This window comes from Deltaproteobacteria bacterium, assembly GCA_016180845.1.
In the GTDB taxonomy this organism is placed as follows: Bacteria; UBA10199; UBA10199; order JACPAL01; family JACPAL01; genus JACPAK01.
Map to the genome: position 1 here is coordinate 1 of JACPAK010000007.1, position 57,671 is coordinate 57,671.

The 57,671-nt window shown below is 50.5% G+C and carries 50 protein-coding genes and 2 tRNA genes (1 of these 52 running past the window's edge); 16 read left to right on the plus strand and 36 right to left on the minus strand.

The window, feature by feature from the left end; genetic code table 11:
• From HYT76_08810 to dnaE, 6 genes are all read right to left on the minus strand, one after another.
• A partial coding sequence (locus HYT76_08810; GenBank protein MBI2083647.1) for a hypothetical protein occupies window positions 1-930 on the minus strand: 930 nt, incomplete at its 3' end.
• 157 nt (window positions 931-1,087) lie between these two features.
• Window positions 1,088-1,795: a hypothetical protein gene (locus HYT76_08815; GenBank protein ID MBI2083648.1), complete on the minus strand. Its 708-nt coding sequence runs from the start codon at window positions 1,793-1,795 to the stop codon at window positions 1,088-1,090.
• On the minus strand, window positions 1,796-2,872 hold the full coding sequence (locus HYT76_08820) for a metallophosphoesterase (protein ID MBI2083649.1): 1,077 nt from the start codon (window positions 2,870-2,872) through the stop codon (window positions 1,796-1,798).
• Window positions 2,860-3,414, minus strand: a complete 555-nt coding sequence (locus HYT76_08825) for a CDP-alcohol phosphatidyltransferase family protein (protein MBI2083650.1) — start codon at window positions 3,412-3,414, stop codon at window positions 2,860-2,862. Before HYT76_08825 ends, HYT76_08820 begins: the two co-directional genes overlap by 13 nt.
• Complete coding sequence (gene hflX / locus HYT76_08830) at window positions 3,414-4,691, minus strand: GTPase HflX (GenBank protein MBI2083651.1); 1,278 nt, start codon at window positions 4,689-4,691, stop codon at window positions 3,414-3,416. Before hflX ends, HYT76_08825 begins: the two co-directional genes overlap by 1 nt.
• Window positions 4,663-8,115: a DNA polymerase III subunit alpha gene (gene dnaE, locus HYT76_08835; protein MBI2083652.1), complete on the minus strand. Its 3,453-nt coding sequence runs from the start codon at window positions 8,113-8,115 to the stop codon at window positions 4,663-4,665. Before dnaE ends, hflX begins: the two co-directional genes overlap by 29 nt.
• A 96-nt stretch (window positions 8,116-8,211) precedes the next feature.
• On the opposite strand from dnaE, the gene HYT76_08840 reads away from it, so the two are divergent.
• Window positions 8,212-9,321 (plus strand): glutamate--cysteine ligase, encoded by a 1,110-nt coding sequence (locus tag HYT76_08840; protein ID MBI2083653.1) that lies wholly within the window; start codon window positions 8,212-8,214, stop codon window positions 9,319-9,321.
• Here the strand turns inward: HYT76_08840 and HYT76_08845 are convergent.
• Window positions 9,306-11,876 (minus strand): hypothetical protein, encoded by a 2,571-nt coding sequence (locus tag HYT76_08845; GenBank protein MBI2083654.1) that lies wholly within the window; start codon window positions 11,874-11,876, stop codon window positions 9,306-9,308. The genes HYT76_08840 and HYT76_08845 overlap by 16 nt on opposite strands.
• A gap of 107 nt (window positions 11,877-11,983) precedes the next feature.
• Between HYT76_08845 and HYT76_08850 the strand changes: the two genes are divergently transcribed.
• Complete coding sequence (locus HYT76_08850) at window positions 11,984-13,663, plus strand: hypothetical protein (protein MBI2083655.1); 1,680 nt, start codon at window positions 11,984-11,986, stop codon at window positions 13,661-13,663.
• Here HYT76_08850 and HYT76_08855 read toward each other — a convergent pair.
• Window positions 13,628-14,803: a DUF819 family protein gene (locus HYT76_08855; protein MBI2083656.1), complete on the minus strand. Its 1,176-nt coding sequence runs from the start codon at window positions 14,801-14,803 to the stop codon at window positions 13,628-13,630. The genes HYT76_08850 and HYT76_08855 overlap by 36 nt on opposite strands.
• A 76-nt stretch (window positions 14,804-14,879) precedes the next feature.
• On the opposite strand from HYT76_08855, the gene HYT76_08860 reads away from it, so the two are divergent.
• Together HYT76_08860 and HYT76_08865 are read left to right on the plus strand one after the other, a co-directional pair.
• Window positions 14,880-17,852 carry a hypothetical protein gene (locus tag HYT76_08860; GenBank protein ID MBI2083657.1) on the plus strand — a complete coding sequence of 991 codons (2,973 nt, stop codon included), beginning with the start codon at window positions 14,880-14,882 and terminating at the stop codon, window positions 17,850-17,852.
• A gap of 25 nt (window positions 17,853-17,877) precedes the next feature.
• Entirely contained in the window at window positions 17,878-18,723 is an 846-nt protein-coding gene (locus tag HYT76_08865; protein ID MBI2083658.1) for a TIGR01777 family protein, read from the plus strand.
• On the opposite strand, the gene HYT76_08870 is transcribed toward HYT76_08865, so the two are convergent.
• From HYT76_08870 to HYT76_08920, 11 genes are all read right to left on the minus strand, one after another.
• Entirely contained in the window at window positions 18,710-19,894 is a 1,185-nt protein-coding gene (locus tag HYT76_08870; protein ID MBI2083659.1) for an argininosuccinate synthase, read from the minus strand. The two genes, HYT76_08865 and HYT76_08870, sit on opposite strands and share 14 nt — an antisense overlap.
• Entirely contained in the window at window positions 19,891-20,784 is an 894-nt protein-coding gene (gene argF, locus HYT76_08875; protein ID MBI2083660.1) for an ornithine carbamoyltransferase, read from the minus strand. The genes HYT76_08870 and argF overlap by 4 nt, the downstream gene beginning before the upstream one ends.
• Window positions 20,756-21,961 carry an aspartate aminotransferase family protein gene (locus HYT76_08880; GenBank protein ID MBI2083661.1) on the minus strand — a complete coding sequence of 402 codons (1,206 nt, stop codon included), beginning with the start codon at window positions 21,959-21,961 and terminating at the stop codon, window positions 20,756-20,758. The genes argF and HYT76_08880 overlap by 29 nt, the downstream gene beginning before the upstream one ends.
• Window positions 21,958-22,836: an acetylglutamate kinase gene (argB, locus tag HYT76_08885; protein MBI2083662.1), complete on the minus strand. Its 879-nt coding sequence runs from the start codon at window positions 22,834-22,836 to the stop codon at window positions 21,958-21,960. Before argB ends, HYT76_08880 begins: the two co-directional genes overlap by 4 nt.
• A 9-nt stretch (window positions 22,837-22,845) precedes the next feature.
• Window positions 22,846-24,186, minus strand: coding sequence for an ATP-dependent protease ATPase subunit HslU (gene hslU / locus HYT76_08890; GenBank protein ID MBI2083663.1), 1,341 nt, complete (start codon window positions 24,184-24,186; stop codon window positions 22,846-22,848).
• A gap of 2 nt (window positions 24,187-24,188) precedes the next feature.
• Complete coding sequence (gene hslV, locus HYT76_08895; GenBank protein ID MBI2083664.1) at window positions 24,189-24,764, minus strand: ATP-dependent protease subunit HslV; 576 nt, start codon at window positions 24,762-24,764, stop codon at window positions 24,189-24,191.
• Window positions 24,739-25,563, minus strand: a complete 825-nt coding sequence (locus tag HYT76_08900; GenBank protein ID MBI2083665.1) for a tyrosine recombinase XerC — start codon at window positions 25,561-25,563, stop codon at window positions 24,739-24,741. Before HYT76_08900 ends, hslV begins: the two co-directional genes overlap by 26 nt.
• Window positions 25,538-27,811 (minus strand): type I DNA topoisomerase, encoded by a 2,274-nt coding sequence (gene topA, locus HYT76_08905; protein ID MBI2083666.1) that lies wholly within the window; start codon window positions 27,809-27,811, stop codon window positions 25,538-25,540. Before topA ends, HYT76_08900 begins: the two co-directional genes overlap by 26 nt.
• On the minus strand, window positions 27,811-28,662 hold the full coding sequence (dprA, locus tag HYT76_08910; GenBank protein MBI2083667.1) for a DNA-protecting protein DprA: 852 nt from the start codon (window positions 28,660-28,662) through the stop codon (window positions 27,811-27,813). The genes topA and dprA overlap by 1 nt, the downstream gene beginning before the upstream one ends.
• Window positions 28,631-28,930, minus strand: coding sequence for an integration host factor subunit beta (locus HYT76_08915; protein MBI2083668.1), 300 nt, complete (start codon window positions 28,928-28,930; stop codon window positions 28,631-28,633). The genes dprA and HYT76_08915 overlap by 32 nt, the downstream gene beginning before the upstream one ends.
• Before the next feature lie 144 nt (window positions 28,931-29,074).
• Window positions 29,075-29,146, minus strand: a tRNA-Arg gene (locus HYT76_08920).
• 160 nt (window positions 29,147-29,306) lie between these two features.
• On the opposite strand from HYT76_08920, the gene HYT76_08925 reads away from it, so the two are divergent.
• Genes HYT76_08925 through HYT76_08935 form a run of 3 tightly spaced genes read left to right on the plus strand, consistent with a single transcriptional unit; the run spans window position 29,307 to window position 33,147 of the window.
• A complete protein-coding gene (locus tag HYT76_08925) occupies window positions 29,307-30,473 on the plus strand; it encodes a hypothetical protein (GenBank protein MBI2083669.1) in 1,167 nt (388 codons plus the stop codon).
• 45 nt (window positions 30,474-30,518) lie between these two features.
• Window positions 30,519-32,054, plus strand: a complete 1,536-nt coding sequence (locus HYT76_08930; protein MBI2083670.1) for a hypothetical protein — start codon at window positions 30,519-30,521, stop codon at window positions 32,052-32,054.
• The gene (locus HYT76_08935) at window positions 32,005-33,147 is read left to right on the plus strand and encodes a saccharopine dehydrogenase (GenBank protein ID MBI2083671.1); all 1,143 of its coding nucleotides are present in this window, start codon (window positions 32,005-32,007) and stop codon (window positions 33,145-33,147) included. The genes HYT76_08930 and HYT76_08935 overlap by 50 nt, the downstream gene beginning before the upstream one ends.
• Here the strand turns inward: HYT76_08935 and HYT76_08940 are convergent.
• From HYT76_08940 to surE, 6 genes are all read right to left on the minus strand, one after another.
• Window positions 33,071-33,403 (minus strand): divalent-cation tolerance protein CutA, encoded by a 333-nt coding sequence (locus HYT76_08940; protein MBI2083672.1) that lies wholly within the window; start codon window positions 33,401-33,403, stop codon window positions 33,071-33,073. The genes HYT76_08935 and HYT76_08940 overlap by 77 nt on opposite strands.
• Before the next feature lie 16 nt (window positions 33,404-33,419).
• A tRNA-Arg gene (locus HYT76_08945) sits at window positions 33,420-33,491 on the minus strand.
• 2 nt (window positions 33,492-33,493) lie between these two features.
• Window positions 33,494-34,015, minus strand: coding sequence for an adenine phosphoribosyltransferase (locus HYT76_08950; GenBank protein ID MBI2083673.1), 522 nt, complete (start codon window positions 34,013-34,015; stop codon window positions 33,494-33,496).
• Between the two features lie 9 nt (window positions 34,016-34,024).
• Window positions 34,025-34,609 (minus strand): LysM peptidoglycan-binding domain-containing M23 family metallopeptidase, encoded by a 585-nt coding sequence (locus tag HYT76_08955; GenBank protein MBI2083674.1) that lies wholly within the window; start codon window positions 34,607-34,609, stop codon window positions 34,025-34,027.
• Between the two features lie 98 nt (window positions 34,610-34,707).
• Complete coding sequence (locus tag HYT76_08960; protein MBI2083675.1) at window positions 34,708-35,352, minus strand: protein-L-isoaspartate(D-aspartate) O-methyltransferase; 645 nt, start codon at window positions 35,350-35,352, stop codon at window positions 34,708-34,710.
• Between the two features lie 6 nt (window positions 35,353-35,358).
• A complete protein-coding gene (gene surE / locus HYT76_08965) occupies window positions 35,359-36,114 on the minus strand; it encodes a 5'/3'-nucleotidase SurE (protein MBI2083676.1) in 756 nt (251 codons plus the stop codon).
• Between the two features lie 64 nt (window positions 36,115-36,178).
• Between surE and HYT76_08970 the strand changes: the two genes are divergently transcribed.
• The 3 genes from HYT76_08970 (at window position 36,179) to HYT76_08980 (ending at window position 38,533) form a co-directional block, all read left to right on the plus strand.
• Window positions 36,179-36,916, plus strand: a complete 738-nt coding sequence (locus HYT76_08970; protein MBI2083677.1) for an ATP-binding cassette domain-containing protein — start codon at window positions 36,179-36,181, stop codon at window positions 36,914-36,916.
• 2 nt (window positions 36,917-36,918) lie between these two features.
• Complete coding sequence (locus HYT76_08975; protein MBI2083678.1) at window positions 36,919-37,683, plus strand: ABC transporter permease; 765 nt, start codon at window positions 36,919-36,921, stop codon at window positions 37,681-37,683.
• A 94-nt stretch (window positions 37,684-37,777) separates the two neighbouring features.
• Window positions 37,778-38,533 carry a urate hydroxylase PuuD gene (locus tag HYT76_08980; protein ID MBI2083679.1) on the plus strand — a complete coding sequence of 252 codons (756 nt, stop codon included), beginning with the start codon at window positions 37,778-37,780 and terminating at the stop codon, window positions 38,531-38,533.
• On the opposite strand, the gene HYT76_08985 is transcribed toward HYT76_08980, so the two are convergent.
• The 4 genes from HYT76_08985 to HYT76_09000 all read right to left on the minus strand — a co-directional run bounded on the left by HYT76_08985 (window position 38,530) and on the right by HYT76_09000 (window position 44,287).
• Window positions 38,530-39,018 (minus strand): hypothetical protein, encoded by a 489-nt coding sequence (locus HYT76_08985; protein MBI2083680.1) that lies wholly within the window; start codon window positions 39,016-39,018, stop codon window positions 38,530-38,532. The genes HYT76_08980 and HYT76_08985 overlap by 4 nt on opposite strands.
• Window positions 39,019-39,043: 25 nt before the next feature.
• Window positions 39,044-41,740 (minus strand): hypothetical protein, encoded by a 2,697-nt coding sequence (locus HYT76_08990; GenBank protein MBI2083681.1) that lies wholly within the window; start codon window positions 41,738-41,740, stop codon window positions 39,044-39,046.
• Window positions 41,740-43,626 (minus strand): hypothetical protein, encoded by a 1,887-nt coding sequence (locus HYT76_08995; GenBank protein MBI2083682.1) that lies wholly within the window; start codon window positions 43,624-43,626, stop codon window positions 41,740-41,742. The genes HYT76_08990 and HYT76_08995 overlap by 1 nt, the downstream gene beginning before the upstream one ends.
• Window positions 43,627-43,750: 124 nt before the next feature.
• Window positions 43,751-44,287: a hypothetical protein gene (locus tag HYT76_09000; GenBank protein MBI2083683.1), complete on the minus strand. Its 537-nt coding sequence runs from the start codon at window positions 44,285-44,287 to the stop codon at window positions 43,751-43,753.
• A 143-nt stretch (window positions 44,288-44,430) separates the two neighbouring features.
• On the opposite strand from HYT76_09000, the gene HYT76_09005 reads away from it, so the two are divergent.
• On the plus strand, window positions 44,431-46,263 hold the full coding sequence (locus tag HYT76_09005) for a 1-acyl-sn-glycerol-3-phosphate acyltransferase (protein ID MBI2083684.1): 1,833 nt from the start codon (window positions 44,431-44,433) through the stop codon (window positions 46,261-46,263).
• Between the two features lie 7 nt (window positions 46,264-46,270).
• Here HYT76_09005 and HYT76_09010 read toward each other — a convergent pair whose 3' ends face one another.
• Entirely contained in the window at window positions 46,271-46,969 is a 699-nt protein-coding gene (locus HYT76_09010) for a chlorite dismutase family protein (GenBank protein MBI2083685.1), read from the minus strand.
• 67 nt (window positions 46,970-47,036) lie between these two features.
• Between HYT76_09010 and HYT76_09015 the strand changes: the two genes are divergently transcribed.
• The 5 genes from HYT76_09015 (at window position 47,037) to HYT76_09035 (ending at window position 52,203) form a co-directional block, all read left to right on the plus strand.
• Window positions 47,037-48,611, plus strand: coding sequence for a radical SAM protein (locus tag HYT76_09015; protein MBI2083686.1), 1,575 nt, complete (start codon window positions 47,037-47,039; stop codon window positions 48,609-48,611).
• 28 nt (window positions 48,612-48,639) lie between these two features.
• On the plus strand, window positions 48,640-49,272 hold the full coding sequence (gene pgeF, locus HYT76_09020) for a peptidoglycan editing factor PgeF (GenBank protein MBI2083687.1): 633 nt from the start codon (window positions 48,640-48,642) through the stop codon (window positions 49,270-49,272).
• A 22-nt stretch (window positions 49,273-49,294) separates the two neighbouring features.
• Window positions 49,295-50,326: an aldo/keto reductase gene (locus HYT76_09025; protein MBI2083688.1), complete on the plus strand. Its 1,032-nt coding sequence runs from the start codon at window positions 49,295-49,297 to the stop codon at window positions 50,324-50,326.
• Window positions 50,323-51,405 carry an aldo/keto reductase gene (locus HYT76_09030; GenBank protein MBI2083689.1) on the plus strand — a complete coding sequence of 361 codons (1,083 nt, stop codon included), beginning with the start codon at window positions 50,323-50,325 and terminating at the stop codon, window positions 51,403-51,405. Before HYT76_09025 ends, HYT76_09030 begins: the two co-directional genes overlap by 4 nt.
• Before the next feature lie 165 nt (window positions 51,406-51,570).
• Entirely contained in the window at window positions 51,571-52,203 is a 633-nt protein-coding gene (locus tag HYT76_09035) for a hypothetical protein (protein ID MBI2083690.1), read from the plus strand.
• A gap of 423 nt (window positions 52,204-52,626) precedes the next feature.
• On the opposite strand, the gene HYT76_09040 is transcribed toward HYT76_09035, so the two are convergent.
• The 6 genes from HYT76_09040 to HYT76_09065 form a co-directional block, all read right to left on the minus strand.
• Window positions 52,627-52,932, minus strand: coding sequence for a cytochrome C oxidase subunit IV family protein (locus tag HYT76_09040; GenBank protein ID MBI2083691.1), 306 nt, complete (start codon window positions 52,930-52,932; stop codon window positions 52,627-52,629).
• A gap of 6 nt (window positions 52,933-52,938) precedes the next feature.
• Window positions 52,939-53,538 (minus strand): cytochrome c oxidase subunit 3, encoded by a 600-nt coding sequence (locus tag HYT76_09045; GenBank protein MBI2083692.1) that lies wholly within the window; start codon window positions 53,536-53,538, stop codon window positions 52,939-52,941.
• A 9-nt stretch (window positions 53,539-53,547) separates the two neighbouring features.
• Entirely contained in the window at window positions 53,548-55,254 is a 1,707-nt protein-coding gene (locus HYT76_09050; protein ID MBI2083693.1) for a cbb3-type cytochrome c oxidase subunit I, read from the minus strand.
• The gene (locus tag HYT76_09055) at window positions 55,251-56,000 is read right to left on the minus strand and encodes a cytochrome c oxidase subunit II (protein MBI2083694.1); all 750 of its coding nucleotides are present in this window, start codon (window positions 55,998-56,000) and stop codon (window positions 55,251-55,253) included. Before HYT76_09055 ends, HYT76_09050 begins: the two co-directional genes overlap by 4 nt.
• A gap of 46 nt (window positions 56,001-56,046) precedes the next feature.
• Window positions 56,047-57,138 (minus strand): serine/threonine protein kinase, encoded by a 1,092-nt coding sequence (locus HYT76_09060; GenBank protein MBI2083695.1) that lies wholly within the window; start codon window positions 57,136-57,138, stop codon window positions 56,047-56,049.
• A gap of 70 nt (window positions 57,139-57,208) precedes the next feature.
• Window positions 57,209-57,671, minus strand: partial view of a Fic family protein gene (locus HYT76_09065; GenBank protein MBI2083696.1) — the 3' end only. 500 nt of this gene lie beyond the right edge of the window; only the last 463 of its 963 coding nucleotides appear in the window; the start codon falls outside the window, past its right edge; the stop codon is at window positions 57,209-57,211.

The following is a 57,671-nucleotide window of genomic DNA, read 5'->3' on the forward strand; positions in this document are numbered from 1 at the left end:
AAATGTCAGACGATCCCGGATCAGCTGATCCTTCGCAAGACCGATCATTACCTTCGCCGGGGCGGTCCGATCGAGCGGGTTATAGACCGAGAAGCTGAATGAGCGTTGTACCGTAAAATAGGAATCGGTGATCTCGAGTGTGAGGGTGATGGTCTGAACGTTCGCAGAGATCAGATGCTCTGCAGTATTGATGATAATCGAATATTCCTTGGCAGCGATCTCCGTGATGGTTACCCCAAAGTCAGGATCAACTATTTTGACCCCTGTGATCGGCTTCGGGGAGAACAGTTTTAATTTGAGCTCCGCCTCTCCACTGAACGCCTCCGTGATACTGATCCCCTCCGGAAGCGAGACATCGTTCTGGGTCAGGATATCCTTCCGGGAGGCGGAGGCTCGAGGACCCGAGGGGAGACTCGTGAGATCAGTCGGGTCACTCCCATAGACCAGTTCATCGAAGTTCGACCATTGATCTCCGTCCAGATTGAGTGAGGAGACCTGTCCGGGAGTCGGGTCATAGACCGCCTCTTCCTCATCGTAGGTGACCGACATGCTGGATCCGACGGCGACCAGTCCTGTCTTTGTAAACCGCGCCACCTCGACCGTCTCTTCTGAGATCGGGTCTCCCGCTTCAAAAACAACCGTCACATCAAATGTCGAACCGGTCTTGACCGTCACCTCCCCACGACAACGACGAACGGTCTGATCGATTGTCAGCGGGTATTTTTTATCCGGTTTCGTCGAGACGAGGGCATGACAGCTATACCCGATCCCCAGCTCATCCAGCATCGACAACGCCTGCGGCATCGCAAAACCATCGGATGGAGAAGAACCGGAACTGCCGGAGGAGCTGCCACAGCCGGTGAAGAGACCTCCAGGAAGGATAAAGACAAGGAGCAGTGGGGTAAGGAATCTGCAGAGGTTCTTGGGCATAAATGGCACGGTTTATTCTCGTGAACAAGACCGGTTTGGTTGCTCCTTTTCTTGGGGATATATACAAACGACGTGCCAACCCAAAAGGCCGTTAAAACAGGGTTTTGAGAGAAGAAAACGTTTGATTTCCGGACGGACCGTCCGAAAATCGGACGGTTTAATCCTGAAATGTGAGCGAGATAAGGGCTGGGGAGACAACCAAACTAATCACGGAAGGGACGATCCATCGCCTTCGTAACGCAAAGACCCCAAATCCTAACAAGGCGACTCCGATGATGCCGGGTAGATAGTGGAAATTCCGATCGGGTCTTTGTCTTTGCCTCGATCTATCTCGAGAATCTTCGTCTTCGGATTGAGAAGGCTTCGCGGAATGGATCGTTGCCGGAGAGAACAGTATCTTATAACCAGCATCTCCCATCACGATGATTCCACCGAAGAAAGAAAAAGGCTCAATGCCCTTCCACCATCGAAAAAAGCAGAATCCAACAAGAGTACTTGCCAGCCCGAGGAACAGCTCTGAGTGATGAAACAGACTTCTGAATGAAGAAACTCCCTGTCTTGATGCCCATTCTTTGTGAAGGGATGAGATTGGATTGGAGGGGTCTGTAGAGGCCTGTGCAAATTCACGACAGACTTCTTTTGGATTTTCCGGCCGACAAAAAAGTTTCTCGAGAGCCGGATAGAGGCGAAGCCTCTCTTCGACGGTGCAGGTGGGGAGGTGGATCTTAATGTCTTCCGATAAATGTCTTACGGATCCCGGAAAGTGCAGATAAGCAGTTTCCCTCTCCGGCTCTTGAGGAGCGACGAAACAAAACTGAATCTCTTCAAAGATCTCTTGGCAACGGGGTGTCACTGGGTTGACCATTTATCCAATCACCTCCTCGATAATCCGATGACTCCCCTTCCACTCCTTCAAAGACGGATGGGGAACGCCATGTTCATCGTAATCAAGCTGACCATAGGTCAGCCGGACCACCTTGCCGGGATCCGACATCTCGAGTGAGAGCTGTTCATTCCAGACGCCGGTATTTAGATAGACCTTTCCCGGGGCAAACTGCCGCATCACCGCGTGGTGGCTATGGCCGAAGATGACAACATGGGCCTCTCGCTCGGTTAAGAGGATCTTCTTCGCCTCAAGATCGAGACGTGGAGATAACCCTACCTCCTTGATGATCTGGATCGTGCGCACAAAAGAGGAGCGCCGATGCGGGTCTTTTGTGAAACGAAGCCGGCAGAAATAAAAGAGGATCCGGAAGATCGATTTCAAGGCGAAAACGGTATCGTGGATCAAGGCCCAGCGGAGATAGTATTTGAAGGGATAAACTTTGTGAAAATAGGGGCGCTCTCTCCTGACTTCATTGAGATAATGAATGACGAAGTAACTTCCCCATGGGAGATTCACAATCGGCTCCGGGAGATCCCTTTTTAAAAATAACCGTTCGGTATTATAGGCGTTGTCGGCAAAAAACTGGTTTCCATGCTCGACATGAACTCCGTCGAAGCGATACGGCGTCGTCCTGACGGAGACATTGGTTCCAAACGCCTTTCTGAGCCTCTCCGCAATGGAGGGAAAGAGAAGACCGGGATCATGGTTTCCCAACATGAAGAGAATCCGGTGATTCGGGGTTTCGGCAAAACGTTTCATTTCGGCGAAGACCTCCGGATGTCCCTTCAGGATTGCGTCAGTCCTCGACAACGCAACCTTTTCCGAAATCCACTCGGGATGCCTCTCGTAATAATCAAGCTGAAGATGATTAAAAAAATCACCGTTACAAATAAGTTCGACATCGGCATTTTCGTACTCCCCTGCCCGATGATATTGAAGAAACTCAATAAACTTTGTGTCATAAAAAAAATCCTCCAGAGGGTTTCTGGTTCCATTCGGCAGGAAAACCCCTTTTCCGATATGAAAATCGCTGACAATAATTTTCACCTTGCGCATTGAGACTCCCTGAGGATCCCTAACCCCATATAAAAATATTGAATGGTCGCCATCGCTGTCAATAACCCGGCCAGGAGGCGATCATAACCATAAACGAAATCCCCAACCCCAAAAGAGGCGTTCAAAAGTGCGAAGGAGAGGGTCAAGATCTGAAAAAAGGTCGCTGATTTTGAAAGAATCGAGGCGTGATAGGTGAGAGCAACTTTTTTTATTCGAAAATAAACAATACCGCCTGTGACCATAAGATCTTTCAAAAGGACGAAAACGGTGAGCCAGAGAGGCAGCCACCCCTTCGCTGTCAGGGAAACAAAGCCCAAGGACATGAGAATTTTGTCAGCTGCCCCATCCAGGATCGCCCCTGCTTGGGTTTTTTGATCAAAAAGGCGCGCCACTGCCCCGTCGATCAGATCTGTCGCTGCCGCAACCAGGAAAATCCAGAAGGCGGTCGGCCAAACGTCCTGCAGGACAAAAAAGAGAAAGACACCTCCGAGAATGACTCGAGATCCGGTCAGAAGATTGGGGAGGTTTATCAATTCCCTCATTAGCGAGGGAGGGTACGAAATTTTTTGAATTTATTGAAGTACTTTTCTGAGACCTCCGCCTGAAGGAGGACCCCCTCACGCCCATCGGTTCTTTCCAAAACCCGTGAATGACTGTAAAGCTGCGACAGAACAGCCCCATCGGCATGCGGAATCATGAAAGAGACACGTTGAAAAGATTCGGCAAGTTTTTCATCCACAGCCTCTAATAACGCCTCCAAACCATCTCCCTGAAGGGCGGAGATGAATTGATCCCCTAGCACTAGCTCAACCCCTTCGGGTCTCGGGATCGAATTCTGGTCGGTTTTGTTAAAAACACGCAAAAGAGGCCTGTCGTCCAGCCGAAGCTCCCGAAGGACATTTTCGACGACAGAAATCCGCTCAGCAGCCCCTGAGCGGCTCACATCGATCAGATGAAGAAGCAGATCAGAGGCCCCCGCCTCCTCAAATGTCGCATAGAAGGCCTCGATCAGTTGGTGTGGAAGTTTACGGACGAAACCGACGGTATCCGCCAAAAGGATCTCTCTCCCCGATGGGAGCTTCAGGCGACGGACCGTCGGATCCAGCGTCATAAAAAGCTGATCGGCCACAGGGACCCCTGCGCCGGTCAAACGGTTCATGAGGGTTGATTTTCCGGCGTTCGTATACCCAACGATAGAAACCGTCGCGATCGGCACCCCTTCCCTTTTTCGTCTATGGATCTCCCGATGGGCTCGGAGTCGAACAAGATCCTCTGTGAGGAGACTTATTTTGTTCCGAACGCGCCGCTGATCCATTTCCAACTGTGTTTCACCAGGTCCGCGTGTCCCGATACCGCCTCCCAATCGCGAAAGCTCATGCCCATGGCCAGCCAACCTTGGCAAAAGATATTTGAGCTGGGCCAGTTCGACCTGAATCTTACCTTCTCGGGACTGCGCACGCCTGGCAAAGATGTCCAGGATCAGACCGGTTCGGTCAATGACCTTGCATCCAAACATCTCTTCAAGATTTCGATTTTGCGTCGGCGTGAGATCTTCATCAAAAATGACGATGTTAATGCCAAGCTCTTTGACTTCCAAGGCAAGCTCATCAACCTTCCCACGACCGATCAGGGTGGCGGGATGAAACTCCTTTAATTCGCATAATCTCTGAAGAATGACCTCTGCCCCGGCGGAAAAGGCCAAAAGTTTTAGTTCTTCTAATGAATTTTCGTGATCGAATTTTTCGCGTCGGTTTCGGAAAAGACCGACAAGGAGGGCCTTTTCAACAAGGTTACTGCAAGGTCGTAACTGAAGCTCCAAAGAGTTTATCCACCTCCGTGACAAGTTCCGGCGAGGGTCTTACCGTCAACCCTTCCGGCAATGATAAAATTGTCTCACCTTTTTTTTCTTCCTTCAAGTGGATAAATGCTGGCGACTTCCCCCGATGCTGTCCCAAGACCTCCTTGAGCCTTTCGAGTTGTTCCCGCGTAATTTTTTCAGTGGAGAGTCGGACATGGACCTCTTTTTGCTCAGGTTCTGCCGTGGAAGGACGCAGACGTAACAGGGTGATTTCTTTGGCAATAATCTTGACCGTTTCCTCACCGACATCGGTATTCCCGCGGATAAGGATCGGCTCCTGATCTTTTAAATAAGATGCGGACCTTTTGTAGAGATCCGAGAAGACCACAATCTCTACGGTTCCTCTGAGATCCTCAAGAGTCACAAAGGCCATGAGCTCCCCACTGCGCGTCCGGATTTCCTTTAAACCGGAAACAATACCCCCTAAAAGAACCTCCTTCCCGTCCGGAAGCTCCGGCAGGGAGCGACTGTCCGCACTGACTCTTTTTTTAAGGACTTCCTCGTGTTCATTCAAGGGATGTCCGGTAATAAAAAACCCGAGCGTTTCTTTTTCATCCGAGAGCTTCTTTTTTGACTCCCATTCCGGAAGATCGGGAATCGGAAACGCCTCTTCAAGGGTATTGAAAAGGGCTGACTGCCCACTGGCCCTTTCCCGATGAACACGCCCGCCCCGTTCCAGCGCCTGATCCAGAACAGTCATCGCCTGAGAACGACGGATACCGATCGAATCAAAGGCGCCACATTTGATAAGCCCTTCGATAACGCGGCGATTCACCTTTCGCAGATCAACGCCCTCACAAAAATGGATGAAAGATCGGAAGCGCCCTTCCCTCTTCCTCGCCTCAAGGATCGATTCGATCGCCGCTTCACCCACATTTTTGACCGCAGCAAGACCGAAACGGATCTCTTTCTCTCCAACGACAGAAAAGTCAGTAAAACTCTCATTGATATCGGGGGGAAGAATTGAAATCCCCATATCGCGACATTCGGCAAGATAAATCGTGACCTTGTCGGTATTCCCCATTTCATGGGTCAAGAGAGAGGCCATGTATTCAACCGGAAAATGCGTCTTCAGATAGGCGGTCTGATAGGAAATAAAGGCATAGGCGGCACTATGACTTTTGTTGAACCCATACTCAGCAAACTTCGCCATGAGGTCGAAGATCTTTTCCGCTTTTTTTGTCTGAATCTTGTTTTTGAGAGATCCCTGAATGAATTTGTCTTTTTGCTGGGCCATCTCCTCCTGTTTCTTTTTTCCCATTGCGCGACGAAGGATATCGGCATCACCGAGGGAGAAATTTCCGAGTAACGACGCGCATTGCATGACCTGTTCCTGATAAACAATGACACCATAGGTCTCTTTAAGGATCGGCTCTAACTCCGGAAGAGGATAGGTCACGGCGACGCGTCCATGTTTTCGATTGATAAAGTCGTCGACCATCCCGCTACCCAGGGGACCGGGCCGATAGAGCGCAACGAGGGCGATCAGATCGGGGAAATGGGTCGGTTTTAATTTGACGATCAATTCCCGCATCCCGGTCGACTCAAGCTGGAAGATCCCCATGGTACTCCCTTGCGAGAGCAACCGATAGACGAGTGGATCATCCGGAGAGATTTCTGAAATGGCGATCTCTTGTTGACGGGTCCGGCGAATAATCTTCAAGGCATGGTCAATAACGGTCAATGTTTTCAGTCCGAGAAAGTCGAACTTGATCAGCCCCACCTCCTCGACCGATTTCATGTCATATTGAGTGATCGTCTCACCCTTTTGACCGACCGCGAGCGGCAAAAAATCGACAAGAGGACGATCTGAGATCACCACCCCCGCCGCATGGGTTGAGGCATGGCGATTGAGCCCCTCGAGTGATTCAGCGATCGACATCAGCTTCCCCACCTGGGGATCTTTTTCTGTCAACTCTTTGAGCTGCGGTTCCAGACGAAACGCCTCTTTCAAGGTGATATTCAGCGTGTTCGGGATCATCTTCGCTATCCGATCGACATCGGCATACGGCATGTTGAAAACCCGCCCGACATCCCGCACGACCGCCTTCGCCTTCATCTTTCCGAATGTGATGATCTGGGCCACATTTCCATACTTCTTCTGCACGTAGTGGATCACCTCGTCCCGTCGATCCATGCAAAAGTCGATATCCATGTCCGGCATGCTGATTCGTTCCGGATTGATAAACCGCTCGAAGAGCAAATTGTACGGCATCGGATCGAGATCTGTGATGTTGAGACAATAGACAACAAGACTCCCTGCTGCCGATCCTCGTCCCGGCCCCACAGGAATCTTTTGACCCTTCGCATATTCGATAAAGTCGGCGACGATCAGAAAATAGCCGGCGAATCCGGTCTTCTTGATCATCGTGAGTTCCTGCCTGAGGCGCTCTTCGTACCTCTTCTGCTGCGCTTCAACCTCCTCAGGCGCGAAGCGGCGTTGAATTTGAGACCATCTCTTTTCAAAACCTTCCCACGCCTTTTCTTCGAGGTAGTCATCGAGACCCTTCCCCTCTGGTGTTTGAAATTTCGGGAAGTGGTAGTTTTTGAAATCGAGTTCCAGGTGACACCGTTTGGCAATCTCAAGGGTTGATTCCAACGCCTGGGGAAGGTTTTTGAAAAGTTCCTGCATCTCCTCAGCAGAACGCAGATAAAAGGCATCTGTTCCAAACTTCATCCGGTCGTCATCGAGGAGTGTTTTGCCGGTCTGGATACAGAGGAGCGCTTCATGCGCCGTAGAATTTTCACGACGCAGGTAGTGGCAATCGTTCGTCGCGACGAGCGGAAGAGAGAGTTTTTGGGAGAGTTCCTTCAAAATAGCGTTGTGCTGGTTTTGAGGGGCGAGCCCATTTTCCTGAATTTCGAGATAAAACCGGTCTCCAAAAATGGATTGGAACTCCTCGGCAACCTGCGAGGCGCCCCCTACCCCACCTTCCAATGCCGCCTCGGCCATCTCACTCGCGAGACACCCGGAAAGGGCAATAAGCCCCTCTCCATGGGCCTTCAGAAGCTCCTTATCAATCCTCGGTTTGTAATAAAACCCCTCGAGGTGGGCGAGCGAGACCAGTTTTATCAGGTTCTGATACCCTTCCCGATCGATCGCGAGGAGCGTCAGATGGTGGTAAGGCTCATACCCCCGCCGGACCTTTTTCTCAAAACGACTGCCATGGGACTGGATATAGACCTCACACCCGATGATCGGCTTGATCCCTGCCTTCGTCGCCTTCTGATAAAATTCAATCGCGCCGTAAAGATTTCCGTGATCGGTCATCGCAACCGCCGGCATCCGAAACTCGCGGGCCCTCTCGCAGAGGTCATCGATCGTAATCGCCCCGTCGAGGAGGCTGTATTGGGTGTGAAGATGGAGGTGGACGAAATCAGACATCGCGCATGGAGGGTAAGGAATTCGTCATCGATAAGTCAATCAAACAAAATCAAAAATCGGGTTGCAGAAATCAGAAGGGGTGTTTAGTTTTATTCCGTGATCAAGGAAATTGTTGCCAAGATAAGGACAAAGGGCCCAGAACTTGAGGAGTGGATACAAGGACGCCAAGGGGTTGCCCCCCCTCCCGTGACCCTCTCGACCGATATCCGCAATGCAGGCTTCAAGATTTCCGTAGTCGATACAAACATTTACCCGGCCGGTTTTAACAATCTCTGTGAGACGTTTTCTGAGAATGCCTCGAAGGCGTTTGCCCGTTATTTTGAAAAATATCATCCCGAGATCAAACATATCCATATTTATCCCGAGGCCCACACGCGGAATGAATTTTATCAGGAAAATCTGAAGGCGCTGGTTCGGATCCTTTCCGCGGCCGGTTTTGAGACAACGGTCGGGCTTGAATTAAGGAGGGCGGATCTGATCCTGATGAATAATGACCTCTCTTCCGGCTACCCGGAGGAGTTGAAGGCGCTTTCGATCCCTGTCATCCCCTCTCCGCTCCTTGGTTGGCATTCACGAAGGAAAAGCATCCATTTTCAGATTTATGGGGATCTGATCCGTGAGGTTGCAGCTCTCTTGGAAATTGACCCCTGGCTTCTAACTCCGCTCTCGACCGTCGAGAGTGCGATTGACCTGGGAAGTACGACCTGTCTCGATCGACTCCAGCAGTCGGCAGATCAATTACTCCGGGAGATTAGAATAAAGTACCAGCAGTATGGGATTCGACAGGAGCCGTATCTCTTCGTGAAGAACAACTCCGGCACCTATGGCTTGGGGGTCCTGCCGATCGATTCCGGTGCCGAGCTGCTCCAACTCTCAAGCCGCCTCCGGAAAAAGATCGAGTATGCGAAAGGGGGTCGACCGGTGACGGAACTGCTGTTCCAGGAGGGGCTGCAAACGATCGATCTCTATGAGGGGAAGCCTCTGGAACCGGTCGTCTATTTGGTCGGTGGGACGCCTGTTGGGACCTTTTTCCGCTATCATGATGAAAGGAACGAACGTCAAAACCTGAACGCCCCCGGCATGCGGTTTTCCTGCGTTTGTTATCACCAGACCGATCATGCGGAGGACCTCTTCACCGTTTGCGATCTGGTCGCTCGAATCGCCTCCGTCGCTGCAACACTGGAGATGGGTTATGTTCCCAAATAAGTTCTAAGCGCCTCTTCCATCATCCGGTGATATCGCCTTCCTCGGGGGGTCGCGGTCAAAGCTCCTGGAAGTTGGGCGGCATGGAACAAACCAACCCAGACTTTTTTCTTCCAGAGGTGTCCTGAGGGTGAAAAAACGAGTTGCCCTTCAGGGTTAAATTCTTCCTGCGTGTCTTCCCTTCGTACCTCTTCAGTAGAGATCGGTTTTTCACGCTTTGACCGAAGCCGGCCAACCATCCTTCGTGCCTGTATCGGAGTGGCCCCATGCTCCCGTCTCCACGATCTGGTTCCGTTGGCCTCGGCAGCCCGACGTGTCAGATGCTCAAGGATATTTTCTGAATTAAGATCGCTTCCATGAACCGCAAAAAGCCTGTTCATTCTGACCCCTAATCTCGAAAGCCAAGGGACGAGCTTCTCTCCCGGCCCTCGATCCCAATCTGTTGAAAGGATCTCTCTGACGGCATCCCGTTCCCGTTGTTCCAGAGAGACCCCGGGACTTTCCGGCTGGACGGCACGAAGGACAAAATTTTTCCTCATCGGGTGGTTAGGCATTCCAGGCTCAAGGATAGGCCTGAACCTATGGTATGCCCGTATCACTCGAAGCATCGGATCTGGCGATAATTTTGGCGTATCGACATCGACATGCCATTGTGCCGCTACAGAACGATCGTTATGCGTCCCTTCGGCACCCAATTTCATCAAGGTATGGGCAACAGAACCTTCCAATTCATCATAGAGCCCCCCCGCCCGACTTTCATGAAAACGAAGCTCACAAAAATCAAGAGGCTCCAAGACAATATCCAAAGAAACTCGAACCCCATTCTTTTCAGCCTGAATCCCTGTATATGCTTCGACACTTCTTCCACTCAATTTGCCGGTCTCCGCAAGCTTTCTTAGATGTTTGTAAGCATCCCCAAAACTGGTAAATGTCTCTGGAAGCTCTTGACCAATATCTCCTCCAGCGGCATCTGTAAGCACGATTGAATCAAAACGGACCTTTCCTGCCGTCCTGTCGTAATGCCATCTTTGCAGTCCCGTATCGTCTTTAATGTAGGAGAAGGTGTAGCTCTCACCCCCCCCTCGTTCAATCGCCGTCATCATCGCCCGATGAACAAAATCGGCATCCTCTCCGGTCCGACGACTCTCTTGGGCCGCAAGCCACTTTAAAGCCCCCTCATAGTTATCACTAAACCGCTTCAAAATCTCATCGGCGGGCGCAATAGAGGGTCCCTTGGCCACGAGTGGAATTTCAATCCTTTCCCCATTGATAGAGGCATAGATGAGATTGGATGAACTCATTTGACGGACATAAATAAAATATTCTTTTCCCTGGTAATGAAACCGAACATCGAGGGTTGGGTGAACCTTGCTCCACTTTCCAAATCGAGGCTTCGTAGGGGGGGTTTTTGTGCATTTCCACCCTTTTGCCTCAAGATCAGCGACCATCTTTTCAATTTGTTGCGTTCGAGGGAGGCCAAGTTTATATTCCCACTCTCCGCCAACCCTTCGACCATCTCGGGCAGCCAGAGGATACAGTTCTGTCGCTGACCACCGTTGGACCATCATCGATTGCACAACTGCCCTGGCCTCTCTCACTTGCTCGACTGTAATCGGAGTTCGTCGATCACGGGCATGTCTCAAAATCACTTCCAAAAGTTCGTCGCAATCAAGCTCTTCAAGGTCTTCTGCATGACGATGATAGGAACCCATCACCGCATGAGAATCGTCTGCCAGTCTCTTGACCGCCTTTTCTACAGCCAAGTCTCCTGTTTTGCGCCTCCCGCGATAATGCTCAGCAACTCGGAAAACAGCGCTGTCTTCGAGACCGAGCTCGTGGCCAATCAGGGCCGCTATATTGAAAGGGTCATTCTGAACCTGATCCACATTTTCCACCCCGCTTGTTCGAATCGCCCTTCCGATCTCCCGTCCCGATCTTTCCACATGAGATTCAAGACCGAAAAGACGACGACCGACACCGCTCCAGGCCTGACGCGAGAGGGTGTCAAAGGTAAAGAAGACCGTCATCCCTGTCTGGAAGCAGAGTGAAAGACCAGTCCCCAGATCCCGATCACTCCCCTCCCATTGCTGATAGAGTTCCTTCGTACTCCAGGCATCCACCCCGATACTGGCAATGCCGATGCCGTTCTGAATCCAGGTCAATCGAACCAGTTGATCTTCTACAAAGGCGAGACCCTGTCGGGTAAACCGTTGAAATAAAGAGTTGCGAAAGAGACTCAAGCCGACACAACCAACCGTCGCAAGGCCGGTCAGGACCAGCAGCCAATCTTGGGCCTTTTCGGCCGGTTTCTGATATTGATCTTTGGAGATCCTTTCGACAGCCCGTATAGAGTTCCAGGCCATCCCACCTATTCCCCAGAAGCCAGCCTTTTGAAATGCCTGGGGTGATCCGAAGTAAGAGGTCGCTTGAGTCAGGCATGATTGTTTGCCAAGCAGGGATCCTGAGAGGGTATGTGTCCAGTGACCGGCGCTGGCTAGAAAGGCATATCCGCCGGCAAAGTGCGCTCCATAGTCAAGAGCTGTGATAAAAAAAGTCATTTTTACCCCAAGCGTCTTTTTGTTCGGCAGCTATTTTCATGAAGTTGTCAAGAAAATGACATTTCCCACAACTTTTTTTTAAAAATGGCGATACGGGCCACAGAAACATGAGTGGAGCGATCTCTTATATCCTGAGGCCTTTGATTCAACCTGACCCGGCGGTCAAGGCATCTCTCTGGGGAGTTGCAAGGCTTGTCGGTTATCTTGGCGCCCTAGGCCTCGTCGCAAAGACAGACTTCTTTAGAAGCCCTGATGACCTGATCAATGGTGTTCATAAGAGTGGTCTCTTCCTTAAAGATATCTTCACTGGAAGCTCATTCTCTGACGCTGCCTCAGCAATTTCCGAAGAGCAATACAATCGACGAGCTGCCCAGGATCGTGATTTTGCAAGTCTTGGAGGGACACGAGACGTTCTTAAGCCTATTGCCGCTACCTCGATGATTGCCTTAGGTGTGGCACAAACCTGGCATGAACTCGGAAGATGGTACCAGACACCAAAAGCGGGGACGCCGGAATATACTGCTTTCGTCAAAGAACATGGAAAGAGGATGCCCAATAAGAGAATGGCAAAGGCGTTCGGTGTTCTCTTTATGCTCTACCTGGGAGGACGGGTCCTGGCAGACTGTTGGGGAAATTCCAGGGGACGCAAACCGAAGGAGGGAACCTGTACCTCCAACCCTGAAAATTTTGATCTTCACGATTTTAACCTGAATCTCTTCTCCTCGGAATGGGCAATGATGGCGTTTCTTTCGACCGCCTTCGGGCGTTCAGGAACCATCGCCGGCAACGCGACGGATGTCCTCTACCATAAGATAGGGAACGCTGTTCATAAAAAACCGAGGTCTATCCTGAATCGACTCCTTGGAGGAGACTTCCTCCGAACGACAGATTACACACGGGTCAGGGCGGAGGCGATTCAATTGCCAAAAGTCACCAAGGATGAATTAATGGCAGGTACGATGAAAGGGCCCTTGGCATGGAAGATCGGGGTCGCTGGCATCGCCCTGGGGCTTATTGGACTCGGCATTTATTCCGCCTTCAATATGGCGGATGATGAGAATTGTAATCCTTATAAAGATCTCTTTCTCGCATCTGTCGGGGCTGCGGTGTTTGGGGTCACTGCCGCTACCTCTTTCTCCAGCAATGGGAGGAAGATATTCGACGCCGGCACCTTTATCTCGAGACACATCTTCCGGGCGCCACGCCTCTCCCATATGCTCCTCTTTACCGCTGTCGGAATGATTACAACCAACATGATCAATTTTACGCTACGCTGGATTCAAGGATTCAGGAATATCGATTATTATGTTCAGAACGCACTCCGAACCGTCTATGGACCGATGCCGAACCGAATCTTTGCCAATGCTTGGTCATCTTTAAGGACGGACCCCTTTGGTAATATTGAGCTCCGGCTACCTGGGCAGATCCTTTTTTATCAAACGGTTGAAATTCTGACGCAGCCCAAGGAGACAATCAGTCAAAAATATCGGGAACTCGTGCAAGATTATCGTGGCAAAGACGATCCGGAAGATGTTCGAAGATATCGTCAGAGATTGGTTAAAAAAGAAAACGATCTTATCGATGTCCTCCGTGGCCAGGGGATCAGTATCACCGAGCTGGAAAGATTTTATCGGCTCGTAAAGGCAGAAAAGAAGGAAGAAGCGAAGAAACTTGCAATCTACGAGGTAATCCGCTCCGAGGCACTCGCAGAACAGTATGTCAATATTTTGGGGATCCAGGACGAATACTTCCTAACTCAAAACGAACTTCATCAGCAGGCCACATAATAACCCACCATAGTTCCCTAAAATGGTCCCAACGAGCGCCATCAATATTCCAGCGGGCAGCATATGTTCGCGATAGACCTCGGCGACAATCGGGCAACTCACAGTTCCCCCGATATTTGCCATGCTCCCTACCGCCCCAAAAAAGAGGGGGGCTCGGAGCAGACGAAGAGCAATCAGAATAAAGATGATATGAATTGAAAGCCAAACGATTCCGACGGCAAGATAAACTGGGGATTGGACAACCGCCCTGAGGTCCGCCTGGGCCCCCATTGTTGTCAAAAGCAGGTAGAGGGCCGCATAAGAGATCCGTGTCGAGCCTGCCCCCTCCAATTTCCTCAAGGGGGTAAAGGAAAGCAGCGCAGCGATCATTGTTGTTAAAATGACTCCCCAAAGCGTCGGGCTAAAGACCTTCGATTGATAGGGAACAAAATGCCCCAATTTAAAACAGAGAACCCCCCCCGTAAAACCAAGTGTCAGAATGACAAGGATATCCGTGACCGTCGAGGGTCTCAAAACCTGCTTATGAAAACCCTCCAGCTTCTTCTGTACCTCCAGGATCATCGAGGTATCGGCACGATTCCAGGTATCAAATTTCCCCTGGAACGTCGAAAAGAACATCAAAAGCGCCATCCAGGAGAAGCCAACAATCGTGTCAATGACAATCGCCGGGGAGACAAACTGCTGGGGGGCCTGAAGCCCCTGGGCGATCGCGGCGAAGTTGCTTACCCCACCGATCCAACTCCCGGCGAGGGCAGCGAGCCCCATCCAACTGTCAGGATGGAGGTAGTTTTTGAAAAGCGCAACCGCTATAGGTCCGCCGAGAATCACACCCAACGTCCCTGAAAGCATCGTTATAAGCATCTTGGGACCCAAGCGAAGGATCGCTGGAATATCAATCCCGATAAGTATCAGGAAAAGGGACATCGGGAGCAGATACTTCTTGGCCCATACGTAAAAGGCGCTTTCTGCCGGTATAACGCCAAAATTACTCAAAAGTGTTGGGACCAAATAGGCCAAAAAGATCGGAGGAATGATATCAAAAATCTTTTTTAATGACTTTCTGGAGGAGAGGAAAAAAATCGCCCCGAGAAGCGTGAGGAGGACAAGAAAAACATAAGAAGGCTCCTGAATAAGAGGCATAGAGCGGTCCGATATCCCTCAAGTTTTTGAAAAAGACAAGCAACTTTTGTTTTAAAATTGCGACAAAGCAACCAGTATGGCCATTAACCGGCCTCAGGCTCCTCAAGGAAACTCAGACGAGGGGGCGTTTCTCACAAGCCTCTCGACATTAGCCGGTCTCTTTTCAGCGGGAGTCATGGCGTATGAACGATACGCCCCTACCCTTCAATCAAGATTCCTGCATGCCTCAACCAGAGCCCGATATTTTTCTGAGAATTACGCCCGGGCCAACCTCCTCTCCGGCATCGGAGGCCTCTTCAAGACAGAAGCAACCCTCGCACGAAGCGTTGGTTTTGGACGTCTCAAGATAGCAGCGATGGTCGCGGGGTTCTTTGCGATGGCTCATGGGGCCCTGACAGCACACAAGAGACTTATTAATGACTCAAGCGAGAACCGGACCCAGGATCAATTCTATCAATGGAGCGGTATCTTTGGGGGGGGAACGATCGTCGCCTCAGCAATTTTCAGCCGGGTCCCCGGTTTCCAGTTTTTAACAATGATCGCTGGGATGACGATTGATGCCGCCGGCATCGGGATTTCAGGAGCTGATCTGACTCAGAGAGAAAGACTCGATATGGCGGGAGTCGGGAATTTTGCACTGCAGGCAACAATCACCTATCTTTTTGGTTGGGACAAAAAGACACGCCAGGCGCTTTCTGCTGCTGCGAACCAATTTCTTTCTGGTCAATATGGCCCATCTTTGGCGACCGCGATGGTCGGGGGGAAGAGTGCCAGCGTTCCTCGTATTGAGAGAAGCGACCCAACTCCCCCACATACCTTTTTAACGGAAGGGGCTGGTTCTGTTGCTGCCGGGACCGAGGGGCTACCGCCTGAAATTGTCCGGATTGTTATGCAGGAAGGGGGAGGAGATTTTTCACGCCCAAGGCATGCCTTTGAAACCGATAAAAATTTAAGGACTGAGACCGTTGTCTCTCTACGAGCGGCGTTTGAGGCCCAGCTTCATTTAAATACAGCCGACGGACCGGTTCGACTGATCGACATGCCGAGGGCCGCGGTCAAGGCGAGGTCCCCGAAATTTCTCACGGGTCATGATTTCGGCGCATGGGAGGCTGGATTCAGACAGGTTTATGACCCCAGGATCGGCGGAACAGTCGCTATCAGCACGCCAGGACAGGTACTTCGCCCAAGAGGAGTTGTTATTCTACTCCATGGAGGTTCCACAATAAGATCGACCCCTCAGTCATTGATTGAGGCGGCCGGCTGGTACCATGAACAAGGCTTTCAGGTGGTCATCCCCTCGCAACCCTTTCATGAATATGGGCCGGCAACAGCCGATTTTGATAACCTCGACCATAAGATGCAGTGGTTCCGAAGAATCATCGATTGTGCCGGGGACTATTTCCCGGAGTTTCGAGATCAGATTGGGCTTGCTGGTCGGAGTTTAGGCGGGAACGACGTCCTGGAGTATGCGGTACGCTATGGAAAAGGCGCGGATCGAGATCAACGCATCAAATTTATCCATGCCATGAGCCCCTATGCCCCTGCCTGGTCGGATACCTGCTTTGATATCTTGGGAGAACTTCATGCCGCTGGTCTCACTCCGAGAAATGAAGCGGGAGCCAAAAATATTCAAATGCTTGATGACCAATGGACTTTCTGCCGACCGAAGGCTGGAAAACCAGAGGTTCATCCTTTCCCCGGAGGGAGCCGTGAGACGCGATTTGGTGCGGCAGAGTACCACGAGATCACAACAAGATTTTCAGAAGGGGGAGACTTGGTTGCACGAGAAATCGCAGCGCTTGATGCGGAAATTGCGAGGGTCGAGCTTTTCGAACCTAAAATTACCGGTCCGAGGAGAGATGAGCTACTGGCACTGAAGGAAGACAGCCTTAAGGTATTGAGAAAAACACGTCGCGATCTTACCGGACCCGAGGGGGTCCATGCAAGGGAGATGAAACGCCAGAGATACCTCGTTCGGTTAGAGTTGGCCCGTCAACGGCACGGATATGAGATCGAGGCAGCCTGGGCCGATCCCTCACAATCGATACCGATCCAAAACGATATCGCCTGGAACCCGGCATTCGGGGACCCCTCCCCAACTGCCCTTGCCGATGTCGAGGTCCCGGTCTGGATAACGGGGGGAAGGCTCGATTCAGAATATATGTCGGCAACACCTCGGCATGTTGAATATTGGAGGATGGTTGCCGGCGATAATCGACATGTTGAGGTCACAGAGTACCCCTTCGGTTATCACAATCCATGGGAGACCGAGGGGGAGTTTAGCGTTGCGACCGCTGACGTTTATAGGAGAGGACTCCGGGCGCATCTCGATCGGACAATGCCGCTTGCCCCTCTCGATGTCCCGATGGACTACCGAATGGATCTGGTCTTGCGACACCAACATCAAATAAGCCCTGAGATTCCATCAGATAGGATCCTTGCAGAGATGGTTGCCAGAAGAGAAAATGTTGAGTGGGCAGCGATCCAGCCCTCGCGCCAGAGGAGCATTGCCGATGATATTATCAGGGGAAGGAGGAACTTTCGCCATGATGATGCAATCGCCAAACGAATTGGGATCCGTGATGTTGAGACTTGGTCCGATCAACTTCTCTCTCACGGAAACAAGCTCCTCAATACAGAAGATCGTGAGGTAGCGGCAGAGGTGACCCGTCTTCTCGGGATTTCTGAAAGACCAAGCTGGGGTGATGAAAAGGTACAGGAGTGGATAAAAGATTTACGACGGCATCTCTGTCTGGAAGCGGTTGACAGGAGAATACCTAAACCAGGAAAAGCGGCCGGTGAGATGGTGGATGAACCGGACCGATTTATTCGTGCCTTGATTGATAGAGGGGTATCAAAACTCAGTGAGGATCCGGCTATTCAACCCAAAATGAGCGATCTCGAGGTGTTGGGATTAGATCTGAACGCCCCACCCACTGAAGGCGAGGTTGGAACTGATCTGATGGCAAAACTTCTCGCACTGACCCCAACAACCCTTCTCGAGGAGAGGCTTGGTCTCAAGTTAAAATGGCCCGTCAAGAAACCTTAGTAGAAAAACCCAAAGAGATTGTTTTATGAAAATTCTGCTTACCGGCGGGACCGGTTTTATTGGGCGACCGCTTCTCAAAAAGCTTCTTGAGAAGGGTCATGAGGTGACCCTTTTAACAAGACAACAAATTCCAAACTTTGCCTGCCCCGACGGCACCGACGCCATCATCAACTTAGCCGGCGAGACGATCGCCGAACGCTGGACGAAGGAAAAAAAAGAAAAGATCCGAAGGAGCCGCGTCGATACCACGCGAGCGATCATTACAGCGATCGGAAAGACGAGCCAGAAACCGAGGCTTCTGATCAACGCCTCGGCGGTCGGTTATTACGGCGACACGAAGGAGGTCCCTGTCGATGAGTCATCACCAAGGGGATATGATTTCCTGGCCGAGGTCTGTCGGGAATGGGAGGAGACGGCCCAGGAGGCGGAAAAGGATAACGTTCGTGTCGTGAGACTCCGATGCGGTGTCGTGCTCGGAAAGGATGGAGGGGCCTTACAGAAGATGCTCCCTCCTTTTAAATTCTTCGTCGGTGGCCCTATCGGTTCCGGTAATCAATGGTTCCCCTGGATTCATCGTGAGGATGTCATCCATGCGATCTTCTTTGCACTCGAGAACGAAAAACTTTCAGGAGCTGTCAATGTCACCTCGCCGGAACCAATCCGTCAAAAAGAATTTGCGAAAATACTGGGAAAGGTTCTTGGGCGCCCCTCTTCTCTTCCTGTCCCCTCTTTTGTCCTGAAACTTCTCTTGGGGGAGATGTCGGAGATGTTGCTCACCGGGCAGAGGGTGGTCCCGAAAAAACTAACAGAAGCGGGATTTCAGTTTCAGTATCCGGATTTGGAATCGGCCTTGAAGGCTATCTTTTATTAGGGTGAATCTTCAATCGGAGCGCATTCAGTTTAATAAATCCCTCCGCGTCTCGCTGATTGTAGACGGCGTCTTTCTCGAACGTCGCAATATCCTGTCGGTAGAGTGAGTTCGGTGACTTACGACCGAGGAGGATACAATTTCCCTTGTAAAGTTTCAGACGAACCGTTCCCGTGACTGGTCTTTGAATCTCATCAATCATTCCCTGCAGTGCCTCCCTTTCAGGCGAAAACCAATAACCATAATAAACCAGCTCCGCATAACGTGGCATCAGAGAGTCACGCAGGTGCATGACCTCGCGATCGAGCGTGAGCCCCTCTAAAGCACGGTGGGCGGCATGGAGGACAGTTCCACCCGGTGTTTCATAGATCCCGCGACTCTTCATCCCGACATATCGGTTCTCGACGATATCAGCCCGTCCGATCCCGTGGTCGCCGGCAAGTTTGTTCAGTTTGGCCAGGAGCTTTGCGGGGGTCAGCCGGGCTCCATTCAAGGTGATCGGATTCCCGTTTTTATAACCGATCTCCACGACCGTCGGTCTCTGAGAAGACAACTCCGGATTTCGGGTCATGACAAAAATATTTTCAGGGGGTGCCTTCCAGGGGTCCTCCAAAATCCCCCCTTCATAACTAATATGGAACAGATTCCGGTCCGAGCTGTACGGTTTTGATTTGGTCACCGGAATCCCGATCTTCATTCTTGCAGCATAGTTGATGAGATCCGTACGCGATCTAAATTTCCATTCACGCCAGGGGGCGATGACTTTAATGTCAGGTTTCAAGGCATAGTAGGTCAGCTCGAATCGGACCTGATCGTTCCCCTTCCCTGTCGCGCCATGACTGACCGCCTCTGCCTTTTCCTTGATCGCGACATCGATCTGTCTCTTGGCAATCAGGGGACGCGCAATGGAGGTCCCCAGAAGATACCCCCCCTCGTAGACGGCGTTGGCCCGAAGCATCGGGAAGACATAATCCCGGACAAACTCTTCCTTCAGGTCGGCGACGATTACCTTCGACGCCCCTGTCTTGAGCGCCTTGCGTCGGATCGCCCCAAAGTCCTCTCCCTGACCGAGGTCAGCAACAAACGCAATCACGTCACAGGAATAGGTCTCCTTCAGCCAAGTAACAATGACCGAGGTGTCGAGACCGCCGGAGTAGGCCAAAACAACCTTCATAACAACATCTCCAATATCGCTTTCTGCACATGCAGCCGATTCTCAGCCTGTTGCCAAATCCGTGACTGCGGGCCATCCATGACCTCATCGGTAATCTCTTCGCCGCGATGGGCCGGAAGGCAATGAAGTACGATCGCATCCTTATTGGCATGATTCAAAAGAGTGCTGTTCAGCTGAAACGGTCGAAAAACTTCCCTCTTCTCCTCCGTCACCTCCTGGCCCATGGAAAACCAGGTATCGGTATTGACCACGTCGGCCCCACGAACCGCCTCGATCGGGTCATTCGTCAGGACAATCGTTGATCTCCCTGGAATTTTTTCTATCACCTCAGCGGCAGGTTCATAACCTTTCGGTGTTGCGATGGCGAGAGGAAACTGGAGTCGTTGTGCTGCATGGATCCAGCTGTTGGCCATATTATTTCCATCGCCAACATAGGCGACCTTTGCCTTCCCCTTTTTGTATTCGCGAACCGTCAGGAGATCGGCCAGAAGTTGGCACGGATGGGCAAGATCGGTGAGGCCATTGATGACCGGAATCGATGCCTCACGCGCCACCTCCTCCGCAATAGAATGCCCAAAGGTGCGGATCAGGATTCCATGGGCATAACCACTTAAGACACGGGCGGTATCTCCGTAGCTCTCTCCCCGGCCAATCTGCGAACTTCCCCTCTCGAGAGACACTGTCCCTCCGCCTAACTCTCTCATCGCAATCTCGAAAGAGACCCGGGTGCGTGTCGAGGATTTTTCAAAAAGCATCGCGAGCGTCTTTCCGCGCAAACGATAGAGCAGATGTCCCCTTTTCCTTTCCTTCTTGAGGACAAGAGCCCTTTTGAGGAGTTGCTCAAGGGTATTCGGGGTTAAATCAAGAAGTGTGAGCAGATCTTTCTTCATTAAAAACCTTTTTCATGATTGCGAGGGCGGTATCAATCTCTTTTTTCTTGATAATGAGAGGGGGCAGCAGCCTCAGGCTCTGAGGTTGAACGGCGTTGAGCAAGAGACCTTCTTTTAAAAATTTGACAACCAACGGTCTCGCCTCGCGATCGAGATCCAAGGCTAAAATAAAGCCGACCCCCCTCACCTCCCGAATGAAGCGAAACTCCCTCGCAAGCCTCTCCAGAGAGGAGCGGAGGTATCCCTGAAGTGATTTTACATTGGGCACCCCTTCCTTCAGGATCGACCGAACCGTCTCACAGGCGACCGCTGTCACAAATGGTCCTCCCCCAAAGGTCGCGGCGTGGTCCCCCGGTTGGAACGCCTCGGCGACTCCGTCTCGGGCCAGCATCGCGCCGATCGGAAGTCCCCCACCAAGCGCCTTCGCCAACGTCATCATATCGGGCGTCACCCCGAACTGTTCGTAGGCGAACAAGGTCCCGGTCCGCCCGAGACCCACCTGCACCTCATCGAAAATCAGGAGAAGTTTTCGTTGATTGCAAAAATCTCGAAGCGACTTGAAGTAGTCCGGCGAGGCGATCCGAACACCCCCCTCCCCTTGGATCGGCTCCACCATCACCGCGATTGTTTGGGGAGTGATCGTTTTTTCCAGTGATTCGATCGAACCGAAATCGGCATACCGAAAACCGGGGACCAGCGGCTCAAAATCCTTCTGGAATTTCTCCTGACCGGTCGCCGTGATCATCGCGAGTGTTCGACCATGAAACGAGTTTCGCATCGTGATCACTTCATATCGATCCTGCTTCAAGACCTTCCGCGCATATTTCCGCGCAAGCTTGACCGCTGCCTCATTCGCCTCGGCGCCGCTGTTGCAAAAAAAGGCCTTGTCGGCGAACGAGTTTTTTACGAGAAGCTCGGCAAGCTCCGCCTGATGGTCGATATGATAGATATTGCTTACATGCAGGAGTTTTCGCGCCTGACGTGCAATCGCATAGAGAACTTTGGGATAGCTATGACCAAGATTGCAGACAGCGAGACCTGAGACAAAATCGAGATACTTTTTCCCATCGGCATCCCAGAGCCACGCCCCCTTCCCCTTGACCGGCGCCATCGGAAGACGGTTGTAGGTGTTCATCAGGTATTTTTGGGAAAGGGCAATGATCTCTTCTGTCTTCACGAAATCACCGTTCCGACACCTTTATCCGTAAAAATTTCAAGGAGAACGGCATGTTCGACACGACCATCAATAATATGAACCGACTTGACCCCTTGTGCCAACGCCTCCAGCGCACACTCCACCTTCGGGATCATTCCACCGGAGATCACCCCCTGCTCCATCAGTTGAATCGCCTCGTTTCGCTTGAGCGTTGAGAGAAGAACGCCTTTTGAATCCTTGACCCCCTCGACGTCTGTCAGAAGAACAAGCTTCTCCGCCTTCAAGGCCTCAGCGACGGCCGAGGCGACGAGGTCGGCGTTGATGTTGAGAGCCTGACCGGTTTCATCGACACCGATTGGGGCAATCACCGGAACAAAGCGCCCCTGATCGAGTGTGGTGAGAACCCCGGGGTCAATCGCTTTCACCCGCCCAACCCGTCCGAGATCAATCAACTCTGGCGCCTGAGAATCCGCCACCGGTTGTTTCCCAGTCAGCCGCTCGGCCCGTATCAGTTCGGCATCCTTTCCAGAAAGACCAACCGCCCTGCCACCATTATGATTAATGAGACTCACAATCTCTTTGTTAATGTCACCCGCGAGAACCATCTCCACGACATCCATCGTCCGATCATCGGTAATGCGCATCCCGTTGTGAAACTTCGATTCAATCCCCATCTTTTTCAAAACCTCACCAATCTGGGGTCCCCCCCCATGGACAATGATCGGATTCATTCCGATAAAGTCCATCATCACAATATCCCGAGCGAAACTCTCCTTGAGACGGTCATCGGTCATCGCCGCCCCGCCATATTTAATGACAAAGGTCTTGCCATAGAATTTACGGATGTAAGGCAGCGCCTCCATGAGAATGGAGGCTTTTTGGATCAGTTCCTGCATGGAGATTAATTAAAGAATATATCGAGAGAGATCAACATCTTTGACAATTTCGGAAAGATGATTACGGACATACTGACCATCAATCACGATCTTTTGGTTCGACATCTCTGAGGCAGCGAAGAGAATTTCATCCAACACCTTTTCCATCAGGGTATGGAGACGCCTCGCGCCGATATTTTCAGTCCTTTCATTCACGAGAACCGCAAACTTCGCGATCTCTTCCGCAGCATCATGGGTAAATTCGAGGTTTAACTTTTCCGTTCTCATGAGTTCAATATACTGCGTGATCAGTGAGTTCTTCGGCTCTTCAAGGATTCTTAAAAAATCATCTTTGGAAAGCGACTTCAGCTCAACCCGGATCGGAAATCTCCCCTGAAGCTCCGGGATCAGATCCGAAGGTTTCGACACATGAAACGCCCCGGCGGCAATAAAAAGGATATGATCGGTTCGGACCATTCCGTATTTTGTCGAGACGGTCGATCCTTCGACGATCGGGAGAATATCCCTCTGAACCCCTTCACGAGAGACATCGGGCCCCCGCCCCGCCGCCTCACGCCCGGCGATCTTGTCGATCTCATCCAAAAAAACGATCCCATTCTGCTCCACGCGCTCGATCGCCTTTCGAATGACATTATCCATATCAATCATCTTCGAGCTCTCTTCTTGAGTCAGAATCCTGAGCGCCTCTCCCAGGCGAACCTTCCGCTTCTTTTTGTTTTTGGGCATCAAATTGCCGAACATCTCTTTGAGATTCATTCCCATCTCTTCGAGCGGCAAGCCCCCCGAGGAAACGATCTCGACCAACTGCAAAGGTTGCGAGGAGATTTCCAACTCCACCATCTGTTCGTCGAGTTTTCCTGCGCGAAGAAGAGACCGGAGGTCCTGATCCAGAAGAACAGGATCGGCATTTCGACGACTCGCCATATTCGTCAAGAGATCAAGAACCCGCTCCTCGGCGACCTCCTGAGCCCTGACCGCAACCCTCTCGTGCTCTTCTTCACGCACCATTTTTACAGCCAGTTCCGTCAGTTCCCGAATCATCGATTCCACATCTTTTCCGACATAGCCAACCTCGGTAAATTTCGAGGCCTCTACCTTCACAAAAGGGGCCCCTGCCAGTTTTGAAAGTCGCCTCGCAATTTCGGTCTTTCCGACACCAGTTGGTCCGATCATGATGATGTTTTTGGGGGCGATTTCGTCGCGAAGGTCTTTCGGAACCTGCTGGCGACGCCAGCGATTTCGAAGCGCAATCGCCACCGCCCGCTTCGCCTCTTTTTGGCCAATAATGTACTTGTCCAATTCTGAGACGATTTCGCGAGGGGTAAAACTTCTTAATGATTCTGAATTCATCCCTAAATCTCCTGGACGGTGATATTTTCGTTTGTGAATACGCAGATTTCCGAGGCGATCTTCAAGGATCTTTCGGCAACCTCACGCGCATTTAGCTTCGTCTCTCGAAGCATCGCACGGGCAGCGGCAAGCGCGTAAGGTCCACCCGAGCCGATCGCCGCCACGCCATCATCAGGCTCCACCACATCCCCATTCCCGGAAATGGTCAGGATTTTTGAACGATCCCCCACCAACAGAAGCGCCTCAAGCCGACGCAGCATCTTGTCTGTTCTCCACTCCTTGGCCAATTCAATAGAGGCGCGAACGACATTGCCATTATACTCTTCCAATTTTCCCTCAAATTTTTCGAAGAGTGTCAACGCATCGGCCGTCGATCCGGCAAAACCGGAAAGCACGGTGTCGTTCCGCATGGTACGAATCTTTGTCGCCTTTGCCTTCAAGATCGTATTCCCAACAGAGACCTGCCCGTCCGCGGCGAATGCTAATTTTCCATCGCGCAGGACAGCAAGAACTGTCGTGCTCCGAATTAAAATCTCACCCTTCGGGGGGGATTTAAGCCTTTGGATGTGCCTTATCATAAACCTCCATCAATTGTTGCAAACTCACATGCGTATATCTCTGCGTCGTCGACAAACTCGCATGTCCCAGAAGTTCCTGAATCCCCCGGAGATCCGCCCCCCCCTCCATCAGATGAGTCGCATAGCTGTGACGCAAGGTATGGGGGGTGACCTTCTTGAGCATCCCGGCCTTTAAACCGCGTTTTTTTACCATTCTCTGAATAGAGCGGGCTGTCAATCGAAACAACTTTCCTTTCTCAACCCCCTCATTCGATGACAAATAATCCTCCAAGGCAGCATGTGCCTTGCTTCCAATCGGGACAAGACGTTCTTTATTTCCCTTTCCGAGAACCTTGACCCATCCTTCCCTAAGATCGACATCCTCCTTTTTAAGTCGAACCAGCTCTCCGACACGCAGCCCACAACCATAGAGAAGCTCCAGAATCGCCCGATCCCTCTTCCCTGCCGGCCCCTCGACCAATCGAAACGCCTCATCGACCGAGATCACATTCGGGATCTTTGTCGGAATCTTTGGGAGTGAAATTTCAGCGACCGGAGATGATTTTAAAATCCCCTGTTTCACGAGGAAACGGAAAAAAACCTTCAACGTCGAGATCTTCCTCGCGATGCTCACCGCCTGACGGCCCTGGTAAAGGGAGGAGATAAAACTCCGAAGCGTGATAAGATCCACCTTCTTCAAATCTTTTTCTTTCAGAAACGAAAAGAGTTGCCGAAGGTCATGATGATAACTGGCAATGGTGTTTGCCGAGTATCCTTTTTGAGCAAGATGTTTCTCAAACAGTATCAGCAGGCTGGGCATCCGATGATTTTGTGTAATCACATCCTTTTTTCGGACAACGGATTTCATCTCCACTCTTCTTTCTCTTAACAACTAAAAATGCCGATCCACAGGTGGGACAGGGTTCGTTAATCGGCCGATCCCACGTCGCAAATTTACACTTGGGATACTGCATGCATCCATAAAAAGACAACCCCCGCTTTGTTTTTCTCTCAACAAGCTTCCCGCTACAGTCCGGACAGTTGATCCCGATCGACAAGGCTCGCGTCGTCTTGCAGGTGGGGTAATTCGAACAGGCGAGAAATTTACCGAATTTTCCCGACTTGATGATCATCTGCCCGCCGCAGGTCGAGCAAAATTCACCCGTGACCTCAAGTTTGAGAAGCGTAATATCTCCGGAATCATTTCGCTCAAACTCACGCGTGTAGCGACATTCCGGATAATTCGAACAGGCGATAAATTCACCACGTCGTCCCCACTTGATCATCATCGGACTACCGCATTTTTCACAAGAAAGATCGGTTTTGATCTCCTGACGCTTGATATCCTTCATGTGAATCTTCGCCCGCGCCAAGGTTTTTTCAAAAGGTTTGTAGAAATCATTCAGCGTCTCGACATAAGTCCGGCGCCCCTCTTCGACCTCATCGAGCTCTTCCTCCATTTGAGCGGTAAACTGCACATTCAAAATCTCCGGAAAGCTTTCGACCAGCAGATCATTCACGATCCCGCCGAGCTGTGTTGGGCAGAAGACATTCCTCTCCTTCTTCACATACTGTTTATCAACAATCGTGGAGAGGATGGCAGCGTATGTGGAGGGACGACCGATCCCTTTTTCCTCCAATTCCTTGATGAGTGAGGCCTCCGTAAATCGGGGCGGTGGTTCGGTGAAATGCTGTTCCGGTTTCGAATCGAGAATCGTGAGAGAGGAACCTTCCGCAAGATCCGGAAGAATCCCTTCCTCCGCCTCTTCCTCTCCTTCCTTCAGATCGACCTCCCGATCGATCTGATAAACGGCAAGAAACCCGGGGAATTTAATCTGCGATCCGCTTGCGCGTAAGCCGTAGTCCCCTGATTGAATTTCAAATGTCGTTTGATCAAAAACCGCGGAAGCCATCTGGGAGGCGAGAAATCGCTTCCAGATCAGGTCGTAGAGTTTTATTTGATCTTTGCTTAAGAAAGAGTGGACCTTTTCCGGGGAATGATCGAGCGATGTCGGCCGAATCGCCTCATGGGCATCCTGAGCCGCCTTTTTGTTTTTGAAATAATTAGGCCCCTCCGGCAGAAAATCTTTACCAAATTTTTTGGCAATAATATCTCGGACCTCATTGATGACATCATTTGAGACACGTGTCGAATCGGTCCTCATATAGGTAATGAGACCGACCGGTCCTTCCTCACCCAACTCAATCCCTTCGTAGAGCTGTTGCGCAATCATCATTGTCTTTTTCGGACTGAACCCAAGCTTTTGGGAGGCATCCTGCTGGAGACGGCTGGTAATGAAAGGGGCCGGGGCGTGCCGACGGCGCTCCTTCTTGATCACCTTTCCCAGGATTAACTTCGAAGGACGAACCTCTGCTTCAATCTTCTTCGCCTCTCCGGCATTCGAGATCGCCAGTTTTTCCCCTTTGTAATTAATGACGCGTGCGAGAAAGGGGGGTGGTTTTTCTCCCTGAAGAGAAAAATCAAGACTCCAATACTCTTCCGCTTTGAACGCCTTGATCTCTTTTTCCCGCTCGCAGACGAGCCGAACCGCGACAGACTGAACACGCCCTGCAGAAAGCCCCCTTTTCACCTTATCCCACAAGAGAGGGCTGATCTGATATCCGACGATCCGATCAAGGATTCTGCGTGCCTGTTGGGCCTCATAGAGATTTTTATCGAGCTCTTTTGGATGTGTTAAAGCCTCTTGAATCGCCTTTTTGGTGATTTCATGGACCAAAATTCGACGGATTGTTTTTTTCTTCAATTTTTTCTGGAGTTCCTCAGCCAGATGCCAGGCAATCGCCTCTCCTTCACGGTCCGGGTCGCAGGCAAGGAAGATATGATCGGCGTTCGAAGCGGCGGTCTGGATCTCCTTGATCACTTTTTTCTTGGAGGCCAGGACAACATAGGTGGGGGAAAACTGATTTTTGATATCAACCCCAAGCTCCCCCTTCGGCAGGTCTTTGATATGACCGACGGAGGCCTTTACCTGATACCCTTTCCCCAAATACTTCGCGATCGTCTGGGCCTTCGTTGGCGATTCGACGATCACAAGCGATTTAGCCATTACAAAACCCTCTCATACCGTCCGCCCGGCAGGGAACGGATTTTTTTGTCAATTTCCATATGAATCAAAAGTGAGCTCAGGTCTTCAATGACCAGACCTGTCGCCTCAACAATTTCATCGACCGATCGAGCCTCTGCCAAAAGGTCCAGGATCTGCCTCTCCTCCGGAGAAGAAACCGTCTCTTCAAAAGTTTTTTTCGAGAGTGGAAGTTTAAGTTCTTGAAAAAGATCTTCCGTCGAGAGCAGAGGAGTCGCTCCATTCTGGATCAGGCGATTGGTCCCAGCACTGACAGGAGAATCAATATTGCCGGGAACAGCAAAAACCTCCCTCCCCTGAGACAAGGCCCATTCTGCTGTGATCAATGCCCCACTCCTTTCGGCTGCCTCCACAACCACAACAGCTGAAGAAAGTCCACTGATAATCCGATTCCTCTGGGGAAACGTCCAGTCTGCAGAAGGTGTTTCCGGGGGCCACTCACTGATCACAATTCCTGAACGGATAATCTCTTGCTTCAACCCCAAGTTTTTCTGCGGATACGGGAAATTAATTCCACAACCCAAGACCGCAATCGTCTTTCCGCCTCCTGCCAGCGCCCCGCGATGGGCCTCTGTATCGATCCCATACGCAAGTCCACTCACAACAATCACTCCCCTCTCCGCTAACTCCTTCGCGATCCTGAAGGCAGTTTTCTTCCCATACACCGTTGGCTCTCGACTTCCGACCAAGGCTATCTTGGTCCCTTGATTGAAAAGCGCAAGATCTCCTTCTACCCAAAGTTCTGGTGGCGGATTCTCTATAGAATGGAGAATTTTGGGGTAATCAGGATTTGATAGTTCCAGTTTTTTTGCCATCCACCCGTTCCCGGAGCTCTTTCCCCACCTTAAAAAAAGGAAGTTTTTTTGGTTTTACTTGAATCGACTCCCCGGTCCTTGGATTCCTGCCGGTATAGGATTGATAATCCTTTACGATGAAGCTCCCCAGACCACGAATTTCAATCCGGTGACCCTTTTTCATCGCCTCGACCATCGAGTCAAAGATCAGATTCACGACATCCTCTGCCCTCTTCCTCGGTATCTTTGTTTTTTCAGCGACAATTTCGATCAAACTGGACTTATTCATGGTCACCTCCCCCTTGAGTCTCGTAATTACCTAGAATTATTTGGAAATTTAACATCCCTGGGAAGATGTGTCAAGGTCAAGGAATTAAAAAATAGAAAATAGAAGAAGAAAAACAGCCTCCCTTCCGGTCGGCCGTTTTTCTTGTGCCCCCTGGCAGAATCGAACTGCCATCTTTGCCTTAGGAGTGCACTGCTCTGTCCATTGAGCTAAGGGGGCAAATGGCGATGTTATTTTTTTACTGCAAGTGATTTCACCACACAACCTTTTTTCATCAGGTTCGACATATCCCTTGTAATTCCGCAGTTGCAGAATAAAAAGAAACTTTTTTTAAAAACTGCCGATTAAACTGCCGATAGTAAAGGTGAGCTGACAAATTATGGTCTCTCCTGTCGATCCAGATAGTGGCGCCTACCTCCCAGGACAGTCCCCCTATGTCGAGGCCAAAAGGGGGCGGTTGGAACTCAAGGGTGCCATCGATGTCGTTGGCAACTTCGTAAAAGGAGACTTCACCTGGCCAAAGTTCAGTGCGATCCGTCATTCGGGGGATCCAAGGGGCTTGATCGATCTTCGAGACAACTGGGTCGGCCGCCTCAATCGCCTCCTTTACTCTCCCCACACGAGCAGTCCGGTCATGCGTTGGCTCAATAACGGTCCACCCGAATCGATACGCAGTAATCCAGTACGACTTGAACAGATCGGAATGGGTGGAAAGATCCTCGGTGTCATCATCTCTGGAGGAGCCCACGTAAGACGGCTCGGAGTCGATCTCAACGCGATGGGAGAGATCACGCCGGAAAATACGACTACCCGGCAAAAGGTTGCAATCTATGCCGATTCATCCTCCGCGATCGCAAATATCTTTACGGCAGCCACCTATGGCATTGGACTCTCGCTTGCGATTTTCAACCGTTCTTCAAAACTCGCCTTCGGGATCCTTTGGGTCCAGATCGCGGCGGTCTGTCTGGGGGAGTCATCGACCTGGATCTTTAATGGAATTGCAACATTCCGGGCCGAGCAAGAGCATCGAAACTTGACCGGCGAGGACAACATGTCGGCGATCGCCTCGGTCCCCTGCGACATTACACTCGGAATCTCAACTTGTTTCCGGAATGCATTTGTCTGGAAAGAGGCGACCCATGCATTTTTCGCGGGACAGGTCGCGGAGGCAAACGGGATGCTCGCGTTTTATTCAGTTGACTATTCGAAGCGTCTGTTCGGTCTTCCTGTCAGAAAGGTCGCACTCACCCTGACTTGGGCGGCCGAGGGGATTCGTACGTTCCTTGATCTCACCTCAATTGTAAATAATTCCTGGCACTATTTTTTCGATCCGAATGATCCTCACCATGATCAGCGGCTCCACAATATCGGCAGTGCGATTATCGGAACCTTTGCCGGCCTTTTTACAATCGCCTCGGTCCCTCTTTTTCTGCATGCCTCATTGGCCCCCTACGGCTTTGCCTGCTATGCCTTCACGACCGCAATCCGGATCGGGCAGAGCGCCTATGACCATACCGGCGAAAAAAGCGTCCGCAAGTCTGTCTGAAAAATTGGTTTGTCAACGAGCGGATAATAAAGATAAGGAAAAACAATGCCTGATTTTGGTTGGCTTTCAATACTACCGGCCCTGACGAGTCTCGGACTGGCCCTGATAACCCGAAGGGTGTTGCTGTCACTCGCCTCGGGCGTCTTCCTGGGGGCGATTCTCCTGTCGGGAGGGAATCTCTTTAAGGGGTTCCTCTTTCTGATCGAGAAGGAGATCTTTGTCCAGATTGCAGACCCTTTCAATGCGCAGATTCTTCTCTTGATGATCCTGATCAACGGTTTTGTCTCGTTGATCCGGGGGTCGGGGGCGATCACCGCCTTTGGCCGGTCGGTCAGCCGCTCGATCAAGGGACCGATCCGGACGCAACTGGCGGCCTGGGTTGGCGGCCTCTGTATCTTCTTTACCGATTCAGGACACAGCCTGATCCTGGGTCCGATCTTTCAACCCCTCTTTCGACAGGCAAAGGTTTGTCGAGAGAAGCTCGCCTATATCCTCGATTCCACCTCGGCGCCTCTCTGTTGTCTGATCCCGTTTATTGGGTGGGGGATTTACTCGACGAGCCTGATCCAGTCGTCCTTTGATTCGCTCGGCATCAAGGACAACAGCTTCTTTACGTTTATTCATGCGATCCCGTTCCAGTTTTATCCGATCCTGATGCTCTTAGCGATCCCGTTGTTTGTCGTTCTGCGTTGGGATTTTCCCCTGATGGAGCGTTTCCAGAGCCGTTTTGTGAGTGCCCCTGAAGCGAAAACCGGCGATCCGGAACCGGATGAAGGGGTTCGTGCCCGAGTCGTCTTGATTCCGATGTTGACCCTGTTTGCAACGATAGCGGCAGGGATTCTTTATTACTGGTTCAGTCTCGGCAATCTGCCGGGTATCAAGATCCGTGTCACGATCATGTGTGCCTATCTGTTTGCGACCGCTGTCTGTGTCGTCCTGATCAGACGCGATGACAAGAAGACGAAACTCACGCCCCTTTATCTCTCCGGCCTCTCCGGGATCTTTCCCGTCCTGGGGATGATTATCCTTGCCTGGGCGCTCGGCGATATTTGTGGCCAGGTTGGAACCGGGCGTTTTATCAGCACCGTGATCGGTTCGGATATTCCGCCGTTTCTTTTCCCGGCAATTGTCTTTCTGATCGGGTCAGTCACCTCGTTTGCCACCGGCACCTCGTGGGGGACATTCGGGATTTTAATGCCGATCGCCCTTCCGATTGCCCATGAGATCGGCGCTCCGATGCTTGTGACCATCGGTGCGGTCTTGAGCGGAGGGGTCTGGGGGGATCACTGCTCTCCGATCTCCGATACGGCAATCCTTGCCTCGATGGCATCTGACTGTCCCCATGCCGACCATATCAACACACAAATTCCTTATGCGACAGCGGCAGGCCTTGCGACACTGCTGGGCTTTGTGATTGCCGGGATCACCCCGAGTTATTGGGTCCTGCTGGCCGGAATCTTTCTTCTGTTGCCTGTTATGTTTCTTCTGGTGACCCTAAGCAAGAAAATCCGATGGGTGGGGAGCAGCGATCATGAAAAAAAAGGGGTTTATTTGGCTCCGGGCCGAGATGAAGGCGTTTGAGAGGAGAACCCCTTTAACACCTTCAGACGCGGCAAGGATTGTTGAACATCGATACGCTGTTACTGTCGAATCATCGGCAGAAAGAATCTTTAATGACGAAGAATACCAGAAGGCTGGTTGCCAAATTGTAGAGGCCGGCTCCTGGCAGTCAGCCCCACCGAATGCCTATATCCTCGGGATCAAGGAGTTGCCGGAAGGACCTTCTCCCATAAAACAGACCCACATCTATTTTGCGCATGTCTATAAAAATCAGCCAGGCGCCAATGCCATTTTAAAGAGATTTAAGGACGGTTCCGGTCTCATTCTGGATCTTGAGTACCTGACCGATCATAAGGGAAGACGCGTGGTCGCCTTCGGAAGATGGGCCGGGTTTGCCGGTGCCGCCCTCGGGCTCGACATCTTCTGTCATCAACAGCGCGACCTCCGGGAACCCTATCCCGCTATCTCGAAATCCTTTACCTCCAATCAATGGACGAAAGATCTCACCAAAAAATTATCCCAGCTTCAAAACAGGCCTCAAATCATTGTCATTGGGGCGAAGGGGAGATCAGGGAGGGGCGCTGTTGAACTGTTTGATTCACTCAATCTCAAAACAACCCAGTGGGATATCGAGGAGACGAGTCGCGGAGGGCCGTTTGAGGAGCTTCTCGATTATGAGATCCTCGTCAACTGTGTCTTTGTCAATGAGAAGAAGCCCCCGTTTCTCACACGTCAATCCCTCGAACGCCGTTCCAGAAGACTCTCTGTGATTGCTGATGTGAGTTGTGATGCGGGAAGCCCCAACAACCCACTCCCGATCTATGAGAAGACAACTCATTTTAAAAACCCTACGCTTCGGCTGATTTCCGGGACACCGCCGCTCGATCTGATGGCGATCGACCACCTGCCGTCTCTCCTTCCGGCGGAGAGCAGCACTGACTTCTCCAGTCAACTGCTTCCTCATCTGATAGATCTACTCGAGTCAGAAGAATTGCCGCCCGTCTGGAGACAGGCACGGGACTGGTTTGAGAGGAATTCTACAAAGACGATGGGGCGAATCGGGTATTTTCCTCAATCCACTTCAAAAAATCCTCATTCCCATCATCAATCTTGAAGAAGGCGATGACTGGAGTCTCATCCTTGTGGATTTGCCTCGTTTCATCAATGATCTTTTTCTGATGCATAGCAACTGTGAAGGCGGACAAATTATAGTAAATCTTTTCCTCTACCTGATGATTCCACCAATATTGAGATTCTCCCTCAGTAATCATCCCCCCAGCCACGAGATGTTTTTCCAAAAGATGGCGTAAAATTTTTTTTGCCTCATCCTTGGTGGTCGCATTGATCAAAACACGGTAATAGTCTGTCATAAAATTATTTTCGTTGTGCCCTCAGCAGGAATCGAACCTGCATCTCAAGCTTCGGAGGCTCGCATACTATCCATTGTACTATGAGGGCTTTTAATACTGAACCAGCGAGAAAATCTCGTATCCTTTTAATTTATCACGTCCGCGAAGATCAGAGAGCTCAATCACAAAATCGATCTCCTGGACAGAGGCCCCGCTCTTCTCGACAAGGTCGCAAGTTGCCTTCGCAGTTCCCCCGGTAGCGAGAAGATCATCCACGACAAGAACCCGACTCCCCGGGTGTACCGCATCCTGATGGATCTCCAAAACATCCGTTCCATACTCCAGCGCATATTCGACCGTCTCCGTCTTGTACGGAAGCTTTCCCTTCTTACGAACCGGGATGAATCCCGTATCGATCCGATAGGCCAAGGCGGCTGCAAAGATAAACCCCCTCGATTCCACACCGACGACATAGTCGATTGATTTCCCAACCGCCCTTTTGGCCAAGGCATCGATCACCCCTTGGAAAGATTTAACGTCTGACAAGAGAGGGGTAATGTCTCTGAAGACAATCCCCTTCTTCGGAAAATCGGGGATATCGCGAATTTTGTTTTTTAATTCCGTGGGTGTCATATTTCCTCCTTAATGAACTTTTGGTAAAAAGAACAAGGGATTACGAGGTTTTTTCCCCTCCCGCACTTCAAAATGAAGATGGGGACCTGTTGCTCGACCTGTACTCCCAACCTTCCCAATCACCTGCCTCTTTTCCACCTTCTGGCCTTTCTTAACGAGGTTTACCGAGTTATGGGCATAGACCGTAAAGAAATTCTTTGAATGTTTCAAGAGAATCAAATTCCCATATCCATGGAGCCTTTTTGAATAGACAACCTCCCCGGCGGCCGCGGCATGAATCGGGGTCCCTCGAGAAGCCCGGATATCGAGCCCATCATGACGCCTTCCCTTGCGAACCCCAAAGACCGATGAGAGATCCCCACGAATCGGCCAAGAGAAACGTCCATGATCGACCTCGATCTTTTCAGGAAAATCTCTGGGAACGAGAGAGGCCGACTTCTGTTTCTTTTTCCAGCGACTTGTCTTGAAACGGCCTGCGCGGACGCCTGGAATAAAAACCGGCCGGCCGATTCTTAATTCTTTCGGATCCTCGATATTATTAAGTTCCGCCAGATCCTGAAGCGGAACTTGATATTTTTCACTAACGGAAAGCAGGGTTTCACCAGGTTGAACCCGATGATAGACACCACGGGCCGTATAGACATTCGCACACGATGACAGGATCAAAAGAGAAAGACCCAAAAGAATTTTTTTCATTCTTCTTTCCAACCGTACTGTCCACATAGCTTTACAAACCGACAACCGATTAATTTTTCCTCCTGAAATCCTTTTTCCCTTTTTGTGATCCGAATCAGCTCTTGATCGGACTCATTCCCGACCGGGATCAGAAGAGATCCACCCTTTTTTAATTGTTCCAGATAAGGAGGAGGAACAGAAGGGGTCGATGCGGTGACGAGGATCCTGTCAAAAGGGGCCTCTTCTGGCCAACCAATCGTCCCATCCCCTATTCTGAGATCAAAATTAATATACCCCAAACGGTAAAGTGTCCTCCGCGCGCGATTCGAAAGTTCCTTCATTCGTTCTATTGAGTAGACGCGTTTGACCAATTCACAAAGAACAGCGGTCTGGTACCCGGATCCGGTCCCAATCTCCAGGACCCTCTCCCCTCCCGTCAGATTCAGACTCTCTGTCATGAAGGCGACCATGTAGGGTTGGGAGATTGTCTGCTTGAGCCCGATGTTCAGGGGACGGTCTTCGTAGGCCTGTGAGGCGAGACCTGGCTCCACAAACTCATGCCGAGGAATCCGCTCCATCACCTCAAGAAGTCGCCCCTCCTGAATCCCCCGCGCGATGAGCTGTTCTTGAATCATTCGTTTTCTGGCAACTGCAAAGTCGATGGACATTTAAAAATCCAATGATTCTCTCTCCAAAAGGTATTGATGATCCGTAAGATCAATCTTCAGCGGTGTAATAGAGACTTTACGAGCCAAAACGGCGCTGCAATCAGAACCTTGTATTCTCTTGAGGACCCGCTCATGACCTCCAATCCAGTAATACTTTCTGCCCCGAGGATCACGATTCTCAAAAATAACCTGCCCATAATCTCTCTTGCCGACACGCGTAAAAACCATCCCCGCTATCTTGGAAGGCTTCAGATTGGGAATATTGACATTCAGAACCATCCCCGCCTGAAGTTTATCCTTAAGGAGCTTTTGGCAAATTGTTTTGGCGATCTCCGATGCGGTGTTCCATAACGGCCTATCTTCACGCCAAACCACCAGAGAAAAGGCGACCGCCTGAATTCCCATCAAAGCCCCTTCGATCGCAGCAGAGACTGTCCCTGAATAATGAATATCGTCGCCCAGATTCGCCCCCCGATTCACGCCGGAGACGACAAGATCCGGTTTTCTTTTGAGGATACGATGAATCGCCAGAAAAATGCAGTCGGTGGGGGTTCCATCTACCGTATAAAGATCGGCCGCCCGGTGCCGAATCCGAAGAGGCCGATGAAGGGTAAGGGAATGACTTGAGGCGCTCTGTTCACGTTCCGGGGCCACCACGACAACATGGGCCAGTGTCCGAAGGACTTTTGCCACGGATTCGATCCCTGCCGATTGATAACCATCATCGTTTGAGAGAAGGATTAATGGTTTTTTCATTTTCTTATTTCAATCACGGTTTTTTGTTTAATTCAAAGAAGTTTTTTGTATAACGGCACTGGAGATGGAATCGCTTATCCTTGCCAAAGAGCTTGTCAAAAAATTTGGGCCGATCACGGCGGTTGATCATGTCTCTTTTGAAGTCAGGAAGGGAGAATGTTTCGGTTTCCTGGGACCAAACGGCGCCGGAAAGACAACGACGATGAGGATGGTTTATGGTTTTTCCCCTCCGACAGCCGGCGCGCTGACCGTTTTTGGACTCTCCGTAGAAAAATCAATTCGGGAGATCAAACGCCGCACCGGCGTCGTCCCTCAAGAGGACAGCCTCGATCCTGAATTGACAGTTCTACAGAACCTGCTGATCTATGCGCGGTATTTTGATCTGCCAACGGACCAGGCAAGGAAACGGGCCGATGACCTTCTCAATTTTTTTCAACTGAAGGAAAAGGCGAAGGGTGAGCCGGACCGGCTATCAGGTGGAATGAAGCGCCGACTCCTGATCGCGCGTGCCCTGATGAACCAACCCGAACTCCTGATCCTCGATGAACCGACCACCGGCCTTGATCCACAATCACGCCATGCGATGTGGGATCAGATCCGGGCGCTTCAGAAACAAGGAGTCACCTCGATTCTGACGACACATTATATGGAGGAGGCGGCTCAACTCTGTGACCGACTCGTGATCATGGATCATGGCAAAATTATTGAAGAAGGGAGACCTCAGGAATTGGTTCAAAAACATGCGACCAAAGATCTGGAGGCTGTCTTCCTGAAACTCACCGGAAGAGAGTTGCGAGAGTAACGATGATCAGATTCCTCCACTATGCCTCAAAGGTCTGGTACAGAGATTTCGTTGTCTGGAGCCGTTATTGGTGGACCAGCCTTATCGGTGCGATCGGAGAACCGGTCCTCTACTTCCTCGCGATTGGCTATGGACTTGGCTCCTTCATTGAATCGATCGAAGGGATGTCCTACATCCAATTCCTCGCGCCAGCGCTGATCTGTTCGAGTGTCATGCACAGCGCCTCGTTCGAAACAACCTACAGTTCGTTTACCCGAATGGATCGTCAGAAAACCTACCACTCGATCGCGGCAACCCCTGTCAGTATCCGTGAGGTGATCGCGGGGGAGATCCTCTGGGGAGGCGCCAAAAGCCTCGTTTCAGGGGGAATCATGTTTCTGGCGGTAGCGTTTCTCGGCTATATCGAGAGCTGGAACGCCCTCTGGTTGATACCGGTTCTGATGATCACCGGCCTCCTCTTTTCCGCCCTTGGGATGTTGATGACCTCGTTTGCGAAGGACTACGATTTCTTTACCTACTATTTCACACTCGTTCTTGAACCAATGTTCCTCTTCTCCGGTACCTTCTTCCCCCTTTCGAAACTTCCCGAATGGGTTCAGCAATCTGCCTGGATTTTACCGCTCTACCATCCGGTGGTTCTTGCGCGCTCGTTTTTCTATGGATATAACAACGGCCATCTCTTCTTAAGTATCCTTTGGCTCATCGTCGTCACCCTGTTTCTCTGTTGGTGGTCGATCAAACGGATGACGAAGAGGTTGTTGGTTTGAGGATTGGTTTTTTTCCTTGAATTTCCACTCTTCCTCCATAAGATGGCGCAGCACTTTAGAAATAGGGGTTATTTAAATATAAGGAGGGGGAATCATGGACATTCTACAGTCACTCTTTCGGTGGATTCACGTTGTGGCCGGCATCATCTGGATCGGGCATCTCTATTTCTTTAACTGGGTGAATGGTCCCTTCGCCGCCACCCTCGATGGAGAGACGAAGAAAAAGGTCGTTCCGGAGCTGATGCCACGTGCCCTCTTCTGGTTCCGATGGGGCGCTGCCTATACATGGGTCACCGGCGTTCTTCTTTTAATGCTTGTGTTCTATCACGGCGGGACCCTCTTTGACGACCCGTCTCAAGGCTGGGGACTTAGTGCCATTATCATGATCCTCGTCGTCTTCGCCTCCCCTTTTATTTACGATGCCTTTGTCAAAACGATCGGAAAGAAGAATCAGAAGGTCGCGACCGTCGTCGGTTTCATTCTGATTTCAGGGATCGTCTGTCTCATGAATGAATGGGCCGGGTTTGGGTATCGCGGTTATGTCATCCATACCGGCACGATGTTCGGGACGATCATGGCGTTCAACGTCTGGTTCCGGATCTGGCCGGCTCAACAAAAGATCATTGCTGCGGTAAAAGGTGGACAGGCACCCGATGCTGAGCTTGTTGCGATGGCAGGCCTCCGATCGCGCCAGAATACCTACTTCTCGATCCCGCTGATCTGGACAATGATCAACGCCCACACCACCTGGGCCTCCGGGAGCAAGATTTTCCTGTTTGCGGTGATCGCCATCGCCTGGTTCGGCACGATGCATCTCTATAAGAGAGCTGGGAAGGTGAAGGGGTTTTAAGGCTCCTGATGGACCACCTGGAGATTGACCCCCCTCTGCCACTCTCGAGTCTCTAGATTCAAAAAGTGCGTGGATAATATAAAAAGATCATTGTTCTCTGAAGCGCTTGCCTGTCTGTAATCAGGCATCTCAAGAGGTTTGAATTTATTTTTCCCTGCTCCCTTTTTCTGTTCTCTCTTTAATCTCTGCTTATCCCATTCAACAAATTGAAGCCCTTTCGTCGTCATCCTCTGCTTCGCAGTCTCAAAATTACTACTGATCCTGAAATAATAGAGTTCAGATCGCTTTGGTTTATCGGCCCTCTCCCTTTTTCCCGCTGATCCCCCCTTCTTTGTCACTGATTTCATCATATCCTCGATCTGCTGACTCTTGGTAGCGTCATAGACCGCCCCTGCAGGAAGGTGCTTCCTCCTCAATTCCTCCAAAAAATTCCCATCCGCCGCATGGAGAATGCCTCCAAACAGAAAAGTGAAGGCGAAGATCAAAACCACCCTCTTTAATTCGTCTTTTTTAAAAATCCCCGTAATAACAGGCTCCTTCTGCTACCGCCCCCGAGTCTGCAACACACCAGCAGGCCGGGAGTCCACGATCTGTTGTTGTCCCCAGAACACAGGTATACAAACAATACAATCCATACCCATAAGCATAATCGTCCCCCCACCAGGAGACATCTCCACCGGCGAGATAGCCGGTCAATTCTGAGGTCAGCGCCACACCCCATCCGATCCCCGTCGTCCCATTGGCCCAGCATCCGACCCAGTCATTATCTCTCGGTCCCCCAGGCTCATAGTTCGCCGAACTGTCATGGCAAACTTGCCCCAAGAAGGGCCAGAGCTCGTCACTCAAGAGATCCAGTGCACCTCTCACACAGGTTGAGGTATCCTCCTCACCAGAACCAGACCCACCTCCTCCTTCGGGACTTTCGGGATAGCGACTGCAAAACGTCTGATCCCGATTCTCCCCACAAAGAGTTCGACAATAATCCCTGTCTTCAGAGGCACAACGGTCAACACAGAACGGCTGATTGGGATTCTCGACACAAAGCGGCTCACAATAACCACCCGCTCCCCACCCACGCCCATCGGCACATCGATCATCACACCAGGAGAGGTCTGGATTCTCCCGACAGAGCGAACCACAGAACCCGTAGCTGTTGTGACTTTCACAGAGGTTATCGCATTCAGAATTATTTCTATCCCCCTCCGGACAAAGATCACCGCACCACTCTAACCCCGGATGATCCTCACACGCATCGAAGCAGTAGGGGTCTCGATGCTCCCGACACCGCTCAGCACAATGAGGAGGGGGTGAAGCACCACGACAAGGGGCGTTTGTGATCTGTGTGCAGAGGCCATTATCACCGTCATAGCCATCCGTAATATTTTCAAGACACCATGTCGTGCAGGTCGCTTGGAGTGCGGCAGAGTGGTCACGACCGGCTGCTAAATCAAGACAGTCAGGTGGGATTCCATTCTCCCGTTCACTCGAACCGACAGTATCCGCCCGCTCCGGTTCGTCATATTCATAATCGTCGTCGGGTGGTTCTCGTTCACTGGAAGGGCCATGGTCAGGCGGCACATCAGGGCTCACATCATGATCATGCTTCAGAGAGGGATGCGCCGCCTGGACAATTGACTCGCACGCCTCCCTCTCCTCTTCTTCTGTCCCCATGTAGCCAACACATTCCGGCCAGAGGCTGAAGACACCACCGCGGGTTCTGAAGTCATCCTCATAACCCAGCAAGTATAATTGACCCCTCGTTGCATATCCTGGAGAAGCTGGAGGACGTAGGGTATATTCCCCAGCCCTCGCCTCATAGTAGTAATAAGCGCCTATCGAACGAATATCATTCTCTGTCCATGCACCTCTACTAAACCTGTCACCCATCGCTTCGGCCTCTGCGTCAGAATCTGTCACGGCATCAAAAACACGCCTCCACCAGGGGTGCTGTGCAATGGTTTCGGGATTCCAAGAGTACTGAAAAAACATGACAGCCCGGCCGAGGTATTGAAAAAGCCGCGGGCTCCCAGATGGATCTGGACCCAGGTGCATACGAGCGGTACTCGCACTGCCATTGTAAACCAATTCCGCCGTTGCCTCATAGATCAGGTGCTCGAAATTAAAAACCCTCTGCATCATGATTCTGTCAAAGTCCCACATAAATTTATAAAAAATGGATTCGGCGATAAACGCAGTCGATTCATCGTGCCACATCGGTGCCCCATCCTCCGCATCACTTCTAGATCCAGTCCTCCCGGTAAAATAATTCACAATATGGACTGCTTCGTGAATGACCGGGGCGGTTGTTAACCCGACATAGCTCGTTGCAGACATTCCCATCTGTCGATAGTCATCGTCTACGACGATCGGCCCTAATCTCGAGGTTTCTGCCCCACCACCAATATCACGCCATACCAAACCAAGCGGTACCCCTCGAGCAAGATAATCATAAAAAAGCAGTTCCAGATTGTCATGATGACTCGATCTAAATTCTCTCGTTCCTATGAGACTGTGGAGCACAAATCGCGCCGCTTCGAGGGCGATATAGAAATAGACGCGATATTCTGAGTGAGGAGGGCCAATGAGTCTTTCATCGCCACTATCAATGGCAGCATACATGTTGTTAACGGCACGTTGAACCGAGTATGCCAATGCATTCCTCTCCTCTAGACTCCAGGGGGTCGAAACGGATTCTGCTGGGGTGGCATGAAGCTCCGAAATGACAAAATTATCCCAGGTCGAGTTGTTGTGACTGTCATCAATTTTATTTTTGGTATTAGATGCCTCACTAGGTCCGTCAACACGCCGTAGAATCATTTCGCTCCACCCCTCCCTTGCCAGCTTGGAAAAGGGTTGTCTCACATGAATGATCTCAACCCTCTGTTCATTTTCCCCTTCGCCAATCGTACGAATCTCCCCATTGTGACAGACGTCGGTTGCCGACTTCCCCCAAAAGTTCCCCTCACAGATGGTTCGATGACAGTTGCCAGGAGTGATGATCGGATCGGGATTAGCAGAAAGAACCTCCTCCCCATGACAGTTGGAGGGGCCCAGAGCTTCATCTAGCGGTTCGTCTAACGGCCGGAACATCCCACCAACAATATCAATAAAATCGGAAAAATCAGGCCAGTCGCGTCCCCCCCAGGCCTGACCCCATGCCTGAAACGGCAGAAGCAGGAGCGTCATAAACAAAAGAAGGCTCTTCATCATTTTCTCCGTTGGACCCGTTCTCTCATGATCGTGCTTGAGGAGGGATCGCTTAGTCCTGGCCCACGGGCCGGCGGTATCGGCAGATTGAATGCCCCACAGGTCCCATTCAGACACATCTGATCGGGATATGGCAACTTATGCGCCATGGAGTGGTACACCGCTAGCATCCTGGCAAGCTCCACCTTTCTTTGCTTAAGAAGCTCAAAGATATTTCGGGAATTCACAAACAGCGGCCCCAAATAAACATTCCCAAATCCCTGTGGTGTGTTGGAAAAGAAAACCCTCGTCCCGGAGCTCCCCCCTGTGACTCGTCCTGCCGTTGCTGTCACCTCACTCACAAAGTCCTGTTGCTCGATGCCGAAGTTGATCGGTGCAAAGTCTAGGTCTTGCAGGATCGAAAGCACAATCGACTGTGCCATCACTGCGAGCTCCTCTTCTAAAAGGGCCTCGTGATCCTGAGGCCACAAGAGCATTCGATTGTTGTGCAAACGCCTCTGATAAAAGATGTGGACCCACTGATGGGCCATGAGGGCACTGATCACAGGGCTGTGTCCATCCGAAGGCCTCCAACCCCCTTCGCTTGACTGAAGATACGATTCTGTTGTTGTTCTCCCACTGCTATTCGTTGATGTCCGTGTGACTGGATAAACATCATACCCTTGCACCGTTCCCCATCCCCGTTCCCACAATCCACCTCCACGCCATGTGCCATACGAGGCGTAGCAATGCCCGTCCGCCCAATCGCCTGATACATTATGATTCGCGCGTGATCCTTTGGCCCTCTTGGCCTGACAATCACCCGCGATTGTAGATCGGATGCAGAGCTTCTTCTCTTCTGCCTTATATTCCATCAACGCATCCCGGGGAAGGTTACGACATCGACTGATCTCGATCTTGTCCCTGTTTGCAACCCTATCGGCAATCATTCCGAATCCGGACCGATGCCCCCAGACAGTCTGGTCCTTCATTTCCTGAAGGATGTTCCAGATCGTCACGACCGTCTCGCGGGCCTCTCTCTGATCCCCAAAATTTCCGTTGGCAATCATTTCACCCAATCGACCAATCACATTCTCCAAGAGTATCCTGTGATGGGTTAAAAACTCATTATCGACCCTTCCATCCGATCCGGAAGAGAACCGTTCACAAGAGACAGAAGAGCCCGGGCCATACCCATTGGCACGACATCCCTCCGCACAGACAAAACCCCACCGCTGATGCTGCCGACTGTAAGGGACATCCAGATGATTAACACTCGTAAGAGCGGCCCCCATCTGATGGGGGTGATCCCGGTCGGTATGAATTGATAGTGCATTCCTTGCCGTCGTGAGTTCACTTGTATTGCTCTCCAGCTGACCAAAGAGATATCGACCATAAAGAAAACCGTAATCATCATCGATCAAGTTCCTTCGATTCCACTCCAGCGACAAGACCAACACCGGTGATTCTCCAAAATGACTCCTCCCCAACGGGTGACAGTTCGTGGCGTAAAGTGGGGGCCCCATCAGAAATGATTTATTGTCCGGTACCAATTGCCCACACCCTGTCTCGAGTCGACATTGATCAGTCAGACGCACAATCTTGTAATGTCCCCGATTTTCATCACCAAGATTTGGATTCGAACTGGCCGTTCCACCCACGAGACTGTTGTAACTCCTCGTCTCATCACCGGAACCGCAGAAAAAGGAACCGACCCCAATCCCCAAGCCTCCATTAGGAATCAGCGTATCCCGGCTGATCAGTTCATTCCTGAATTGGGGGGTTAGAAGACGATTGTAAGGCTCGTCAATTGAGACTATCTCGGAATGAGGCATTCTGGTCCCAAATTCCTCGGCCCATAAGGGACACGCAAGAACAAGGAGATGAAGAATGAAAATAAATCTCAATTCAATACCTTCAGATCCTCATGATAACACATATAGAGACCATTTCACAATTTTTTAATAAGCTGGATACGATCCAAGCCCCAGAAAACTTGAGCTGGGAAGGTGAAGGAGTTTTAGAATTTTTCTAAAAACCAGTGCCCGTGATACGGATGGGGTCCCGTGCTAGGCGTACAAGCCCGCGCGCGTCAATTCCAAAACGGTCAAAGAGATACCGGTCAACGCGCTCTGAAGAAAGCTCGGCCTCGTTAAATTCCTGATGGGAAACGAGGACCAGTCCTAATCGACGACTCAGGATCGCGAAATCGATATCCCCATCATTATCGATATCCCCTGCCCGTACTTCCAGGTCAGGGTTCCCCTGATGAATACTCTCATTTAATGTCGGCGTCGTCCGCCATTCCGTCTCAGCCAAAACCAACCGGTCTCTCCAGACACGACAGCTGAAATTTCCAAAAAAGGCGCTGCATTCATACTTCTTTTCAGTTCGATCAGTTCCTCTTGTCTCCTCAAACGTATATTGGGCTGAGGTGGTCGCCGGAGGCGAATCCTGAGTTTCCAGAAAATCGAATGTCGGATGGGGAGGCAAAATCGTAAGTTCTTCAAACCTTGCCAGCTCTTCCGGAGTCGCTGGTCTCCATCCACCAAGTTCTACACCTTCCATAGTGACCTCCCTTTTGCAGTATTCTTCGACAGGGGCAACATCAAAGTTGTGCCAATTTTCGGAAAAACTGTTCTCTCGGGAGAACAGTTTTTTAGATGAATCTCTCTTGTCTTCTTTCAGAGATGACGTTAATTTCCCTGCCTATGTCCTCATGGCTTATCGTCTTGATTTATATTGTCCCCATCTTGGGGACCATCGCCCAAATTTGCCGTCGGGTGGAACAGATTTGGAACATTGGAAAAAGTATCCGTTCCTTCCTTCCGGATGATCGAGTTTTTAGAAAACTTAAGGAATGGGAGAAGCGATTTCTCAGCTGGAAGTTTGAACATCCCCTCTCTCAATATACAAACCTTCTCACAATAAATCTATGGGCCGGCAAGATTGAATATGCAATCGGACATCTGCGAGACTACACGATCGGCCTCTGGATGATGGGGGCATTTGTCTATGATCTGACGGTTATGGTTTTAGGGGACCCCTCGATTCGAACAGGCCGATTCCCGACCCTCTTCTATCATGGCTTCTTCGCCCTACTAACCCTCTGGACCTACCGACGCCATGTCGGGATCGGGCTCAAAGTTTCTGAATTTTTGAGGGTCAATCCTCAGGTCCATCCCCAGGAACTTTTTGATCATTATTATCGAAGACTCGGTCCCCTTGCCGTCCCGATACCGTCGCAAGCCACAAGAACAGTGCAACCGACCCACGTCTCTTACCGAACTGGGAAGAAACCTCAAAAACGCCTTTGGCCTATCCTTCATGGGGCGTACGACACTGCGATCTTTGCACGGAGTGTTTATCGTGCCTTGGAAACATTAGGCCCTCACTATGGTCGAGAGATTTTTGATGTGATGGCCTCTTTTTGGGGATCACGAGTCCTTCAGCTCTTTCAATGCGAGCTCCATGTCGAAGGAGCTGAGAGATTTCATTCACTCGATGGAAAAATTATCTTGATCTTCAACCACAAATCACTGCTCGACTTTGTCTTCAACTTTTTTGCCCTCAGCAACACGCATCTCGCCAAGGGACGCCCACTCCGGCCTCGCTTCCTCGCAGCGAAGGATCATTTTATTGATAACAAACTGATCCATAGCGGACTTGGAGTCGGCAGGACAATTCAAGAGGTCGGAATGGTTTTCGTCGATCGAAAAGGTCAAGGTCGGAATGCAATCGATGAGGCGGTCAACACGCTTTTGAAGAACGAGATCGACTTGGCGATGTACCCTCAAGGGACACGTGCCTTGGCGAATTCCGGACCGAAGGGGGAAAGACTTGATGCCGGTTATTATACGACCGGGACCGCAAACTCCCTGAAAAGGGAGTTGGGGCATCTGAAAAAGGGGTGTGCCTATCTCGCCCTGGACAGTGCCATTGCCCTCTCCAAGAGAGAACCAGAAGCAATTCAACCGATCCATTTGGTCTTTATCGCGATTGACGGGGTCGCCACTGTCTTCCCCAAGGGAACCCTGCAAATCCAGACCGGTGAGCGGATTAGTTACAGAGTGGGTGACATCTTCACCCTCGATCCCCTTGAGGTGAAAGAGATGAAAAAGCCAACGACAAAAGAGCCGCTCGATGAATCGGAAAATCGATATGAAAGAAAGATTGACGAGATACAGGAGGCGATTGATCGCAGTCTAACCAAGGCATTGAGGCTTCACGAGAATCTCCTGAAACGTTTTCAGGAGGAGATGCGACGTTCGGATTTCGTCCCAAAATTCAATCAGTTTAAGTTGACCCACCAACTCTCTTCCAATTTAAAAAATGGGGAACGCCTCCCGTTCGTCATTCTCGATCGCATCCTCGCCCTCCCCCCAGATAAACAACAGGACTTTCTAAAAAGATTCTCTGAAGGGGTTCTTTCCGGAGGTGATCTGAGACCGCTCCGGGATGAGATCACCGACCTGCTCTTTCGGCATCGAGGGAAGGAACTGAAAACGATTGTTCAGCAGGAACAAGCGAAGAAAATCGCTTAAGGGAATTTTAGAGGAGATCCAAGACTTCCTGAGTCGAATTCTTTCGAACACAGGTGAATGCCGGGGTATCTCGGACCGTATATTTCGATGAGGCTGCCTCGCGGAGTTCCTGAACAAGATCGACAAACTCGCGGGGATCATCTCCATCGAAGGCAACAACAAACTCCTGATCGTCAATCCCGAAAGAATAAGTGGTGTTGATCCTGATGGAAGGGTATTTATGCCCGACCGCGATATGGACATCCATCATCTTTTGCCGTTCCGGAAATGGTAACTGATACCAATCCCGCGTCTTCACAAAGGGATAAACAAAGAGATACTTCCCTTCTCCAGGCTTAATTTGCCCTCGCCTTCCTTCTTGTCCGGGATGGACATGCTTATCGATATAAACCGACCTCTTTGTGACCGCCAGATAGGAATACGGTGTCGTTAGATAGTGACCCAGACCGGTCTGATTCAAACGAGCGCTCATCTCCTGAAAAAGCTCAAGTTCAAAACCGATCCTCCAGAGCATAAAATCACAGTCTGGACGAATTCCGGCTAACGAGTAGTTGAGGAGGATCAGTTTTTTTGAATACTGCTGAACCACCTCTATAAATTCGGCCCGGCCACGATCCCTCTCCGCCTGTGGCAAACGACGCCAAAGAGGATCAACCCGATAAAATGAAAAATTGACGAACTGTCTCGGCAACGCCTCATCAGCCATGGCGTAGCCCCTATCACAAGGAAAAACCCGTTGCCAAGCGGTTTTCAAAAGGCTAGGAGACGAACAAGTGAAAACTCTCAAAATCGGGATCATCGACCTCGTCGCCCGTCAACCCACGAAATCCATATATGCTCGTCTTGTCAATCCCAACTACACCTCGTTAATGCCCCAGGTGATCGCCGTCTGGTTGGAAAAGCTGGGGCACGAGATTCACTATGTCACCTATACGGGGTTTGAAGATCTTCATCGATTAGTGCCTCAGGAGATTGATCTCCTCTTTATCAGCACCTTTACTCAAAACGCCTATACCGCCTACGCCATCTCAAACCTCTTCCGCCAAAAAGGGGTCATCACAGTCCTTGGCGGACCGCATGCGAGGGCTTTTGCTCAGGATGCACGTTCTTATTTTGATTATGTCCTCGGCCTGACAGATGAAAAAGTGATCCGGGATCTGCTCGAAGATCTTTCTCCTTACCCAGAAGAGGGGCGTCTCATGAGTGCACCCCGGCAACTCGAAGAGATCCCGACGCTTCAGGAACGCTGGAAATTCATTCAAAAGAATCTTGAAAAGACACGTCTCATTCATGTGGTTCCTATGATCGGGAGTCTGGGTTGCCCGTACACCTGCGAGTTCTGTATTGACTCAAAGATCGATTATAAGCCGCTTTCTTACGATCGCCTTCGAGCGGACCTCTCGTTTCTGCAGAGTCAACCCAAACCACCAATTGTCGCCTGGTATGACCCGAATTTTGGGGTTCGGTTCGATGAATATATGGACCTCATCGAGTCTGCCGGTCCTGCAGGTCGTGTGGCCCACGGGGCAGAAAGTAGCCTCTCAATCCTGAGCGAGGGGCATCTGAAGAGACTTAAAAAGAACAACTTTGTGGTGATGTTGCCGGGGATCGAATCCTGGTTTGATTTCAATGCAAAGTCAAAACAAGGGAAAAACAATGGGCTCGAGAAGGTAAAACAGGTTGCCGCACAAATCAATCTGGCACTGGAATACATCCCCTATGTGCAGACGAATCATATTTTTGGCCTCGATGCTGATGAGGGACCAGAACCGTTTGAGCTGACTAAAAGATACATTGATCTGGCTCCCGGTGTTTACACCACCTACATGTTGATTACCTCTTATGGAAACTCCGCCCCCTTGAGCCTTAAGTATCTTGCAGAGGGAAGGGTCATGGACCTCCCCTACCCCTTTTTGGATGGAAATTCAGGCCTCAACGTACGATTGAAAAATTATCCGATCACTGATTTTTATTCTCGCATGAGCGACCTTGCCCGTTACAGTTTTACGGGCAAGGCGGTCTGGAGACGATTTCAGGCGAACAAACATCCCCTGCCACGTTGGATGAATCTGATGCGTTCCACACTGTCAGGAAAAGGACGTGGGGGTAATTATGATGAGATCCGAAAGCGGTATGAAACCGATCCTGATTTCATGGCATTTTACCAAGGGGAGACACGCAAACTACCTGCCTATTATTATGAGAAAGTGCAGTCGATGGTGGGACCTTTGTTCCCGCATCTCCCCAAAAAGGTCCTGAATTACCTCCAGCAGGGAGAGTCAAATCATAACAACCCCAGACTGACAGCTGAAGCGAACTCCTTCCCACTCCCTGCAATCGCCTCATAAAACATCAATGCTCTCATCAACCCTTTTCATGAAGTCGCTCACTATTTCACATGGATTTGGGACACGTGGGGAGGAACCTGTCACCAAAATCCATACAGCCGTCCAGGTTCATGGATCCGAGATCCTTTTTCTGGATGAAACGAATCAGAACGCCCAAGGTGATTCCGATATTCTCATGACAAATCAAAAGGGATTGGCGGTGGGGGTCAAGACAGCTGATTGTGTCCCCATACTGCTCGCCGATCCTCAAGAAGGAATCGTCGCCGCCGTCCATGCTGGATGGAAAGGAACCCTTGCCGGCGCCGTCCAAAAAGCGGTTCATGAGATGGTTCATCGAGGAGCGAAGAGAGAAAAACTGATTGCCGCAATTGGGCCTTGCATCTCGGGACGTTGTTACGAAGTCGAGCGGGATGTGGCCCAACCCTTTGAGTCACAAATCAGCTTTTCCAAAAAAATTCTCTCACGAAAATCAGAGACAAAATGGCTCCTGGATTTGAGTCTGGCCAATCAACTTCAGCTTCTCGAGACCGGAATCAAGGAATCTCATATCGACAGACTCCCCTATTGCACCCATTGTCACCCCGATCTCTTCTGCTCCTACCGACGGGATGGGAAAGAGGCCGGGAGGATGATTAGTTTTATCTCGCTTGATTTTAAATAGGGAGACCGATAAGAGGTTCCCCATGAAATTCAGAAAACTCACCCCAGCGATTCCTAAAGTCTCCGAGATCGGTTTCGGAGTTTGGACCGTCGCCACAAGCTGGTGGGGAATCAAAGATCAAGGGTATGGAATCCAGCTGCTCCGCGAGGCGCGTGAGCTGGGGATCAATTTTTTTGATACCGCCGATGTCTATGGCAAAGGGCTTGGGGAAACAATCCTCGCCGAGGCGTTTGGTGATCGATTGAAGGAGCTCGTCGTCGCAACAAAATTTGGTTATGACTGGGAGACAGTTGGAGAAAGAACCGGTCACGGAGAACTCCCACAAGACTGGTCCCCTCAGGCGATTCGCAAATCATGTGAAGGGAGCCTGCGCCGCCTCCATCGAGACTGGATCGATCTCTATCAACTCCATAACCCTCGAATGGAGACGGTCCGCTCCGCAGAGATTATCAATACCCTTCAGGAATTGAAAAAAGAGGGGAAGATCCGGGATTATGCCACCGCTCTGGGACCTGATATCGGTTGGTTTGAAGAGGGAAAGGTCGCGATGGAGGAGTCTCATTACACTGTCCTTCAAGTCATCTATAGCCTGCTGGAACAGGACCCGACCTCCAAACTTCTCCCGATTGCCAAAAAAGAAGGGAGTCGTCTGATGGTCCGTGTCCCGCATGCCTCGGGTCTCCTCGATGGAAGCTATAATCCGACAAAACATTTTGATAAATCCGACCATCGCAGTCACAGGAAGGAGCTCTGGATGCAGGCGGGTCTGGAGGCGGTGGAGGTTTTGAAAACAATGCTTTCGAAGGAAAGAACCCTCGCCCAGTCAGCGATTCTTTTTACGCTTCAACCGGAATCTGTCGCAACGGTTCTGCCCAATTTCACAAATAAAGAACAACTCAAAGAATTTATCGCCTCCATTGACAAGCCGGCCTTTACTGAAAAGGAACTTGGTGCCGTACGATCTTTGTGGGATCAGGAACTTTGCCGAAAGCTGGATCAACCGTTTGCCGATAGCTCCTCGAAACCAACCCCTATAAAACAAGCGGCTGCATGATCACCGACTGTGCTACAGCTGACGGAACAAAGCGTTTCTCGAAGCGTCATGAGGGAAAATTATTTCGTCCTTTTGATGATCTCTTTGTCTCTGCAATAGGGCTTGGAACTTATTTAGGAGATCACAATGATCGCGATGACCAGCTTTATGAAGAATCAATTGAACTGATCCTGAATCAAGGTTGCAATCTTATCGATACCGCCATTAATTACCGCTGCATGCATAGCGAAAGGAATATCGGTAAAGTCCTCAAACAACTCATAGACAAGAAAAAAATCCGACGCGATGAAATTGTTATTTGCACGAAGGGGGGATTTATCCCTTTTGATGGTCATCCTCCTGAAAATATCCGGGAGTATTTTGATGAGAACTTTGTGAAAGCGGGTCTTTGTCGTCTGGAGGATATCGCGGCCGGTTGTCACTGTCTGGAACCAAGATATATTGAAAATCAGATTCTGAAGAGTCTTCAAAACCTTGGGTTAGAAACGATCGATCTCTATTACCTTCATAATCCAGAGACCCAGTTGGAAAAGATTTCATCGGAAGAGTTTGAGACAAAATTGGAAAAGGCGTTTGAAGCGCTTGAGAAGGCAGTTTCAGAAAAAAAGATTGTCCGTTATGGCCTTGCGACCTGGAATGGTCTGCGCCAATCGAATCAGCTTTCACTGGAAAAATGTTTTCAAATTGCTGAAAAAGTTGGCGGGTCCCGGCATCATTTAAAGGCGATCCAGCTCCCTTTTAATCTCGCGATGATCGAGGCCTACGGAGAGCCGATTCAACAGATCCGTTCGGAAAAAGTCTCTCCCCTCGAGGCGGCTCAGAGGTTGAAATTGGCCGTTTTTTCAAGCGCCTCCATCCTCCAGGGAAAGATCCTCGGTAGTCTCCCCTCGAGTCTCCAGGGCCAGTTTCCTGATTCAAAGACCGATGCCCAAAGGGCGCTTCAATTTGTCCTCTCCACCCCAGGGATCACCGCTGCGCTTGTTGGGATGAAAAGGAAGGGGCATGTGCAGGAGAACCTGCAATGTCTGACCTTTCCCATCCTCCCCCCATCAGGCTTTCGATCTTTATTCGCAGGCTAAAATTATTAACAGAACTGTTCATATTATTTACATGCCTATAGTTTATCTAAAGATCATCAAACGATCATAAAAATATAACATATTGATAATATTGTAAATTTAATAAAGTTTCTAACTTGGCACACCTCTTGCTTATACCCCTCCTCAACAAGGAGGTACGTAAGTATGAAAAACAGTAATATCAAGATCGCGGTTCTTATACTAACAGCCCTTTTGTTGGGGGCCTGTGGCTCTTCAACACGGGGTTCCGGTGAGTCGACCACTGACTCTGACTCCCCAAGTGATGCCTCAACCCTCGGGGCAGCCAGCCAGGATCTCTTCGGAGGGATGGGGAATGACCAACAGGCACTTCATGTCGAAGGACATGAGACCTCGTCTTGGGACTTCTGCGCAGATAATTCGGCCCCAGAAGGGATTACGATGAGTAATCTCGTTCTTGCCGGACATTATGGACGGACCAGTGCCGGTTATACGGTTGACGCCGATTTTGAGTGTAACTCAAGCTCTGCGGCAACAACCTTCAAAAGCTGGGCTATTGCCGAGGCGATCATCATGGATTGCACCGGTGGTGACTTGAGCTTCACAGGAAACGGCATTGTCCAATTCCTCGCGAGCGAAGAGGCGATGGAAGTCAGTGGAAAAGTCTATGGGACATTTGCCTTGCCAGACGGTACGGAGGCCAAGTGTGACATCGAAATCGGTGATACATTCGATGCCAAGTGTGAAACGGAAACAGAGGACGGCGTTCAACCTTTAGAGACTGGAAATGCCGATAACGTCTGTAGCCAACCTGAATAGGTAAAAAATAGAAAGGTATGAAGAGAGGGGCGAGGTTAACTCGCCCCTTCTTTTTTGGAGCGAAGATGCCAGGAAAAACCAACCGCCGAGATGAGCAAGAGGAGCAGTGAAACAAGTCCCACCAGAAAGAAAACTCCCATTTTCGTGCCGTGAATCATCAATGAGCTTGGGTCCCCGAAGCAAACAGAACAGGCCCAGAGATCATCCGACAAAAACAAGAAACAAAGCGCGGGTGTCAGTCGTCTCATCTTTTTTTGAAACCAAATGAGATAAGGAATTAATAATAAGAAAAGAAGGCCCCCAAATAGACTTAATCCTCGAGCCTGGTGATGATACCCATAAAAGAAGAGAAAACAGGAGAGAATGAGAACGATACTGATAAAGAGGATATGAAATATCTTAAGTGACATCGTCTGAAATCCACTAACGGGCTTTAATCATCCCAACATCCGTAGCCACCGGAAGAAACATGAGGACGGCAAAGAAAAGTACGGTGAACAGCAAAACAATATAAATAAGCTTTCTCTCGGAAATCAGGTGCATGAAGTAGGAGGCGACTAATGACCCCTTGATCGTCGCTATAACTAGCGCCACCAATATCGCTGCCGAAGTGGCAAGATGCAGATAAGAAACGCTCACGGTCACCACGGTCAAAAAGGCGAGGCCAACAAAGACCATCAGATAGGTCCTGACATGTTTTTTGACGTCGAAAATTCCGTTGTGGGACATAAAATATTACAACAAGTATAATACCGGAAATAAAAATATCCAGACCAAATCGACAAAGTGCCAATAAAGCCCCGCAGCCTCGACACGACCAGTAAACTGCCTTGGATTTGTTTTCCAAAGCCGGCTTCCAGGCAAAAGGAAATAGGTATTCACAACAATCCCCCCCAAGACGTGTAAGCCATGGAGACCAGTCAGTGTAAAATAGATCGCATAAAACGTATGCGATGATGGAAAATGATGATGCTGAAACTTTGCACTATATTCGAAAAATTTAATGACCAGAAAGCAAAAGGCCAAGAGGATCGTCATCCCCATGAAGAAGCGGTAGCGACCTATCCGGTTTACCATCAGAGAGGCCCAGGCCATGACCATCGTCACGCTCGAGGTAATGAGCACCATCGTATTGAGTGTCGCCAGAGGGACATTCAGGAGACTCGAACCATGTGGCCAATCCTGACTTCCAACCCTTAAAATGATGTAGGTGGAAAACAGCGCACCGAAAAGCATCACCTCGGAGGCGAGGAAGAGCCAAACCCCCAACTTGGAGTTCGTCAGACCGGTTACTGGATGCGGCTCGTCGATATAATGAATCACTGCTGATGACATTGTTAGCTCCTAACTATTCTGCGGTACAAAATCCTTCTCGGCCCCAGGCACACTATACTCATAGGGCCCACGCTGGACGACAGGCTCAGTTAGAAAATTTCCATGAGGCGGTGGGGTCGGCGTGGCCCATTCCAGAGTCGTTGCCTGCCAAGGATTCTCCGGGGCTGGTCTTCCCTTTTTGAGGCTCATAAAAAAATTGATCATGAAAATGAGTTGTGTCAGCCCCAAAAGCCAGGCACTCGCCGACATAAAGACATTCGTGTCCTGAACCGCCTGCGCATGGGCATAGATCGTTGGCGTATGAAGTCGTCTGGAAACGCCGGCGATCCCCTGAATAAACATCGGGAAGAAGATCCCATTCAGAAAAAGAAACGAGCCCCAAAAATGAATCTTCCCAAGCTTCTCATTCAGGAATTTTCCCGTAATCTTCGGAAACCAATGATAGATGCCAGCGAAGAGGGCCATTAATGTCCCCGGGGCGACAACATAATGAAAATGACCGATCACATAATAGGTATCATGCAGGTGAATATCGGCCGCTGCCAATCCAAGCGGAAGACCGGTGAGCCCCCCGATCGCAAACATCGGCAAAAAGGCCAAGGCAAAATGCATCGGCAACGTAAATCGGATAGAGGCCCCCCAGAGGGTCAAGATCAGGACCGTGAGGAAAATAACTGAGGGAATAGAGATGATCATTGTCGTCACCTGGAAGAAGTTCGCTATCGTCGTCCCCATCCCGGTGATGAACATATGGTGGGCCCAGACGACAAAAGACATAAACCCAAGCGCAAACAACGCATAGATCATTGTCTTGTATCCGTAGAGCGGCTTGCGTGTATTATTGACAATAATCTCGGTCACAATCCCGATCGCCGGTAGAATCAAAACGTAGACCTCCGGATGGGCTAGGAACCAGAAGAGGTGCTGCCAGAGGATCGGGTTCCCTCCCCCACTGACTTGAAGGGCTGTCCCACTCACAACAAGACCACTCGGAAGAAAAAAGCTCGTTCCGGCGAGTCGATCCATGAGCTGAAGGACCCCAGCCGCCTCCAAAGGCGGAAAGGCGAGCAGCAATAAAAATGCGGTCACAAACTGGGCCCAGACAAAAAACGGCAATCGAAAGAAGCTCAAGCCCTTCGCCCTCAACTGAACGATCGTGACAATAAAATTAACCGATCCAAGGAGTGACGACGTAATCAGAAAAACCATCCCGAAGAGCCAAAATGTCTGCCCTGTCGTTGCAATATCCGAAAGCGGGGGGTACGAAGTCCACCCGGAGTTTGCCGCACCACCCGGCACAAAAAAACTGGTAAGCATAATCACACCACCGACAAAATAACACCAATAGCTCGCGGCATTTAGTTTCGGAAACGCCATGTCCGGCGCCCCGATCTGAAGGGGAACCAGGTAGTTTCCAAATCCACCGACCGCCAATGGCACCACACCCAAAAAGACCATGATCGTCCCATGCATTGCCCCGAGGGAGTTGTAAAACTCAGGCAGCATCACCCCTCCCGGCATCGTGGTATCGCTAAACAAGCTTCCGATGAGGGGGAGTGCTTCTCCCGGGAAGGCAAGTTGCCAACGCATCAGCATCATGAGACAAAACCCGAAGAAGAGAAAAACCATACCGGTCAAGGCGTACTGGATCCCGATCACCTTGTGATCAACAGAGAAAACATAGCGACGAATCCAACTCAATTCATGCGAGCTCATGATAGAGGTACCTCCTGCTCTTTGACCCAATTTTCAAATTCCTCGGGCGTATCGATACTCACAAAACCTCTCATGAGGGTATGACCCACCCCGCAAAGTTGGGCACAACCGAGCTCAAACTGACCGGTCCCTGTTGCCTGAAACCAGACAGGGGTTGCCATCCCGGGAACAGCATCCTGCTTCACGCGAAGAACCGGGATCGTAAAGCTATGGATCACATCTCTTGAGGTGATATGGGCAATCACCGGCTTCCCGACCGGGAAATGGAGCTGGTTCACCGACACAATGTCATCATGTCCGGAAGGATCCGTGGGATCGAGACCCAAGGGATTGCTGTCACTCACATATTGAAGATCCGTCTTTCCAAAGGCCCGGTCGCGACCCGGGTAGTGAATATTCCAGACAAACTGCTGTGCCACGACACGGATAATGAGCGACTCCTCTTCCCTTGGAAACTCCGCCTTGTACTTGGACCAGATCGGAAATGAGAGCGCCACAAGCAAGAACGCCTCAAAAAGCACAACACCGATCTCGACAAACTTTGGCAATTTAAAATGAGCGACGTCGTACTTTGCCTGATGTCCATCCCTCTTCCGAAACCGGATCAGGCAGTAGACAAGGAAAATCCCCCACCCGACAAACAAAACGAGGGCAAACCAGTGGACGACGTCGATCAGCTGATCGATCGCCTGACCATAAGTAGAAAGATTTGGCGGGAAACCCCACCCGTACGTGGCCTCACCCATAAAGTGCGAGGTGAGGTAACATACTGTTTTTTCGAGGTCAAATAATTTAACGAGTCACCGAGGCTCGCCACTGTTTCAGGTCGGCGATCACCTGAGAAAAATCCTGATAACGATCTCGGACTGATCTTGCTGTCGCCTTCTGAACAATCTCATCAAGCAGATGAAGTTCCTGTGAGCTGACAATACCTGTTGACCGGGTTAACAAGCCTGGGTCTGTCCCGAGAGCCGGAAGTGAAGCTGGGGAGTGGGCATGCCATGAAGAGACCTCCCAAAGATTGTCTGGTATTCCAAGCCTTTCAACTAAGCTTTTTCCGGTCAGGGCCTCGGAAAGACTATGCCCCCAGGAATAGATATCCGCGGCCCTCGTAATCTCTTGCGGAGACCTCCACATTTCAGGAGAAGTATAATAAGTTGTTCCATAAACAGAGGTGCCGGTATGAACCACCCCTTGACTATTTATTGCTCGCGCAATCGACAGGTCAGTCACAACCCCACCCCTTCGTGTGAGAAAAAAATTTGCAGGCTTCGGATCCAAATGCAAAAGCCCTGCTCGATGGACCTGATCTAACCCCATCGCAAATTCAATAAACCGATCGACCGTCTCTAAAATCGTGAGAGGACCACTCCTTGCAATCCTTTGCTCCAGATTTTCTCCGACCAGATACTCCATGACCAGCACTACCCGTCCGGAAGGATCGATCGAATAACCGTAGACATCCACGACATTCGGGCAATCATAGGCCACCAATCTTTCAAATGCCCTCCCCTCCAACTTAGCATATCTTAGAAGTCCCGTATGATAAGTCTTTAACACAACAGGAAAATTACCGGCCTGCGGGTCGCAGGCAAGGTATACGTTAGCTGACCCTCCCCTTCCAAGCTTCCCAGTCCGTACTAAGTGCGCAATATCCATTTCGCGAAAACGGCCTCTCGAGTAAAAATCAGAGGGGCGGTAGTGAGTGAAGATTCCACAGAGTCGGGGAGGTGTCGTTTCTACAGGACGAGGGGGACAGGAAATCTTGGCAATCACCCTCGCGATCATCTGATCAACAGGCTCCGCTGCTGGAGGACGGGTCGAGTATCTTTCTAGACCTAGACGAACGATTCTCCGTAAAGCGGGGTGAAAATTGGCGTGCATTACCGCTGATATCGTAAAAATATTTTGGCTTGTTGCTGGGTTAATTTTGCGTGTATGCCTGTCCGAAATTTCAGGAAAATTGATATCTTGCCAGCGCCTTGTCTCCCGTCCTTATTAACAATTTCTGTTCGACGCCATAATTCAAATCACGGCTGGCGGTAGCGGTCGACATCGTTTTGAAAAAAGACCGATAATCTTTACGTGAGAAGAAACGATCTTGAAAATGCCCCTTGGCCAAGTCGAGGCGCGTCTTGGGAGTCAGCGGTTCAGGTTTTAACTCCAAAAGAAAATTATTCATGCTTTCCAAGATTGATCTGAGGCAAAACTCAATAAAGAATCTGGAATCTCCACTTTTGTCCGAGATTCTTAACGATTCATAATATTCTTTTTGATAATTTTTGATAACCGATTCAACGGGAATAAACTCAAAAAACGGATAACGTTTGACCAGAAAAACATGCTGCCAGAAGCGACCCATACGACCATTCCCATCGGAAAAGGGGTGAATAAACTCAATTTCATAATGAAATACC

Bases quoted from the DNA above. Each gene is read 5' to 3' on its own strand.
- HYT76_08815 (MBI2083648.1), bottom strand. From the start codon at position 1,795: ATGGTCAACCCAGTGACACCCCGTTGCCAAGAGATCTTTGAAGAGATT.
- HYT76_08820 (MBI2083649.1), bottom strand. From the start codon at position 2,872: ATGCGCAAGGTGAAAATTATTGTCAGCGATTTTCATATCGGAAAAGGG.
- HYT76_08825 (MBI2083650.1), bottom strand. From the start codon at position 3,414: ATGAGGGAATTGATAAACCTCCCCAATCTTCTGACCGGATCTCGAGTC.
- dnaE (MBI2083652.1), bottom strand. From the start codon at position 8,115: ATGTCTGATTTCGTCCACCTCCATCTTCACACCCAATACAGCCTCCTC.
- HYT76_08845 (MBI2083654.1), bottom strand. From the start codon at position 11,876: ATGACTTTTTTTATCACAGCTCTTGACTATGGAGCGCACTTTGCCGGC.
- HYT76_08850 (MBI2083655.1), top strand. From the start codon at position 11,984: ATGAGTGGAGCGATCTCTTATATCCTGAGGCCTTTGATTCAACCTGAC.
- HYT76_08855 (MBI2083656.1), bottom strand. From the start codon at position 14,803: ATGCCTCTTATTCAGGAGCCTTCTTATGTTTTTCTTGTCCTCCTCACG.
- HYT76_08860 (MBI2083657.1), top strand. From the start codon at position 14,880: ATGGCCATTAACCGGCCTCAGGCTCCTCAAGGAAACTCAGACGAGGGG.
- HYT76_08865 (MBI2083658.1), top strand. From the start codon at position 17,878: ATGAAAATTCTGCTTACCGGCGGGACCGGTTTTATTGGGCGACCGCTT.
- HYT76_08870 (MBI2083659.1), bottom strand. From the start codon at position 19,894: ATGAAGGTTGTTTTGGCCTACTCCGGCGGTCTCGACACCTCGGTCATT.
- argF (MBI2083660.1), bottom strand. From the start codon at position 20,784: ATGAAGAAAGATCTGCTCACACTTCTTGATTTAACCCCGAATACCCTT.
- argB (MBI2083662.1), bottom strand. From the start codon at position 22,836: ATGCAGGAACTGATCCAAAAAGCCTCCATTCTCATGGAGGCGCTGCCT.
- hslU (MBI2083663.1), bottom strand. From the start codon at position 24,186: ATGAATTCAGAATCATTAAGAAGTTTTACCCCTCGCGAAATCGTCTCA.
- hslV (MBI2083664.1), bottom strand. From the start codon at position 24,764: ATGATAAGGCACATCCAAAGGCTTAAATCCCCCCCGAAGGGTGAGATT.
- HYT76_08900 (MBI2083665.1), bottom strand. From the start codon at position 25,563: ATGCCCAGCCTGCTGATACTGTTTGAGAAACATCTTGCTCAAAAAGGA.
- topA (MBI2083666.1), bottom strand. From the start codon at position 27,811: ATGGCTAAATCGCTTGTGATCGTCGAATCGCCAACGAAGGCCCAGACG.
- dprA (MBI2083667.1), bottom strand. From the start codon at position 28,662: ATGGCAAAAAAACTGGAACTATCAAATCCTGATTACCCCAAAATTCTC.
- HYT76_08915 (MBI2083668.1), bottom strand. From the start codon at position 28,930: ATGAATAAGTCCAGTTTGATCGAAATTGTCGCTGAAAAAACAAAGATA.
- HYT76_08925 (MBI2083669.1), top strand. From the start codon at position 29,307: ATGGTCTCTCCTGTCGATCCAGATAGTGGCGCCTACCTCCCAGGACAG.
- HYT76_08930 (MBI2083670.1), top strand. From the start codon at position 30,519: ATGCCTGATTTTGGTTGGCTTTCAATACTACCGGCCCTGACGAGTCTC.
- HYT76_08935 (MBI2083671.1), top strand. From the start codon at position 32,005: ATGAAAAAAAAGGGGTTTATTTGGCTCCGGGCCGAGATGAAGGCGTTT.
- HYT76_08940 (MBI2083672.1), bottom strand. From the start codon at position 33,403: ATGACAGACTATTACCGTGTTTTGATCAATGCGACCACCAAGGATGAG.
- HYT76_08950 (MBI2083673.1), bottom strand. From the start codon at position 34,015: ATGACACCCACGGAATTAAAAAACAAAATTCGCGATATCCCCGATTTT.
- surE (MBI2083676.1), bottom strand. From the start codon at position 36,114: ATGAAAAAACCATTAATCCTTCTCTCAAACGATGATGGTTATCAATCG.
- HYT76_08970 (MBI2083677.1), top strand. From the start codon at position 36,179: ATGGAATCGCTTATCCTTGCCAAAGAGCTTGTCAAAAAATTTGGGCCG.
- HYT76_08975 (MBI2083678.1), top strand. From the start codon at position 36,919: ATGATCAGATTCCTCCACTATGCCTCAAAGGTCTGGTACAGAGATTTC.
- HYT76_08980 (MBI2083679.1), top strand. From the start codon at position 37,778: ATGGACATTCTACAGTCACTCTTTCGGTGGATTCACGTTGTGGCCGGC.
- HYT76_08990 (MBI2083681.1), bottom strand. From the start codon at position 41,740: ATGAAGAGCCTTCTTTTGTTTATGACGCTCCTGCTTCTGCCGTTTCAG.
- HYT76_09000 (MBI2083683.1), bottom strand. From the start codon at position 44,287: ATGGAAGGTGTAGAACTTGGTGGATGGAGACCAGCGACTCCGGAAGAG.
- HYT76_09005 (MBI2083684.1), top strand. From the start codon at position 44,431: ATGTCCTCATGGCTTATCGTCTTGATTTATATTGTCCCCATCTTGGGG.
- HYT76_09010 (MBI2083685.1), bottom strand. From the start codon at position 46,969: ATGGCTGATGAGGCGTTGCCGAGACAGTTCGTCAATTTTTCATTTTAT.
- pgeF (MBI2083687.1), top strand. From the start codon at position 48,640: ATGAAGTCGCTCACTATTTCACATGGATTTGGGACACGTGGGGAGGAA.
- HYT76_09025 (MBI2083688.1), top strand. From the start codon at position 49,295: ATGAAATTCAGAAAACTCACCCCAGCGATTCCTAAAGTCTCCGAGATC.
- HYT76_09030 (MBI2083689.1), top strand. From the start codon at position 50,323: ATGATCACCGACTGTGCTACAGCTGACGGAACAAAGCGTTTCTCGAAG.
- HYT76_09035 (MBI2083690.1), top strand. From the start codon at position 51,571: ATGAAAAACAGTAATATCAAGATCGCGGTTCTTATACTAACAGCCCTT.
- HYT76_09040 (MBI2083691.1), bottom strand. From the start codon at position 52,932: ATGTCCCACAACGGAATTTTCGACGTCAAAAAACATGTCAGGACCTAT.
- HYT76_09045 (MBI2083692.1), bottom strand. From the start codon at position 53,538: ATGTCATCAGCAGTGATTCATTATATCGACGAGCCGCATCCAGTAACC.
- HYT76_09050 (MBI2083693.1), bottom strand. From the start codon at position 55,254: ATGAGCTCGCATGAATTGAGTTGGATTCGTCGCTATGTTTTCTCTGTT.
- HYT76_09055 (MBI2083694.1), bottom strand. From the start codon at position 56,000: ATGGGTGAGGCCACGTACGGGTGGGGTTTCCCGCCAAATCTTTCTACT.
- HYT76_09060 (MBI2083695.1), bottom strand. From the start codon at position 57,138: ATGCACGCCAATTTTCACCCCGCTTTACGGAGAATCGTTCGTCTAGGT.